Raw genomic sequence first — 56,901 nt, 5'->3', positions numbered from 1 at the left:
CAAGCGGAGAGCAGGTGTCATGTTGGAAAATTGCCGAAATGCCAGGGAGCGCTGGGGTGGTGTCAGCGAACTTATTGACCGCTGGCTCAAGGATCGTCAGGAGTTGCTGGTTCATTACTGCGAGTTGTCCGGAGAAAGCGACTTCTCGCAAACAGAAGCCCTGAAGCAAAAGTTTGTCCGCTTGTGTGAAGTATTGGTGGACTATGTTTCGACCGGTCACTTTGAAATATACGAGCAGCTCGTCAGGGAGGCCCGAGAGTTCAATGATGGAGGTCTGGAGTTGGCCGGCAAGGTATACCCCCGTATTGAGCAAACCACAGAAGTAGCGCTCAATTTTAACGATCAGCTGGGGGAGGGTGATTTATCCGAACAGGACATCGCTGCCCTTTTTGAGCAGCTTTCTCATCTGGGCGAAACGCTGGAAAGCCGGTTTGAAATGGAAGACTTCCTGATACAGCATCTCCACACGGTGCATGCAGACAAAGTAGCATCGGCCTGATTTGATCAGGTAATAGAAAGGGATAAAAAAAGCCTCAGTAGCGTTAGCGCTCTGAGGCTTTTTTGTGGCTTCAGCCCAGCTGAAGACGGCTTGCCATATTACTCGGAAGCAGAGTCTTCTTCGCTTTCATCCGGGTTAATGGCCAGTAGCTCCACATCGAACACCAAGGTCTCGTTGGGGCCGATTGCGCGGCTTCCGCCCGGGCCGTAAGCCAGGTCAGAAGGGATATACAGCTTGTAGCGGGCACCTTCGCTCATTAGCTGCAGGCCTTCGGTCCATCCGGGAATGACCTGGTTCAGACCAAAGGTCACAGGCTCGCCCCGCTCACGGGAACTATCAAAAACCTCACCAGAGAGCAGTTCGCCGGTGTAGTGCACTTGCACCATATCGGTTGCGCCTGGTTTTGTGCCATTGCCTTCTTCCAGAATTTCGTACTGAAGGCCGGATTCGGTTGTTTCGATGCCGTCGCGCTCAGCATTTTCGGCAAGGAAGGTATCGCCGGCTTCGCGGTTTTTCTGGGCCAGCTCTTCAATTTGCTTGCTCTGCTCTTCCTGCAGTGTCTGCTGGTACTCCATCAGCGCTTGCTGGATTTCTTCGCGGCTCATGCGCTTCGCTTCTTCATCGCCAGCGTGTCCATGCTGAATACCCTGGAGGAATTGATCCATTTGCAGGCTGGGCAGGTCATTGCCCATGCGCTCGCCCAGCACCAGGCCCATGCCGTAGCTGACTTTCTGGTCGGTGGATTCCAGCTGTGGGTCCGCCGGAGTTTCAGGAGGCGTTGAGCAGCCGGCAACCAAGCCGGTTATCGCCAATGCAAGCAGCGTCTTTTTCATTACATCATCCTTTTGGGTTGTGACAGTTTTGTGGCGCAGTGGGCAGCGGCCCAGCAGTTGTGCTTAATCAGGTGAGAAAAGGTAGCGGGTTCTGGGCGCAGATTCCACTGAACATATGTTAAGGCGCTACAGATTGTTCTTTGTTGGAGCCTGTAGGCCCTCAACTTTCATTGTTAACAGCGCCAGGAGGGCTCAGAGAGAAGGGCGCGCTGTAAGGAGATTGCCAGTCGGTCTCAGGATTGGAGATTCTCGATGGTGATCTTTGCTTGTCTATTCTTTCAATGGCCAGTGTGTTCCAGGGACCCTGTTCCGGTGGTTGGTCGGCGTAATGCCAATTGCCATCGGTATCCTTCCACTTGAATACAATGTCGGGGCCTTCTGTTGGTATTGGAGAGGGAACCAGGCCTTCAAATGCAGGTATTCCTGACTGCGTTTCTTTGGCGACAGGCTCCGATGCTTGCTCTGCTTCATTCAGGCCAAAGAACATAAGCAGCATCAGCAGCCCAAGGGCAGGGAAAGCCAGCCGGACAAGCCATTTGATCAGCATGGCTGAGTATCTCCCGAGGCAAAGGCAGACATAATGTCGCCTAACGCGTTAATTAACTGCCTGGACTCCGGAATTACACCGGGAGCCGGTGCTGCAGCGGCAAGGTTGGACTGGATGAGCTCGTCACATACGTACATGTTGCGTTGTTCCGGTTTCGGGTCCGCAAAAGACCGCCAGGCTAAAGCCAGTTCGATGCGCTCAGCCTCCAATTCAAGGCTGGCAAGGTTTGTGCGCAGGATCTTGTAGGCTATCTGCGCCTTGGGTACCGACATGCGAATGGCTCGCAAGCTGCCGGTTACACGATCGCGCCACTCTGTTACCGTAGCCTCTTCGATACCGGTATATGCCCTGCCGTTGAGTGCAAGCCATCCCGCGCATAAAATTCGTGTTACGCTCCAGCCCTCATTTTGTAAGGCCAGACACGTTTCTTGCGCCAGCGAGTGCTGCCAGAATGCCAGCGCAAAGCGCCAAAGCGGGTTGTCTGGCTCCAGGTCTGCCGGCAACTCCATGGTTTGTATAGATAAACCCTGGCTGGCTTGAAAACTGGCTGGCATGGGCAATGAACCGACTCTGACAATTTCACGTTGATTATATGACAGCATGTTAACGATAACCGATCTCAGTTTACAACGGGGTGGCGTCTGGTTGCTAGATTCTGTCGCTCTGACAGTGCAATCCGGCCAGCGCGTAGCAATTGTCGGGGCCAATGGTGCCGGTAAATCCAGTCTGTTTCAGTTATTACTGGGTCAGTTGTCACCCGAGCAGGGTAGTGTGTCACTCCCTGGCGGTACCCGTATTGCCCACATGGCGCAGGAAGTTGAAGCGACAGGGCGAAGCGCCAGAGACTTTGTTCTTGATGGCGACATTGATCTGCGCCGGCTTGAACGAGAACTTGAGCAGGCTGAAGCCCGCGGCGACGACAATGCCGTTGCGCACATCCACGGCGAGCTGGATATACATGAAGCCTGGTCAGCAGCAAGACGCGCAGAAGCCCTTTTGCGGGGCCTGGGCTTTCAGAATGAAGACGCAGACCGACCTGTATCCGCGTTTTCTGGCGGTTGGCGCATTCGCCTGAACCTTGCACAGGCGCTGATGCGCCCCTCAGACCTTCTGTTGCTTGATGAGCCCACCAACCACCTGGACCTCGATGCCTGCCTCTGGCTCGAAAACTGGCTGCGCCGCTACGATGGCACCCTGTTGTTCATATCTCACGACCGGGACTTTATGGACCGGGTTGCCACCCACGTGGTGCATTTTGATCAGCGTAAGCTGGAGGTGTATACGGGTAATTACTCCGGGTTTGAGCTTCAGCGCAGCGAAAGGCTGGCGCAACAACAAGCAGGTTTTGAAAAGCAGCAAGCGAGAATTGCGGAGATACAGCGCTTCATTGATCGCTTTAAGGCCAAGGCCACCAAAGCCCGTCAGGCGCAAAGCCGGGTTAAATCGTTGGAGCGGATGGAGAAGATTGCCCCTGCGCATATCGATTCGCCGTTCAGTTTCGAATTTCCAATGGCAGACAAAGTATCTAACCCTCTGCTATCGATCAGGCACGGGCAGGCGGGGCACGGTGACACCACCATTCTCAGCAACATCAATCTGACTCTGTTGCCGGGCAGTCGCATAGGGCTTCTGGGACCAAACGGTGCCGGTAAGTCCACCTTGATGGATGCCTTGCTGGGGCAGGGTGAGCAGGGCGGTTCAAGCACCCTGCTGTCGGGCGAGCGAACCTGCGGTGAGCATCTGGCGATAGGCTATTTTGCTCAGCACCAACTGGAATCCCTGGATCTTGATGCCAGCCCCTTTCTGCACTTGCAGCGCCTGTCCCCGAAAGCCTCTGAACAGAGCATTCGTAATTTTCTGGGTGGCTTCGATTTTCACGGAGATGAGGCGCTAAGCCCTATTCGCTCCTTCTCCGGTGGTGAAAAGGCCCGGGTGGCCCTGGCGGTTATTGCCTGGCAAAAGCCTAACCTGCTCTTGCTGGATGAGCCCACCAACCACCTTGATCTGGAAATGCGCCAGGCATTGACCATGGCCTTGCAGAACTTTGAGGGTGCCATCGTGGTGGTATCCCACGACAGGCACTTGCTGCGTAACACAGTTGATGAATTCTGGTTGGTGAATGATGGCCGCGTTGTGGAGTACCAGGGCGACCTTGAAGATTACGAAGGCTGGCTGGCAGATCGCCGAAAAGACGATACTGAAGCACCAAAGCGGCAGTCGGCCGGCACCATGAACCCTGGAGGTATTGCAGGGGCTGAGCCAGACGCTGCTGTGGGAGAAAGTGCCGACGACAGGAAAGCCCGCAAGCGTGCAGAAGCAGCCTTGCGGCAAAAACTGAGTCCATACCGCAAGCGCCAGACTGCACTGGAAAAGCAGATGGATTCCCTGAATGAGGTGCTGAGCAATCTTGAAGCGGAGCTTGCCGATCCTGCAGTGTACAGTGATGCCTCGAAAGCCCGTTTGAAGGAGTTACTGGCCAAACAGTCAGATGCGAAAGGCAAACTCGAAGACACAGAAGCAGAATGGCTGGAGGTTAGTGAAACGGTCGAGGCTATGGAAGAGGAGCTGGGAGGGTAGCTGTACCTCTCCCAGCAACAGGTTAGCCGCCCGCCAGTTCGAGTACAAAGTTCTGCTTTGCGAGATATTCCTGTTCGTTCATCAGATCGGCATAGGTGAGCGGGCGCTCATCAAACCAGCATTCCGGGAACGTCAGCAGCAGGCCGTTTTCTCTTGGCTCCAGCGTGAAGGCGGGTGGCGGCTCCAGATTTCGTGAATGCTGGATCAGCACGGCCAACCGCACAAGAATGCAGAGATGCCTGAGTCGCTCCAGATCACCGGGGTCGACCCCGTCAAAAATGGATGAGCTGAATTTGCGTCTATGGCCGCGCACCAGAATCGCCAGCTCCATTTGTGCCTGTTGTGTGAAGCCCGCCAGGTCAGAGTAGCGCAGCAGATAGGCACCATGTTTATGGTATTGGCTGTGGGAAATGGCCAGGCCAATTTCGTGCAGCCGGCAGGCCCAGCGCAGTGCCTCTTCATCGGCAGGGGTGTTCAGCCCCCAATGCTCGGCAATCTGCCCCCATGCAGCAACGGCCGTTGCCTCCACAGCAGCCCCGTGGCTCTGGTCAGCTTGATACCGCTCTTGCAGTGCTGAGATGCTGCGCTCCCGCACATCTTCATGCTTGATTCTACCGGCAATTCCGTACAACAGGCCTTCCCGAAGGGCACCGTCGGTATAGGTCATTTCCTGAATGTTAAGGGACTGGAACACACCCATGAGAATGGCAAAGCCGGCAGGGAAAATATTTTGTCGATCAGGCCGTAATCCCAATTCGCCGAGTTTTTCGACGCTGCCCATATCCACCAGTCGCCGACGCAGCTCCTCCATGGCACTCCAGGTGACGGTGCCATCGGTGATTTTCAGGGTTGCCAGTACGTTGCAAATGGCTTTGATTGAGCCGGATGCACCGACAGAGCTTTCCCATCCCACTGAGCGAAAACGCCTGCGAATTCCCAGTAGTTCCTGCTCGGCATGGGTAATAGCATTATCCATTTGCTTGCGGGTAATTCGGCCGTCGGCAAAATACCGGTTCCGGAAGGATACGCAGCCCATGTGCAGGCTTTCCAGCTCCTGGGGCTCAAAGCGTTCGCCAATTATCAGCTCGGTACTGCCGCCACCTATGTCGACCACAAGGCGCCGCCCGGCGTCGTCAGAGAGTGTGTGCGAAACCCCCAGATAGATAAGGCGAGCTTCTTCCCGCCCCGCAATGATCTCCGCCGGATAGCCCAGAACCTCCTCTGCCCGTGCGATAAACTGATTGGCATTGCGTGCCACCCGGAGCGCATTTGTACCTACAATCTGAACTCCCTCAGGGGGCGTACCGTTAAGTCGTTGGGCAAAGCGCCGCAGGCAGTCGAGGCCGCGCTGCTGGGCTTCTTCCGTCAGATAGTTGTCGGCATCAAGGCCGTCGCCCAGCTGAACTTTCTCGCCCATTCTTTCCATGGTTCGGATTTCGCCCTGTACTAGTCGGGCCACAACCATATGGAAACTGTTTGAGCCCATATCAATGGACGCAAGCATGTCTGGTTGCGCGGCCAGGTTTTCGGCGGAAGAAGTGTCCGTCACGGTGATCAGGATCCTTTGGTAAGAACTTGCGCGTACTATAAGCGATAATTCCGGGATATGTCAGTCAATACACTGTTGCGCCACAAGCGGAAAGGTGATCAATTTGATTGAGGTCAGAAGATTAGGGATTCAAGCCTGTGGATCTACTGCTTCACATACGCGGGACCAATCGCGTAAAGTAGTCGATAAAGTGATGGGGATGAAAGGGTGTTTTTCGAACAACGGCACCCCTAAAAACAGTCAACTGCGCGAGCATTCAGGTGCCGGTGTAACCGCCGAAAGCCTGGTGTAGTGCATGAATCAGGAAAATGAAATGAGCGGAAATATTGTAAACGTAACGGATGCATCTTTTGAGCAGGACGTACTTCAGTCTGACGTGCCCGTGCTGGTAGATTACTGGGCGGAGTGGTGCGGACCTTGCAAAATGATAGCGCCTGTACTCGAAGAAATTGCCGACGAATACGCTGGTAAGCTGAAAGTCTGCAAGCTCAACATCGACGAAAACGAGCAGACTCCGCCCAAGTTCAATATCCGTGGTATCCCGACCCTGATGCTGTTCAAAAACGGCAACGTCGACGCCACGAAAGTGGGCGCACTGTCCAAATCCCAGCTGGCGGCATTCCTGGACAGCAATCTCTGATTTGCATCCTGGTTGCCAAAAACCGCCCCGGAGCTATGTTCCTGGGCGGTTTTTTCGTCTAGGCAATCTTTCGCCTGCGCAGCAAGGCAGTCCGAACAGTTTCCGCAGCGACTCCGGCCAGAAGCCCGAAAAACGGGTCGGTCCATACGGTTATCACGGCTGTTATGGCGATAACCGGCCAGCAGGAGGGTTTCGCCGTCCACAGGCGCTTGGACAAGGCTAGTTCAGCGGCTGCCACGAACAACAAAGCCCCAAGACCTGCCATCGGAATCGCCGCAATCATTGCGAGGCCGCCTGGTATCAAGGCAATCAGGAGCAAACTTGTGCCCAGCAGTACCGGCGCCATGCCGGTTCGAGCGCCGAAGCGGTGGTGAGCTGCCACGCCGCCGGCTCCATGACACATGGGTAAAGCGCCGAAGGGGACCAGAAAGAGATTGGCCAGGCCGGTAGAGATGGATAGCCGGGCGGGCGTGACGCGATGGGATTGCTCACCGAAGTAATCCCCAACCACCAAAGCCGTCAGAACGATGGCGTTGGTTAACGTAAGGGCCAATTGCGGCAGGACCAGCGTTGAGAGCCCTTGCTGCCAATCTTTAAAGCCCGGTAGTTCCGGTAATGAAAAAGCAACCGAATCTGCCGCAGGAAAAATGAGTCCTTGGGCGCCCAGCAAAGTACCGAGCGCAACAGAACCAATTAACCCTATCAGCGCTGCAGGCCAATGTGGCAACAGCTTGAGAGTAGCACCCAGTAATGCCAGCGTGACGATGCCCAAGGGCAAGGATGTGGCCATCAGGCCGACGCTCATGTGGGCCAGCATCAGCCCCAGACCCAACTGAAGCCCGCTCAATACTGATCGAGGTATCAGGCGCGCGGCCCCGTTAATCCAGCCGGTCACACCGAGAATCAGCAATATGCCCCCTATGAGAACACCGCTGGCTACCAGGCTCTGGGGGCTCACCTGAGTGGTTAATAACAGCGCAGCAACTGCTTTCATAGGCTGCACAGGTACCGGCAGGCGGTAATACAGTCCCGTCGCGATATAGAAAATGGCAAAACCCAGCAGCACTGGAACCGGTGCCAGCCCCGCCACCCCAACAGCTCCGAGACCCAAGGGAATCAGAGTGCCAAGATCCCCCAAGGCTCCACTGGCGTTTTTCACCAGGTTTTTATGCACGGAAGGCATGATTAATCCGCCTGTATTGTTGTTATGGGCGCTGTTCAAGCGTTATAGACGACTTTCCCCAGTTCACTGATATCGTAACCACCGAGTGTTTCAGCGCGTTGTCTGAAGCGGGCACTGCGGGCAAACGCCAGCAAATGTTGGATCGCCGATTCAAAATAATGGCGTCGACGCATCGCCAGGTCAAAGTGCTCTTGTTGCAGGGGAATAAATGCCAATCCCTGGCGCCGCGCCGCTGCTTCTATCCCTATCCCGATATCTGCCTCGCCCTGACGAATAGCCAAGGCCAGATCGTCCTCACTGAGTGATGGGTGAGGGGCCCATGTAAGTTGGCGGGCATCGATGCGGTGTTGAGTCAGCAGGCTTTGCAGCAAGTGACTGACGCCCGCGTCTGGCTGTCGGTGCGCTACGCGTATGCCTGGGCGTGCTATATCCCCAAGCCGCTCGAGTCCATGTGGGTTATCGGTTGCCAGCAGGAGCCCTTGTTGGCGCTTTGCCCAGCGAATCAGCACCAGATCACGCATACCGCTCAAGCCCAAGGTGTCAGGATCGTTGTAATTCTGACTGTCAGCATGCCAGATGTGCATGCCCGCGAGCATTGCCCGCCCGTCAACCAGTCTTTGCACGCCATCGCCGCTGCCCTGGCATAACAAAGCCAGTTCTGCGTTGCTCTCCTTTAAAGCCCATTCCAGCAATGGATCCTGGCTACCGGCAAGAACGGGAGGGATGGGAGAGCTGACAGCATCGTCGCCCTCCAGATGGTTCATCAGCCATAAATCAATCCGCTGCCGTGGGAACAGAAGCTTCCCCGTTACACGCACACAGGGGATAACGCCCTGACTGACCAGGTCATAGACCTTGCGTTCTTTCAGGCGCAAGTACTCGGCAGCTTCAGCCGTGGTGAGGTAGGCGGGGAGGGGCATCTATCTCTCCTGCAGGATAAATACAGCGTAAGGCTGTTTTGGGCTGCATATTTTTCAATACGCTGTGCAAAGCGTATCCATAAGCGCCACGATGCTCAAGATCAAGGAGTCGCAGCTGTGGAAAATAATGCGTTTTACGTAGCACTATCGCTACTGTTAAATCTCGACGCTTCGCTCTTTCAGATCGTGGCGCTCTCACTTCAGATTTCACTTCTCGCAGTGCTGATTGCGGCAGTGCTGGGTTTCCCTTTGGGGGCTGCGGTGGCGATATGGCGTTTCCCCGGGCGCGGCGGAATGATTGTTGCCCTCAACGCACTGATGGGACTGCCACCGGTTGTGGCCGGGCTTATGGTGTATTTGCTGCTATCGCGCGCTGGCCCGCTTGGAGAGTGGGGGCTGCTGTTTACACCAGGCGCTATGATATTTGCGCAGGTGGTGCTGGTATTACCTATTCTGGCAGCACTTTCCCGGCAGAAAGTGGAGGAGCTTCTGGGTGAATACAGGGAGCAGTTTGTTTCACTGGGCATGTCACACTCACGCATGATGCCCACTCTGTTGTGGGACGCACGTTTTGCGCTGCTAACCGTTCTGCTTGCCGGCTTTGGCCGCGCCAGTGCCGAGGTGGGTGCTGTAATGATGGTGGGCGGCAATATTGATGGCGTTACTCGGGTAATGACCACCTCCATCGTCCTGGAAACCGGCAAGGGTAACCTGCCTCTTGCACTGGGTCTGGGCATTGTCCTGCTCACGCTGGTGATGCTGATCAATGCTGGCGCCTATCTGGTGGGTGAGTTGACCAGGAGGCGGGTAGGGTGACGGCCTTTCAGGTTCCACGTCTCGCGTCGTCCATCCTGTCTCCGTCACCGGAGCTCTGCTTTAAGGATGTCAGCTTCAGCCATGAGGACAAGGTGCTGTTGGGGCCTTGCTCATTTACCCTCAAAGGCGCCGGTCCCACTCTTGTGATGGGTCCTAATGGAGCGGGCAAAAGTCTTCTGTTGCGGCTGTCACATGGCCTGCTTCTGCCGACCCAGGGGCAGATTACATGGTCAGGTGAGATTCGGCCTCGTCAGGCGATGGTCTTTCAGCAACCTGTGCTTTTGCGTCGTTCGGCTGTTGCTAATCTGATTCACGCTTTGGCAGTTAATAACGTGCCCCGCAGAGAGCGCGTAAAGCTGGCGCACGATGCGCTTGAGCGTTTCGGCCTCACCGCCTGCTGTAATACGCCGGCTCGGGTACTTTCTGGCGGTGAGCAACAGCGCCTGACACTGGCGCGGGCCTGGGTACTTTCACCACAGGTGCTGTTTTTGGATGAACCCACCTCCGCGCTCGACCCGGCGGCGATTAAAGCCGTGGAGGCGGCCGTACATGAGTTTCATCAGCGAGGAACCCGCATTGTGATGACCACCCATGATCTGCATCAGGCAAAGCGACTCGCCGGGGACATCCTTTTTCTGTCGGGCGGGAAGGTGCGTGAGCACAGCCCGGCCGAAGCATTTTTTGAAAAACCCGTCTCGCGAGAGGCGCAGGCGTACATGGCAGGAGAACTGGTCGAATAATTCGGCCCTTCAATAAAAAAGGAGAAAACAAGATGAAGAAGACGTTAAATTTGTTGCTCGCGGGTGTAGCCAGCATGGGCCTCGCGTTTGCCGCTTGCGCTGAGGATTACATCACTCTGGCATCAACCACATCAACCGAGAATTCAGGGCTGTTCGCATCCATTTTGCCGAAGTTTGAAGACACCACTGGCATTCAGGTTCGCGTGGTTGCCGTGGGTACTGGTCAGGCTTTTGAAATTGCCCGTCGCGGTGATGCCGATAGCCTTCTGGTCCACGACACCGCAGGCGAAAAACGCTTTGTCGAGAATGGCTTTGCCACCGAGCGGGCCGATGTCATGTACAACGACTTCGTATTGATTGGCCCCGCCAATGATCCTGCCAATATCAGGCAGGCCCAGAGCGCAGAGGAGGCTTTTGCAGCGATCGCCAAGGCCGAGGCACCGTTTGCGTCACGCGGTGATGACAGCGGCACCAACCGTGCCGAGTTGAGGCACTGGAAAAACGCCGGCGTTGATCCTGACGGCGACTGGTACCGCGAACTGGGCAGTGGAATGGGGCCAACGCTCAATACTGCAGCTGCAATGGATGCTTATGTAATGTCGGATCGCGCTACATGGGTGGCTTTTGGTAACCGCCAGAACCTGACCCTGCTTTTCGAAGGTGATAAGGTGTTGTTCAATCAGTATGGCAGCTTGCTGATGTCTGAAGAGAAACATCCCCATCTCAAGCATGACCTTGCACAACAGTGGCATAACTGGCTGATCTCCGAAGACGGCCAGCAGGCGATTGCCGACTTCAAGGTGGACGGGCAGCAGCTGTTTTTCCCGAATGCCAAATAGGCTAATCTCTGGCATTATCCGAACACATTCCACTCGGGGCCGTCCATGAGGCGGCTTTAGCAAACATGACGATTGACCTCATACTTCCAGATCCTGAAGATCCTCGCCTGTCCCGTGCCGTTGAGGGTGTTGATGAAAACGGCCAGGGCAAATCAATCAGGGTAATAGAAGAGCGGCCCCTGACTATCTACCTGAATAGCCAGGAAATCGTCACGGCCATGACCATCGGCGATCACCCGGAGTATCTGGCGCTCGGCTTTTTGTTGAATCAGGGTATGCTGAAAAAGAGCGACCAGATCACCGGGATTGATTTCGACGAAGAACTTGAAGTTGTCGTGGTTCGTACGGCGGGCGTTACCGATGTCGAGGATAAGCTGGAAAAGAAAACCCGTACCTCGGGTTGCGCTGTGGGTACGGTTTTTGGTGACATGATGGCTGGGCTCGAGGGGCTGACACTGCCGGACACGCCAGTACACACCAGCACCTTTTACGATCTGTCCTACCAGATTAACCACACGCCCAGCCTGTACATGGAAACCGGCGCCATTCATGGCACGGCTTTGTGTCAGGGCCGCAAAGTCCTTGCCTACATGGAAGACGTGGGGCGCCACAATGCGGTCGACAAGATCGCAGGCTGGATGTACCTGAGCGGTGTCCCGGCAGCAGACAAAGTTCTCTACACCACCGGGCGCTTAACCTCTGAAATGGTGATCAAAACGGCGCTGATGGGCATCCCGACCCTGATCAGCCGGTCGGGCTTTACGGCCTGGGGTGTCGATATTGCACAGCAGGTCGGGTTGACGCTGATCGGGCGGATGCGAGGCAAGAAATTTACCTGCCTCAGTGGCCAGCATCGCTTGGTGTTTGACCAGGATTTGTCCCTGGTGCCGGACGAAGACAAAAAACAGCGTCGAAAAGGGGCAGTGCATGACTGAGTGCGCGGTTATTCTGGCAGGTGGCCAGGCAAATCGGATGGGCGGTGGCGACAAAGGTCGCCTGATGCTGGGCGACAAGTCATTAATTGACCGTGTCATTGAGCGAATTTCTCCGCAGGTTGAGGCTATTGTGCTGAATGCCAACGGGGATCTGAGCCGGTTCGACGACCTGAATTTACCTGTGGTGCCCGACTCTATCGGCGACTTTCCGGGGCCTTTGGCCGGAGTTCTCGCGGGAATGGATTGGGCAGCGGAGCAGGGCCATGAATGGCTGATCAGCGTTGCAGCTGATACTCCTTCGTTCCCCAGGAATCTGGCAGACCGGCTGGCCGCGTACGATACGCCTGTGGTGCTGGCTGCCACGCCAGACCCGGTGCGCGGTCGACTGCCCCAGCCGACCTTTGGCCGCTGGCGGGTCTCGTTGCGGGATGAATTGCGAGCAGCGCTGAACGACGGAGTGCGCAAAATCCGTCAGTGGACTCAAACCCAGGGCGAAACTCTGGTGGTTTTTAATGAAGGCGACTTTTTCAACATCAATACGCCAGAAGACCTGGCCTGGGCGGAGAAAAATCTCAAGTGAATGTTATCGGCATCGTGGGCTGGAAAAACTCCGGAAAAACCACTCTGGCCAGTGCATTAATTCGTGAGCTTTCCGGCAGAGGGTTAACCGTCAACTCGATCAAGCACGCCCATCACATGGTGGACGTGGATCAGCCTGGTACTGACAGCTACAAACACCGCGAAGCTGGCGCCCAGGAGGTCATCCTGGCCGGTGGTCAGCGTTTCGCCATCATGCACGAACTCCGGGGAGCCAAAGAGCCTACGCTGGATGTATTGCTGGCTCGCCTGGGGTCGTGTGACTGGGTAGTAGTAGAGGGTTTCAAAACACACACACACCCTAAAATCGAGGTTCATCGCCGGGAAAGTTCGGGCTCGCCTCTTTTTAGAGAAGATAAAAGCATTGTGGCTGTTGCTGCAGACTACCCGGCTGACTTTCAGGGACCCGTGCTCGACGTAAACGATGTAACCGCTATTGCAGACTTTGTTCTGAGCCGTGAAAAGCCACCGTCGGTATCCTCGGATACCAAACCATCGGATGCACAAAATCCATGAGTATGCTTCGTAACGACTGTTTTGCACTCCCCCCTGGAGTTAACTGGACGCCGGTCGAAGAGGCGCTGGAGCGGCTGCGGTCACGCTTGCACCCCGTAGTGGATGTGCAACGCTCAGTTCCGCTGGCAGAAATTAATGGACGTATTCTGGCAAGCGACGTTTATGCGCCGCGAGCTCACCCCCCAAGTGATAACTCTGCGGTTGATGGCTATGCCTTTGCCGGCCCGCTAACGGAGGTGCCCAGCATTCTGCCTCTGGTGGAAGGTCGCAGTGCCGCCGGAGAGCCTTATAAGGAGCGAGTGCCCGAGGGGTATGCTATACGGATTCTGACCGGCGCGGTCATTCCGGACGGCACGGATACGGTCGTCCTGGAGGAAGACAGCGAAATCACCGATGGCCGGTTGCACCTGAACGGCACCTTGAAAGCCGGTGCCAATGCCCGCAGAGCGGGTGAGGACATCAAGGTTCAGGACAAGATTCTCACTGCGGGAACCCGACTGAACCCAACCCATATTTCGGTGCTCGCAAGTGTGGGGGTCGAATCAGTTGATGTGTATAACCGGCTACGGGTTGGCGTGCTATCAACGGGTGATGAGGTAAAGCCGGTAGGCGCAGCGGTTACGGACTGGCAGATATACGACGCCAACCGCCCGATGCTGAGCGCTTTGATTACGCAGCTTGGTTATGAGTTGGTTGATCTTGGTCATGTGCTTGACCGCCCGGAAGAAGTGAAGGCCGCGTTGGTGCGGGGAGCGGAGGAGTGCGATCTGGTCCTGACCAGCGGGGGAGTGTCTGCCGGTGACGAAGACCGGGTTTCTGAAGCCCTGAAAGAGCACGGCGAAATCAGCAACTGGCGCATCGCTATCAAGCCCGGAAGACCGCTGGCACTTGCCATGTACCAAGGAACACCTGTGGTAGGCTTGCCGGGTAACCCTGTGGCTGCCTGGGTTTGTGCGCTGAGGTTTGGCGCACCGGCGATGGCTTTGCTGGCAGGGGCGGAGTGGTTTGAACCCCAGGGTTATCTTGTGCCGGCTAATTTTTCGAAGAACAAAAAACGAGGCCGCAGTGAGATGCTGCGGGCCCGGATTCGGGAAGGGCAGGTTGAGGTATTCGGATCTGAAGGCTCTGGTCGGGTAACCGGACTGGCTTGGTCTGAAGGCCTGGTAGAGCTGGATGAGGCCGCCATGCAAATTGAGCCGGGCACCCCTGTACGGTTTATTCCATATGGCAGCTTCGGGCTTTAATCAGTCAACGCTGCCATGGACCGCAAATGCCTCGAGTGAGGCATCTTGCGGTGCCCGCGAACGGTAGGTTTCCTCTACACCTAGCTCGGTCAGCGTGCGGCTGACCATCAGCAGAGTGTTGTCCTCGAAGTCCTCGCACATAGCTCGCATCTGATCGATCTCATCACAGGCCACAGTGTAGGCCGCGTCAAAATCCGGTGCTCCGTAGTGGTCAACAAATGTCTGGGCCAGGGCGGCCCGAATCTGCTCAAGCTCCGCGTCAGTAATATTACACACGCCAACAAAGCTGGCGCGACCGCCAGACTCAATGCTGTACCAGCCATTACTGAAGGCCTGGCGCGCTTTGCCCTTCAGTTCCGCTTCCGACCAGTTAGAGAACTCAAAGCCGCCGGAGATCGCCCATTCGCCGCTGGGTGCAGGTTTCTCAAATACGTTTTCGTCGGATATATCCAGCTGCAGGGTTCTGGCCAGTTTCATACGTGCTCCGCGAATTCAATCAAGCTCAATGTCTCGGTCATCACATCCTGACGCAACAGCATCCGGCCTTTTTCATCCAGGCCAACAAAGAGGCCCAGCCTTGGCCGCTCGACCGACTTGCCCAGCGTGTCGCAACGCGGCCGCCATTCCTTGTGCACGCGCTCAAAGCCACTGTCCATGAAATACGTCAACCATAAAAGCGTGTGCTTGGACCAGCTCTCCAGCAATGCCATGGGCGTCATATCAACGCAGCCTTCCTCGTAAAGACAGGTTTCGTCCGGATTATCTCCAGGCTCGTTAGCCTCCTGAATGAAAGGCACAGTGATGCCGATGACCAGCCAGTTTGGATGAGCCAAAGGGTCTGAAACATCCGCAGCGAATCGAATGCTGCCACAGAGGGCGCCATTGACCTTGATTCGGTCAGGCCATTGAAAATGCACCGGTACTTCTGGTGGCGCCAGAGCGCCAAGGCTCTCGGCAAGGCCTATCTGGGCAACGTAGACTGCTTGAACGGCCTCTTCCAGGGTCGTTTCCGGTGCCAGCACCAGCGCCGCCCGCAAGGTGTCGGCTGCCTCAGAGTAAAATACCATGCCTGAATCAACACCTGCGATGGCCCGGCTGACCGCCTTGTTAAAGGGATCGATATGCCTGGGCACTACTTCTCCGGTGAGCAAAGGAGGGAACTGGGGTGATACAGTCATTGGATAGCCCGGGCGTATAATTCGGAGGCAACAATTTCATCCGCGATGCGCTGGAAACTCATCGCTTGAGGACTATTTGGCTTTGATACCACAATCGGAACGCCGCCGTCCGAACCGATTCGGATATCCAGATCCAATGGAATCTCGCCAAGGAAAGGCGCACCCAGTTTTTCAGCCTCTGCCCGCGCACCACCATGTCCGAATGGATGGTGCTCTTTATTGCACCCGTCACAGATGAAAGAGGCCATGTTTTCGATCAAGCCAAATAGCGGCACGTCCATTCGCTTGAACATATCAATGCCCTTGCGAGCGTCCATCAGTGCAATATCCTGGGGTGTTGATACGACAACCGCGCCGGCAACGAAAAACTTTTGGCTCAGAGTCATCTGAACATCGCCGGTACCCGGCGGCAGATCGACTAACAGCACATCGAGTCGCCCCCACTCTACCTGGTTCATCATCTGTTGCAGCGCACCCATCAACATGGGCCCCCGCCAGACTATGGCTTCATCCTCTGGTGCCATCAGTCCCAGGGACATCAGGGTAACCCCGTGATTTCTCAAAGGCAGAATGGTGCTCCCATCCGGGCTGGAAGGACGACCGGAAACACCCAGCATACGGGGTTGGCTGGGGCCGTATACGTCGGCGTCCAGAAGGCCAACCTTGAGACCTTTTGACGCCAGGGCAACGGCCAGATTGGACGAAACCGTGGATTTGCCAACGCCACCCTTGCCTGAAGCAATGGCGATGATGCGATCAACGCCTCTGGGATTTTTGTCCTGAGGCCGGGGTGCGTCCGTTCCAATCAGATTCGGTTTTTTACCAACTTCGGTGTACTCGACCATGGTGTATCCCGTTGTTATCAACTGTCCAGATAGTCATCGCTGGTTCGGATTCGCGGCCGCTCACCGCCCGCCATGGGAGCGCTGTCTCCATGGAACTGAGCCTTGACCCGGCAGTCGTCACACATCTTGATGAGCTGGACATTGTCAGAGTTCTTGTACATCCAGTGCTGGTTTTCCAGCTTCTCGATGATTCGGTTGATGGTGCTTGCAACGCCAAATGGAGTGCCACATTTAATGCACTCGAAAGGATCTTCTCCGTGCAAAACCCGGGCGCTCAATGCTGCCTTGGACACATCCAGCCGGGGCTGCAGGGTAATAGCCGTTTCCGGGCAGGTGCTGTCGCAGATACCACACTGAACACAGGCGTTTTCCGTAAACTGAACCTCCGGGCGGCCCCCGTGATCGCCAAGTGCGCCGGTCGGGCACAGTGATACGCAGGCCAGACAGAGCGTGCACTTATCCGAATCAATTTCGATCGCTCCATAAGGTGCGCCCGCCGGGAGCGGAATCGGCTCTTCAATTTTGTCTGACATGGCTGCGACCGTCACTCGCGTGATGTCACGGCGACCGCCGACCAGCAATACAGGATCACTCACCCGCCCCGCATTGGCACCGGCATCACAAAGTTCAATTGCGGAGATAACCCGTGCCCGGCTTGGCGAGTTATGAGTGCCCTGAAGCAGCGCCTGGGCCAGTTCAACTTCCGCAGCCACCATCCGCTCATCCAATTCGTTGTCCGCCAGGATGAGCACCTCGGCATAGCCGGCGCCGAATGCCGCCATTATTTCAGCATGGCCAATCCGGTCTATATGCTCCAGCCCAATCGGCAGCAGGTCATCTGCCAGCCCGTCATCGTATCGCGCCAGGTTGGCAATGGCTTCTGTTCCAGCATCCAGGGAATGAAACACCAGTCGCGGAGATTCGCTGGTATGTTCCCGATAGACCTTTGCCATCACCTCCGCGACCTTGGTGATCGCCTCGAATGAGGTTTCGTTCATGGTAATTGCGGAAGTGGGGCAAACGGCAGCGCAGGCTCCGCAGCCGGCGCAAATATCCGAATCGATCTGGATATGGTCGCCTGCAGAAAAAATGGCTTCTGTGCAGCACACATCCAGGCAGCGTGTACAACCGGGTTTGCTGGCCCGGGAGTGGGCGCACAGGGATTCTTCCAATCTGAAATATACGGTCTTTTCGAATTCACCAACCCGTTCCCGGGCTGTCAGGGCAATGCGCTCCAGCTCGCCAGTCTTCTTAGGGTCAGCCCAGAAATAACCGTTGCGTTTCTCATGACTCGGAAATGCCGGGGCACCGCCTCTCAGGTCGATAAATACATCGCATTCGCTGCGGGCGGTAGGCTTTGTTTGGCCATAACCCAACTCACCCCGCCCTGCCGGGTTCAGGGTTTGCAAGCGGGCAAACTCCAGTTTGAAATTGCCAAGTGCGCCGTAGGCGCTCGTCAGTTGACCCTTTGCAACATCGTAAGCCGCGGAGGGCAGTTGAATCGGACCGGCATCATTAACAATGCAGGTAACTCCCAGCTCGTCCTGAACCAGCTCGGCCATTCTGATGGCCTGCTCGGTGGGGCCGACAATGCAGCAGATGCCGTTGGACTCAATGGTTTTCGACGGTGCTATGGGCGACGGCAGTTGGGCAGCGGCAATCAGAGCGGCCTGCTTGGCATGCTGGCGCTCTGGCTTTGCATTGGAAGCGCTCCAGCCGGCTCTGTCCCTGATATCAATAGTATGGAAAGGCGCGGCGTGATTATGTTCGGCGAACAGGTCTTCAGACAGGCGTTCGAACAGGGCTGACTGCTGGCTGCATGCAATGAGCACCTCATTGTCTGCACCGAGATGTTCAGCGGCGACGCCTAATTCTGTGCCACACAGTTGATCCACTGCAATCACCTGCGTCGCAGCGGCGGCCTTCTGAAGTGCCTTTGGATCAAAAGACTGTGTCTTGTCACAACTACATAAAAGTAGGGTCTTGTATGCCGTCATCAGGAGTTTGACTCTCTCGTTGTTTTTTACATGCTCTCACCGAATTTGCTAATCGAGCATGCCACAGCCATTTACTTTTGGACAGTTGGATAATTGCTGGGGCCCTGCTATTTTGGGCTTACAAGAAAACAATGAGAATTGCCATGAGTAGTCGGACAGGTCATTGGAGACGCGAATTACAGGTAGGCGCCGTTGTTCGCAGGTCACCGGGGGTGACGCGCTGGGTGCGAGAGATCTGGAAACCGGTAGCTGTGATCCCGGGTGCGCCGGAAGCCTTCTGGAAGGAGCTGGTGCGCGAAGGGGAAGTGGTCGATTATCACGCTGGCACAGTCACGATGGAGCTGTTTCGCGCCGATGTTGAGGGTTACCTGGTATCCCTGAATATGGCGACTCCTTCTGTGTGGATCGTAATGGACAGGGATGTCACGAGCCAATCGCCATCTGGCTGGGTTGTCAGTACCGTCACCGCCAGTGCCCATGAAGCGCTGGATTCTCTCGATAGTGGCGAAAGTATTGTCGAAGCAGTTCCCATTCCAGAGTCTCTTGCGGCCTGGATTATGGAGTTTGTCGACATGCACTATATAGAGGAGCCTTTCAAGAAACGCCGCCGAGACGAGGTTCGTGTTGATGGGTCTGAAGATGCGAAAGGCGATCCACGTATCCGTCAGCAGAGTGATGTCTATCGCGCACCTGCCAACATCAAAAAACCGAGGCTTCAGTAATGGCCGAGTCACGTTTACAGCGTTGGTCGCGTCAAAAAGCAGAAGCTGCCAGGCAACCGGAGTCTTCGGCTACTCCGGTCGTTGCAACCGAGCCATCACCAGAGGCGCAGGAACTCGCTATCAATGAGGCCCTGCCAGAGCATGAAGTGCTTGCGAAGTACGGATTGCCAGACCCGGACGCCATCAAGCTGGGCACCGACATCACCGGATTCATGCGAAAAGAAATCCCCGATCTCTTGCGTCGCAAAGCCCTCCGGGCGCTATGGAAATCCAACCCTGTGCTTGCGGTGCTGGATGGCCTTAATGATTACGATGAAGACTTCACTGCATCAGGTCCTACGATAAAAGGCGCGAAGACCCTGTACAAGGTTGGACAGGGGTTCATCGATAGAGCCAAAAAAGCCGACGAATCAATTGAGGATCAGGCTGAAGAGCCGGCTGGCATTGTGGATAATGTCAGACCTCCAGAGGTTGTCAAACCCCCTAAGCCAGACGTTCGCCTTGAAACCGGGAACGCTTCTGCTCAATCAGAGGTTGCTGTGGCGCGACAGGTGAAAAACGAACCGAATCAATTGGATGAGAGTCAGGCACCACGCTTTCGGCCCCGAATGCGTTTCGACGATTAACGGCAAAGATTTCAGTTATTGGCGAGCTACAGCAAAATTCACCACTAGCTCATTGTGTGTACTAGACTGATAGTGCAGATTGCAGATAAAAATTAAAGGAACACGATTTGACTAACACTGCAGAAATACAGTGCCCGCGTTCGATAACTGATGAAGATCGTGCCCGCGCTCAGATTTATCAGTTGCTTGGGGTTTTGCTTTCCGGCCCACCCTCGAGTGAGCTACTGAAAGGGTTGGCGTCATTGCAGGGTGATGACACCCCTTTGGGCGGGGCTTCCAAAAACCTGGCAGTGCTTGCGGAGCGGACGAATCCCTATGACGCTGAACGTGAGTACAATAATCTTTTTGTCGGGCTTGGCCGCGGTGAATTACTTCCTTACACCAGTTACTATCTGACTGGCTTTTTGAACGAAAAGCCGCTTGCGGAACTACGTGCTGACCTCATGGCAAGGGGTATCAAAGCCCGCAGCGATGTAAAAGAGCCTGAAGATCATATCGGAACCCTGTGCGAAATCATGGCCGGCATCATTACCGGCGAGTTTCCCTGCGACAGTGACCTGCCATCGCAAAAAGCTTTTTTTGACGCACACCTGGCAAAGTGGGCGGAACTATTTTTTACGGATTTGGAAGAAGCGCAAAGCGCCATCTTCTATGGTCCTGTGGGCTCGCTCGGGCGGGCCTTTATGGCTATAGAAGCAGATGCTTTTGCAATTCAGTAACCGGAATCTGAGCGATTCCTTAACCCGTGGGGAGGTGTCCTATGGACAACCCGAAGCGTGAAAACAGCCGTCGCCATTTCCTGAAAATGGCAGCAGTTGCAGCTCCGGCTGCCGTTGCAATGGCGGTTGCACCGAATGCCGCAGCCGAGGTCGTTAACCAAAACGTACCGAAAAGCCGCGGCCTGCGTAGCACTGAACACACACGTAAGTATTTCGAATCGGCTCGCTTTTAAGGATGCGTGAATCATTCAAGGTTGCGTGATGCTCTTGAATGACCACACCTCCAGAGAAAACGAGAATAATAAAGAGAGAGGTAAGAGACATGTTAAGGAAGAAGACCAACGGGGTAGCGAAACGCTCCCGTGCAGGCTCTTTGCTTTCATCTCTCGCTGCGAAGACGTTGGATCGCCGTCAATTCTTGACGGCTTCCGGTGTTGCGGTGGGTGGCATGGCGGCTTTATCGCTGACGTCGGGGAGAGTTGAAGCTGCAGCTCCAACGACCAGTGGCAGCGAAGTCGTTCGTAAAAAATCGGTATGTACGCACTGCTCGGTAGGCTGCACCGTCGAAGCTGAAGTTCAAAGTGGCGTATGGATCGGTCAGGAACCTGGCTGGGACAGCCCCTTCAATTTGGGTGCACACTGTGCGAAAGGTGCTTCAGTGCGTGAGCATGCCCATGGCGAACGCCGCCTCAAGTCCCCCATGAAAATGGTCAATGGCCAGTGGCAGAAGATTCCCTGGGACCAGGCAATCAACGAAATTGGCGACAAGATGCTTCAGATCCGCGAGGAAAGCGGACCCGACTCTGTCTACTGGCTTGGCAGCGCCAAGTTCAATAATGAGCAGGCCTATCTTTTCCGCAAATTCGCGGCGTACTGGGGCACCAATAACGTTGATCACCAGGCCCGGATTTGCCACTCGACAACGGTCGCCGGCGTAGCCAATACCTGGGGTTACGGCGCGATGACCAACTCCTACAATGATATTCACAAATCGAAAGCGATTTTCATCATTGGGGGTAATCCCGCCGAAGCGCACCCTGTGTCGTTGCTGCATATCCTGAAAGCTAAGGAAGAAAACAACGCACCGCTGATCGTTTGCGACCCGCGCTTCACACGTACCGCAGCTCATGCTGATGAGTTTGTGCGTTTTCGCCCTGGTTCAGACGTGGCGTTGGTCTGGGGTCTCCTCTGGCACATCTTCGAGAATAAGTGGGAAGACAGAGAGTTTATCCGCACCCGCGTCTGGGGTATGGACGAAATCCGCAAAGAAGTGAAACGCTGGGATCCGGAAGAGGTTGAACGCGTTACTGGCGTCCGGGGCGCGCAGCTTGAGCGTGTAGCCCGCACCCTGGCTAATAACCGCCCTGGCACAGTGATCTGGTGTATGGGTGGTACCCAGCACAGTAACGGTAATAACAACACGCGTGCTTACTGCATTCTGCAGTTGGCATTGGGCAACATGGGCACTTCTGGCGGCGGCACTAACATTTTTCGCGGTCACGATAACGTTCAGGGCGCCACCGATGTTGGTGTACTGGCCGACACCTTACCTGGCTATTACGGCCTGAGCGCTGGTGCCTGGGCCCACTGGGCGCGAGTCTGGGAAGAAGATAAGGATTGGCTGAAAGGCCGATTTGCTGTGTGGGACAAAAACGGCAAATCCAGAGCCATGATGAACGAGAAGGGTATTCCGGTGTCTCGCTGGATCGACGGTGTTCTGGAGGCAAAGGAAAACCTCGAGCAGCCGGACAACACCCGGGCCATGGTGCTCTGGGGCCATGCGCCAAACTCACAGACTCGTATGCTGGAAATGAAGGAGGCTATGGAGAAGCTCGACCTGCTGGTTGTAGTGGACCCTTTCCCGACCGTTTCAGCGGTGTTGCACGATCGCAAAGACGGCGCCTACCTGCTTCCAACAACTACTCAGTTCGAGACCCGTGGTTCTGTAACCGCATCCAACCGCTCGCTCCAGTGGCGCGAAAAAGTGGTTGAACCACTGTTCGACTCGAAGGTTGATCACGAAATCATAAAGCTGTTTGCAGACAAGTTCGGGTTCACCGATCGCCTGTTTCGTAACATTGCGATTGAAGGTGATGAGCCAGTTATTGAAGACATCACTCGTGAATTCAACCGTGGCATGTGGACCATCGGCTACACAGGCCAATCGCCTGAGCGTCTCAAGAAGCACATGAAGTACCAGCATCACTTCGACAGGACCACCCTCCGTGCAAATGGTGGGCCTTGTGATGGGGATATCTATGGTTTGCCCTGGCCATGCTGGGGTACAGCAGAGATGAATCATCCGGGAACACCGAACCTTTACGATATGTCCCTGCCGGTGTCCGAGGGTGGCCTCACTTTCCGCGCCCGGTTTGGTGTAGAGCGCAACGGTGAGAGCCTGCTGGCTGAAGGCGTTTACTCGAAAAATTCGGGCATCAAGGACGGCTATCCCGAGTTCACCATGCAGATGTTGATGGATCTGGGTTGGGACGGTGATCTGACCGCTGAAGAGCGGGCCAGCATTGATGCTGTGGCCGGTCCTGAAACCAACTGGAAGACCGACTTGTCTGGCGGTATCCAGCGCGTGGCCATCAAGCACGAATGTGCGCCTTTCGGTAATGCCAAAGCGCGCACCGTGGTCTGGAACTTCCCGGATCCGGTGCCGGTGCATCGCGAGCCACTGTACACAACACGTCGCGACCTGGTGGCTGACTATCCAACCTATGAGGACAAGACGTTCTGGCGCGTGCCGACCTTGTATGAGTCCATTCAGAAGAAGGACTTCAGTAAGGACTTCCCCATCATTCTGACTTCCGGCCGACTGGTCGAGTACGAAGGTGGTGGCGATGAGACGCGCTCCAACCCATGGCTGGCCGAATTGCAACAGGACATGTTCATTGAGGTGAATCCGCGTGATGCGAATAACCTGAACATTCGTGATGGTAACGACGTTTGGGTATCTGGGCCGGAGGGCGGTCGTATCAAGGTCAAGGCCTTGGTAACTGAGCGTGTCGGCGAAGGCGTAGCGTTCATGCCGTTCCACTTCGGCGGACACCTGGAGGGTAAATCCCTGAGGGATAAGTATCCCAAAGGCGCTGACCCCTACGTTCTGGGTGAATCTACAAACGTTGTTCAAACATACGGGTATGACTCGGTCACGCAGATGCAAGAGACCAAAGCCACCCTGTGTTCGATCATGCCGGCATAACAAGAGGTGTAGACCATGGCACTTGAAGGACAAGCACGCGCAAAATTCCTTTGCGACGCCGAACGCTGCATCGAATGTAATGCCTGCGTAACGGCCTGTAAGAATGAGAATGAAGTCCCTTGGGGTATTAACCGTCGACGCGTGGTAACCATCGAAGATGGTAAGCCGGGCGAGCGTTCGATCTCGGTTGCCTGCATGCACTGCTCAGACGCGCCTTGTATGGCTGTCTGCCCGGTTGACTGCTTCTACCAGACCGAAGACGGAATCGTTTTGCACTCCAAGGATCTTTGTATCGGTTGTGGGTATTGCTTCTACGCATGCCCCTTTGGTGCGCCTCAATTCCCGCAAGCGGGTAATTTCGGCAGCCGGGGCAAGATGGATAAATGCACCTTCTGTGCAGGCGGTCCTGAAGAAGACAATTCGGCAGCCGAGTTCGCCAAGTACGGAAGCAACCGTATTGCCGAGGGCAAACTTCCCCTCTGCGCGGAAATGTGTTCGACCAAAGCCCTGCTGGCCGGTGACGGTAACGAGGTGGCGGACATCTATCGCCAGCGTGTCGTGAGCCGTGGTTTTGGCTCCGGCGCCTGGGGATGGGGCACAGCCTATGAGAAGAAGGGTGCATAAACTGGCCTGAGTGTTCAGGGCCCGAAAGGGCCCTGGAACTTCTTGAGGCACGAACTTCTTCTTGTGGCTTTCGCTGGAGTGCTCTGATGAATATAAAATTATTGGGCGCCGCCTTTCTGGTATTGGTGACGCTTTCGTTCGGTCATGCCTGGGCACAAGAGAGCCCGGGGATTGACCGCTCTGCAACCGGGGGTGCTCAAACCCTGGAAGATATTATGGCTCGTCAGCAGAAGCTGAACGTTGACGGGGCTTTCCGGTCTGAAAATCTGGGTAACCCGGCCAATGCGGCGCCGATCAGCGATCATTTAGGTACGCGCGGCGGGGTTTCCAGGTCAGACACATATCGTGCCATTCGCTATAACAATTTTGACGCCCGCACACAGGCTCGAGGGCCTGCAGCTGACGTTATGATCCAGGATGGTGGCATGACCTGGCTGAAGCTTCGCGAAGGGCCTGTCATCAATTATGGTGGCGGCGCGCTTTTGTGTTTTCTTGCCTTGCTTGTGGTGTTTTACTTTATTCGCGGCAAAATCATGATCGATGGCGGCCCTGCAGGTACCACGATTCAGCGATTCAAAGCTGTCGAACGGTTTGGCCACTGGTTATTGGCGGGCTCATTTATTGCGCTGGCTATAACCGGGCTCATCACTTTGATGGGGCGGAGTTTCCTGATCCCTGTACTGGGCCCCGAGGTATTTGCAACTTTGGCCGCTGGCTCCAAGTGGGTTCACAACAATATTTCCTGGGCCTTTATGATTGGTCTGGTGATGACGTTTGTTATGTGGGTAGCTCACAATATTCCTGACAAGCTTGATTGGCAGTGGATCAAGGCGGGCGGCGGTATTTTCACCAAAACCCACCCTTCTGCAAAGAAATTCAACGCTGGGCAGAAAATTGTTTTCTGGACCGTTATGGTGCTGGGTTTCTCGGTTTCACTGACGGGCCTGTCGTTGTTGTTCCCATTTCAGTTACCCATGTTTGCCGATACCTTTGGTGTGATAAACAGTGTCCTGGGGACAGAGTTCGCTACGGTTCTGACACCGCATGAAGAGATGCAGTTTGCCAACATCTGGCACTCGGTCGTGGCATTCGCAATGATGCTAGCCATTATTGCTCACATCTACATTGGTACCGTAGGCATGGAAGGTGCATTCGACGCGATGGGTAGCGGCCAGGTTGATGTGGAATGGGCGCGCCAGCATCACGATTTGTGGGTGGCTGAGGTGGAGGCCAAGCAAAGTAAAGGAGAAGCGTCGTGAAGGTTATGATTTCTGCATTTGTCGCCTCGCTGTTGATTGCCACCGCTGCCCCGATGGTACTCGGTCAGTTTGGGTGGTCATCGGCTGAGCAGGGCAGCAGCGCAACGAGCGTGCGCCTTGACTGAGCGATCAGAAGTACACCAAATCGATGCTATCGGTTTGGTGTGCCCCCTTCCTGTTTTACGCTTTAAAAAGCGGGTTCAGGGTTTGTCTTGCGGGACACTGGTCGAATTCCTTGCGGATGATCCCACGGCGCGCAAGGATTTGCAGGCGCTGTGCGATATCGCAGGCCACAGGATCGAATGGGTTCGGGAAGAGGATGCGGGGGTTATCCGTTATTGTATCTGTCTGGCTTGAGCGAGGTTCGGGACTACTTGTCCCAAGCCTCACCACGAGCAACATCTGAAGCTTTTTGCTCTACCCAATGTTCGCCAGCCTCAGCAAGCTCTTTTTTCCAGAAAGGCGCCGAAGTTTTCAGGGCATCCATAATAAACTCGCAAGCTGCAAATGCATCTGCCCTGTGAGCGCTACACACACCGACGAACACAATTTGCTCCTGCAGTAACAGCCTGCCTACCCGATGAATTACCCGCGCTTTACGCACATCCCAGCGCAGGGAGGCTTCTTCAATAAGGCCGGCAATCACCTGTTCTGTCATGCCCGGGTAGTGCTCCAGAAACAACCCCGATACATCCAGTGTGTCGCCGTGGTCCCGCACTAGCCCGGTAAACGTAGCAATAGCTCCAGTGCCCGCGCCACTGTCGCGCAGTGCGGCATATTCAGATCCAGCATCAAAATCGTCAGTCTGGATGCTTATCATATTAACCCCCGGTTACCGGTGGAAAAAAAGCAACCTCATCGCCGGCCTTCACGGCTGCGGCGGGCTTAGCCATAGCCTGATTGATTGCAATCATCACCGGCTGGTTGCCTTGCAGTTGTGCCCAGGGACCGCCGCGGCTTGCCAGCACTGCAAGCAGGTCGCCAGCTGTCTGATTCTTTTCTGCCGGCAGCGTGAGTTGTTCAGTGCCCAACTCTTCCCGGAGGCGGGCAAAAAAACGAACGGTCAGGGTCTGGTCAGTCATGTCAGCTCAACAATTCAGTGAATGGGTAATAAGTCAGCAAGTCGCCCTCTGCAACCAAGGCGTGTTCCGGAACCACCGCAAGCCCAGCGGACCAGCAGGCAGAGCTCAACATGCCAGAACTCTGATTTGCATACGCGGCGATCTGAACTTTGCCGTCAACGGATTCTGTACGCGCACGCAAGAACTCTCTGCGCGCCGAGGGTGAAGTAATATTAAATGCAGCAGGTACCTGCTGACCCACCGGGTGAATTTGCAGACGCCCCTGGCAGGTACGGATGTAAGGCATCCCCACCATCATAAAGGTCACCAGCACTGAAGCCGGGTTTCCTGGCAGGCCGAATACAGGCGTACCTTTGATCGAGCCAAATGCCAGCGGCTTGCCAGGTTTGATCGCCATACGCCACAGAGACAGTTGGCCGGATTCTTCCAGCACAGCTCGCACGTGGTCTTCCTCACCGACAGAGACACCGCCACTCGTAATAACGAGATCCGACGCTGCAGCTGCGCGTTCTAGGGTTTCCCGGGTAGCAGAGCGAGTATCCCGGAGGGTTTCGCACAGCACCACCTCACAGCCGGCTTCTGCCAAAAGACCGAGTAGGGTGAAGCGGTTGGAGTTGTAAATCTGGCCTGGGCCCAGGGGAAGCCCCGGCTCTACAAGTTCATCACCTGTTGACAGAATCGCCACCCGCAGTTTTTTCACCACAGTTACTTCGGCGACACCGATGGAGGCCAGGAGACCCATTTCCTGGGGTCGGATCTTAATGCCTTGTTCCAGGCCCAGGCTGCCTTGGGCCAGATCCTGGCCACGCCTGCGTATATTCTGGTCTGCCTTTACTTCACCGTCGATGAGAATGCCACTATCTGTAACCTCGACCCGCTCCTGCATGACAACTGTGTCCGCACCAGCTGGAATTTCGGAGCCGGTGAAGATGCGAACAGCAGTCCCGGGTTGCAGAGGGCTGGGAGCTGAGCCAGCGGGGATGCGGTCAGATACTGAAATAGCCTGCCCTTGCACATAATCCTCAGCCCGCAGAGCGTAGCCGTCCACCGCACTGTTATCCGCTGGCGGCACATCCGCCGGCACTCGATAATCCTGTGCCAGTATTCTGCCCAGGCTCTCTGTGAGGGGCAAAAGCTCGGTTTCCGTAATCACCGGCGCTTTGCTCAGTAGGTGAGCGATAGCCTCATCAACCGGTGTCAGATTGCCTGCCATGGTTTTCTCTCCGTGTTCAGATTAGCGTTCGGCGCGATTACCAATGACTTCCTGGAGGCGCTCAATAGCGCGCTCTGGTTTACGGCCGACCAGTGATGAAAAGTTGCAGGGGCCGTGGCGACTGTCGAGTTGGGAGCTCAGAATGCCATTCCAGCCCGTGCGACAGGCTCCAGTGGAACCGGGCAAGCAGAAAATAGCCGTGTGATTCGCAAGGCCGCCAAAAGCTCTGGATTGGATCGTCGAGGAGCCGATTTCAGATGCCGAGAGGCGCCGGAACTCTTCGCCAAATCCTTCAATACGCTTGTCCAGCAGTGGAGCAACCGCTTCCGGGGTGCTGTCACGCTCGTAAAATCCGGTGCCACCGGTGATGATCACCACGTGAACATCCGCATCTGCAATCCAGGACGACATAGCCGCCCGAACCAGGTAGATGTCATCTGGCAGTATGCGCCTTGATATCAGCTTGTGCCCGGCCTCAACAACACTGTCTTCAAGAAACTGACCGGAGGAATCTTCATCAAACCCGCGGGTATCGGAGACTGTAAGAATCGCGATATTGAGAGGTTTGAGTTTGCTGGTGAGTTCACTACTCATGAGAATCTGCTCCGAAAATCACAGGAAAAATATTGACTGCCAGTATCCCTTTCAGAAGCGGTGAATGGAAGGGAGTAACCCATCAGGGGGAGGCTCAGGGCGGTGCGTGAAGGCATTTCGTCCGAAAAATTGGCTTTAATTTGGACAGTGGCCTTGACATTGGCCAGCAAGGTAGATGATTATCGGTCTCGCCCTACGAACGTTTGTACCCACTCTATACTGGCTTCTGTTTTTTTCCGGCTTTCATTCGCACCGGTTGTTTCATCTGGCCAGCATCTGTTTCGACAATGAATTACACAATCAGTTCAGGGGCGCCCCTGTCATACCAACTTCCGTTTAATTCCATTCCTGAAAATCTAATAACCTATGAATCTTACTGAACTCAAGCAGAACTCCATGCCCGAATTGCTCGAAATCGCGCAAGAGATGGGCCTCGATAACCTGGCACGTTCGCGGAAACAGGATGTTATCTTCACTATATTGAAGAAGCATGCGAAAAGCGGCGAAGACATATCTGGCGACGGCGTACTGGAAATTCTGCAGGACGGTTTCGGCTTTCTTCGCTCTGCCGATGCCTCCTACCTGGCGGGACCAGACGACATTTACGTCTCCCCAAGCCAGATCCGCCGCTTCAACCTGCGCACCGGTGATACTGTTGCCGGCAAAATCCGCCCACCGAAGGATGGTGAGCGTTACTTTGCCCTGTTGAAGGTTAGCGAGATCAACTTCGACAAGCCGGACAACGCCCGTAACAAGATCCTGTTTGAAAACCTGACACCGCTGTTTCCTGACGAGCGCATGCAACTGGAAACCGGTAACGGCAGCACCGAGGATCTGTCCTCCCGCGTGTTGGATCTGGTTGCGCCTATCGGTAAAGGCCAGCGTGGTTTGATTGTATCGCCACCCAAGGCTGGTAAAACCCTGCTGATGCAGAGTATTGCCCAGTCTATTGCGCGTAATCATCCTGAGTGTCACATCATTGTTCTGTTGATTGATGAGCGCCCGGAAGAAGTTACCGAAATGCAGCGCACGGTGCGCGGCGAAGTGATTGCTTCCACCTTTGATGAGCCACCTGCGCGTCACGTTCAGGTTGCTGAAATGGTCATCGAGAAGGCCAAGCGTCTGGTCGAGCACAAAAAGGACGTGGTAATTCTTCTGGATTCCATCACTCGTCTTGCTCGCGCCTACAACACAGTTATTCCATCCTCAGGCAAGGTGTTGACCGGTGGTGTAGATGCCCATGCTCTGGAAAAGCCCAAGCGCTTCTTCGGTGCGGCCCGTAACGTAGAAGAGGGCGGTAGCCTGACAATTCTTGCAACGGCTCTGGTGAACACGGGTTCCAAAATGGACGAAGTGATCTACGAGGAGTTCAAGGGTACAGGCAACATGGAGATTCACCTGGATCGCAAAATTGCTGAAAAGCGTGTGTATCCTGCTATCAACATCCGCAGTTCCGGCACGCGCCGTGAAGACCTGCTGATGACCGAGGCGGACATTCAGCGTGTGTGGATTCTGCGTAAGCTTCTGCACTCCATGGACGACGACACTGCGGCCATCGAGTTCTTGCTGGACAAGCTCAAAGATACCAAGACCAACGACGAGTTCTTCCAGTCGATGAAGCGCCGGTAATAGTTGGAAACTCTGCGCCTCTGGATTTTGGGGTTGGCAGTACCGGGGACACCCTCCCCGGACACGCCGTAAACCCATCCCTGGGGGCTCGGCATTGCCATCCCTGGCAATGCACGGTCCGGGGAGGGTGTCCCCGGTACTGCCGATCAAGCTTTGTGCGCGCACATCCTGTTCTTGCACTCAGTCAGAACCAATCTCTTTGAACCCACGTATATTGCCGGAACTAACCGGAGCCAACGATGAAATACAACGATCTGCGGGACTTCATTGACCAGTTGGAGAAGCTGGGCGAGCTGAAACGCATCTCAGTTGAAGTAGACCCCCACTTGGAAATGACCGAAATCTGCGACCGCACGCTGCGGGCAGGTGGTCCTGCGTTGTTGTTCGAAAACCCCAAAGGCTACGACATGCCTGTGCTTGCCAACCTCTTCGGCACTACCCGAAGAGTGGCGCTGGGTATGGGGCAAGAAGACGTAACTGCGCTCCGGGAAGTCGGCAAACTGCTGGCCTACCTGAAAGAGCCTGATCCCCCCAAGGGATTCAAAGACGCCATCGAAAAACTGCCACTGCTACGGCAAGTAATGCGCATGAGCCCCAAAGTGCTCAGGTCAGCGCCCTGTCAGGAAGTGGTCATAGAAAAAGATAAAGTCGACCTTTACCAAATCCCGGTACAGCATTGCTGGCCTGGGGATGCCGGGCCGCTGGTGACATGGCCGCTGGTGATTACCCGTGGGCCCCACAAAGAACGGCAGAATCTGGGGATTTACCGGCAGCAGGTGATTGGCCGTAACCGACTCATTATGCGCTGGTTGAGCCATCGTGGTGGCGCATTGGATTTTCAGGAGTTCCAGAAACAGAACCCTGGCAAACCTTATCCCGTTGCCGTCGCCCTTGGCGCCGACCCGGCAACCATTCTGGGTGCTGTGACGCCTGTTCCTGATTCTCTTTCCGAGTATGCGTTTGCAGGCTTGTTGCGGGGTAGTCGGACCGAGCTGGTGCAGTGCGGCCTCAGTGATTTGCAGGTGCCAGCCAGTGCCGAAATAGTTCTGGAAGGCTTTATTTACCCGGATGACAACGCCCCGGAAGGCCCGTTTGGGGACCATACCGGTTATTACAACGAAGTAGACGAGTTCCCGGTGTTCACCGTTGAGCGGATTACCCACCGCAAAGACCCGATATACCACAGTACCTATACGGGCAGGCCGCCCGATGAGCCGGCGATTCTGGGTGTGGCGCTGAACGAAGTATTTATCCCCATATTGCAAAAGCAGTTTCCGGAGATCGTGGATTTCTATTTGCCGCCGGAAGGCTGTTCCTACCGTCTTGCAGTAGTGACCATGAAGAAGCAGTACCCAGGCCATGCGAAGCGCGTGATGATGGGGGTATGGTCGTTCCTGCGCCAGTTTATGTACACCAAGTTCGTCATCGTGACCGATGACGATGTGGATGCCCGTAATTGGGAAGATGTGATTTGGGCCATGACTACCCGTATGGATCCTATTCGCGACACCACACTGGTCGAAAATACGCCCATTGATTACCTGGACTTTGCCTCGCCTGTATCTGGCCTTGGCTCAAAAATGGGCATGGACGCCACCAACAAATGGCCCGGAGAAACCACCCGCGAGTGGGGGGAGCCTATTGCCATGACTGATGCTGTGAAACAGCGTGTGGACGAGCTATGGGGAAGCCTGGGCATTGAAACTCCGGCTAACTGCCCCGACTGATATGGGTAGCAGGCAGTGGAATGTGAGTCTTGAGCCATCGAGCATTCGCTACGCGGCAAGTGCCGATGAAGATTTGCTGAGTGCTGCGGCCAAAGCCGGTATTGCTGTTCCCCATGCCTGTAGAAATGGTGTTTGCGAACTTTGTGAAGCCCATTTGCTCGGTGGCTCCGCTCTGAATACCCGAAGCCAACAGATTATGCCGGTCGGTGCGCGACTGATGATGTGCAGAACTGCCGCGCTCGACCATCTTGAATTGGAGATTAATGCCGTTATGGCAGCAGGACAGAACCAGCCCCGAAAGTTTCAGGCAAACGTCGTGAACCTGAGCTCTATAAGCCACGACGTGTATCGGGTTGAGCTTCAGTTGCCCAGGCGGCGAGAGTTGTCTTTTCACGCCGGCCAGTACTTGTCGATCAATTTGCCGGATGCTGAACCCTGCTATTTCTCCATTGCCAGCAGTCCGGCAGAGCAGAACATTGAGCTGCACATCCAGGCTTCCCCTGAGTGGCTGTCCGCACAGAAGGTCATCGATGCGCTAGCCTCTGGTGAAACGATCACTGTGGAATTACCCCATGGTAAAGCCTGCCTGGCCTGCGCCCCTGAAAAACCATTGCTGCTGGTTGCGGCCGGTACAGGGTTCGCACAGATGAAAAGCCTGGTGGATTATTTGCGCGGCACATCTTCTACCCAGCCGGTAAAGCTGTTCTGGGGCGTGCGTCGCCATGAGGATATGTACCTCAGGTCCATGGCTCGTCAGTGGGAGAAAGAGTGGTCCGCTTTCAGCTTTCAGCCTGTGGTGGGTGATGATGAAGACAGCGAATGGGGCGGACACCACGACCAGCTTGTGCGTGCTGTGCTGGCGTCTGGCACGGATCTGGGTAATGCGGAAGTGCACGCCAGTGGTTCACCCACGATGGTTTACACCTTGATGGACGCGCTGGTGGAAGCGGGGCTCCCACCAACGGCATTCTTTTCTGATGTGCTGGAGTATGCGCCTCGCAATTGAAGTGCTCCGGGCAGGCAGAAGAAGGGTGCGGTCGTTCAGGCTCGGGGCATGGGCAGTTCTGGTAGCCCGTTGTCGGTCGCCAGCCCTTGCATCATAAGCTTGATGCTCATTTCTTCGTCGCCCATATGAGCGCTCAGCCGGCTAAGTTCTGCCAGAGTGTCGCGGCTGCGGCGTAGCTTCAAACTGGTCTCAAAATATTCCCGGGCTTTGCCCCACAGCTCATTTCTCAAGCTCAGCCGGCCCAGTGCCAGTAACAACTCCGCATTGCTTGGGCGGTCCTTTAGCCACTGCTCGGCGGTCAGAAGCTGCTCGTCGGGCTTGCGCCCTTCTATCCGGCCATAAAGATTGACCAGGTCATCGCTCCAGTGGTTGTGCAGAACTTTGCGCAGCAGGGTTTCGGTTTGGGCTTCGTCGCCAAGATCAGCCAGTAAGCGAGCGTAATCAGCAATGGTTTTTTCGTCTCTGCGCAAAAAGCCCGGCAGTTCATCCCAAAGACGGGTGAGCGGCTCAAGTGATGTGTTGGGATCTTGTTGTTGTTGCCGACGGCAGTCTTCAGCGGCCTTTTCCAGCAGGTTGTGCCATACCTGTCGTTCAAGTTCTCCGAGTTCGGACTCCGGAAGTACACTACGTTTGCGCAACTCGGGTAGCAGTTTCGAGAGTTCGCGCCAATCTTCGAGGCGAAGATAGGTGGTTTTCAGTAGCTTCAGAACGAAAGGGTGGTGTGGCGACTGTTTGCGCAGACGCACCAGTGTTGCCAGCGCCTGCTCCAGTCGGTTCCCTGCAAGCTGCAGCTGAGCCTGGGTGATGCCCACGGCCATGTCCGATCCTGGAGTGCTTTCAAATGCTTTTCGCAGCAGTTCATCTACGGCTTCATGGTCGCCGCTCTCAAACGCTGCCTGGGCTGCCGCCAGATAGTTGATAAGGGGTGTGTCTGCGTGGCTGGCGGCTGAGGTCAGCATCTTGCGGGCCCGTGGCCAGTTCCCTTCAGCAAGAGCCAGCAGGCCCTGAGTCGTGCGCCTGCGGGCCCGACGCTCTTTACCGCGGGAAACCCAGTTGGCGACCAGGCCTGTGCCTTGCCGCATGCGGCGAATCAGGTTTGTGGTGAGTACGATCAGGGCAACCACAACCACGATGAGTACAAGCCCAACCCAGAAATTGGTTTCTACCAGATAGTTCCCAAGGCTGATGCGAATGTAACCCAGGTCGTATTGCAGCCCGAGTGAAAGTGCGGTGCCGATGAGCAGGGCAAACAGAACAATCAGAAGCAGGCGAATCATGAATCACTGCCTTTGTTTAGCCGACCTGCCAGCCGCTCTTTGAGCAGTCCCAGAGATTTGCTTATGTCTGGCAAGTCCGGAGCAACGTTACGCGCTTTCAGTTCACCAAGAGTGTTGGTCAAGGCGCTTACTCGTGGGTTGCTTCCGTCGTACCAATCCTCAACAGCAGCTTGTGCCTTGGTTAGAGAGCGCTCATAGAGTGTCTGGTTGCCTCTGAGGACGGCCATCTCGGCTTCTTCAAGCATAAGTTGCAGGTTCAGCCGTGCGTAAGCACTTTGGTCTGGCGACAGCAGTGGCTTGACGGATTCGTCCAGGCGACGAACCACAACCACTTGCATCAGGGTGGATTTGATCTTTTTCCAGGTTCTGAGTAGAAGGCCGGGCTCGCCGCCCTCTCCGGGACCTTCCTCCGACTGGGCATTGCCAACAAATCCCGGGGCTTGCTCGCTGATAAGGGCTTGATCGGTTAGCTGGTGTACGCTGTCGATTGCGGCTTCAAGAGTGAGATAGAGGCCGGTTCTGTCGACACTGGAAATGCCTTTAAGTGCCAGGATTTCCCGGGCCAGTTGCTGACGAACAGGGTACACGCCAACATCGTCGGATTCGGTCAGCACTTCATCTGCAGCTTCAAGTGCAGACAGAGCGCCGCGAATGTCCTTTTCAATCAACAGGCGCTGGTTGGCTATACGCAGTAAATACTCGGCCTCTGCCAGCAACCAGTCAGTGCGGGTGCGGTTTCCGGCTTCCAGTAACTCGCGGGCAGTGTGGTCAATCTGCCGCTGTTGGGTGGCGATCAGCTCACGTTGGGAGGCAAGTTTGTCTTCCAGGGCCTGCAAACGTTGGCTCTGTTGGGTTCCCCTGTCGCCATAAAGGCTCTCAAGCTGTGCAGTGTCCTGCTGTAAGCCTTTCAGCAATTGTATGGTTGCCTGGTTATCGTTCCACTGTTGCCAGTTCCACAGCGCCAGCGCGGCAACACAGGCCAGTGCAACTAAGGCGATAACCCAGACCGGCCAGACTTTCTGTCGGGCGAGCGGTTCTTTGGCAATCGGGGCAGGTAATTGTTTTGTTGTTTCGGTCACGGGCGTCCTTACTTGGCTTTTCCGGAGCCACCGTCCCGGCCTGCCAGTTGTTCTGCGACGGCGGCCACGATGTCGTTATCGGCAAGGCTTCCTGGTATACACGGAGCGTTGAATCCCGCCGCAAGAGCCTGGTCGGCGATACGCCGAGCGGGCACGATGACGGGTCTATCGTATAGATTATGGCTGCATTTGGCACATAGTGCGATGAGATTGTTCAAGGTTTCTCCGGAGAGCGCAACAATGGCATCCGGGGCAAACGCAATCAGGGCGGTGTTGATTTGCGCAGGGGTGTAATCCGGACAGAATCTGCGATACAGCGGCATTATGGTAACCCGGGCACCACGCTCTTCCAGCGTTCGGCGGGTTAATTCCCGTCCTTCCTCGCCCCGGGCAACAAGTACACGCTCGCCCTCGATATTTGTCAGGGAGGGAAGTTTCAGCAGTGCTTCGCTGGTCCAACCCTCGTCGGGTTTGCGCGGGGTTACGCCATATTCGGCCAGTGCTTTGGCCGTCCCGGCTCCTACGCCATACCAATTTAATCCGGTAGGTAGTTGCGGCCACCAGGTATCCAGCTCATCGAGCAAAAGCCTTGCTGCATAGGGGCTGACGGCAATGACATGGGAGAATTCGTCAAGGTTGAGAAGGGTGGTGCGTCGTTCCGGGGTTTCTGGTAGCGGCTCTCGGTCTACCAGTGGGAACACGTGCGTCTCAGCGCCGGCAGCCTGAAACTGCCGGGCCAGCCGGGACGCTTCCGGTTCTGGCCGGCATATAAGAACACGCCGGCCGGTTAGCCTGGTTGAATCAGTCTGGAGTGTGGCCATAAACTTCAGCCAGAATCTTGTCTGCACCCAGCGCTAAAAGCTCTTCTGCCAACTCGCGGCCCAGGCGCTCGCCTTCGGCGCGCGGCGCGCGGCCCTCAACACGGAGAATTTTTGTGCCATCCACGGCGCCAACCAGCCCGCGCAACCATAATGTATCGTCGTCTTCCAACAGGGCGTAGGCTGCGATTGGCACCTGGCAGCCACCCTCAAGACGACGGTTCATCGCCCTTTCGGCTTTCACCCGATCGGAGGTATCAGCATGGTTCAGGGGGGCCAGCATCGCCCGCAGTTCGTCGTCGTTTAGCCGGCATTCAATGCCGAGGGCACCCTGGCCAACCGCTGGCAGGGATACTGTGTCTGGCATTGAGTAGCGGATCCGGTCATGAAAACCCAAACGCTTAAGGCCAGAACTGGCCAGAACTATGGCGTTATAGTCACCCGCATCCAGTTTTGCCAACCGGGTGTTTACGTTGCCCCGCAGAACACGAATTTCCAGGTCTGGGCGGTAGGCGCGCAGCTGGGATTCCCGGCGCAGGCTGGCAGTGCCCACCACAGCGCCTTGTGGCAGAGCGTCTACGTTCGCGTAGTTGTTGCTGACAAACGCATCGGTAGGATCGTCCCGCTCGCAAATAGCGACCAGGCCCAAGCCTTCGGGAAAGGCCATGGGTACATCTTTCATGGAGTGCACTGCGAGGTCGGCGCGGCCGTCAAGCATGGCTTCTTCCAGCTCTTTTACAAACAGGCCTTTACCGCCAATTTTAGCCAGAGGTACATCGAGGATTTTGTCGCCCTGGGTTTTGATCTTGATCAGTTCCACAACCACGTTGTCGTGGAGCCGTTCCAGTTCGGCCTTGATGAATTCTGCCTGCCATAGTGCCAAGGCACTACTGCGGGTTGCGACGCGAAGGGTTCGTTTGGACATGATGCTCACTGTCAGTTATGAAAATGTTCGCCAAGGTTACCCTGTGGCGCCGTAAAAGTCCCGCGGATGGCCGCGCTGCACCGCCTGCAATGCGTCAGCCCGGTTGTTGTCTTTGTAGCCACTGGCGCACATTGCTTGTGTGCCGGCGACTTACCTGAAGCTCCCCCAGATCGTCTCTGAGCAACAGCAGGTTGTGGCCGTCGGGTGTGCGCCTGAGTGCCTGAATATAGTGTACGCCCACCAGGGTGTTGCGATGAATCCGAAGCAGTTGGCTCGGGTAGGCGTTTTCCAGTTCTTTAAGCGTGTAGTCAGAAACAGTCTCACCACGGGTATGATGAATGGTCACGTATTTCTGATCCGCCTGGCAATAGCGGATCCCGGCTATATCAATCAGCTCGGTACCCCGATGGGTGCGAACCGATAGTTGCTCATCTTCCGCTGTTTCCCGTTCGCTGGTGCCGCCTGCGATGCTGTCGGCAAGGGTGCGTAGCTGTACGCGATTAATCCGCCCGGCACGGGCAAGGGCCTCTGCCAGCGCATCTTTGCGCACGGGTTTGAGCAGGTAGGCCACAGCCTGAACCCCGAAAGCCTGAATTGCATAGTTGTCGTAGGCGGTGCAGAAAATGATTGCCGGCGGGTTGCTGAGCTGGCTCAGGCGCGCTGCTGTTTCCATGCCATCAAGACCGGGCATGCGTATGTCCAGCAGCAGGATATCCGGCTGCAGTTCGGCAACTTGAGCAAGTGTGGTTTCGCCATCACCGGCTTCGCCGCAGATCACATAACCCGGCAGGCCTTCGACCAGTCGCATCAGGCGCTGCCGTGCCAGAGGTTCATCGTCTGCGATTAGAATCGTCTGTTTGGTCATGAGTATTGAGTAGTTTCAGGGAGCCGTAAGGTAACGGTATAAACGTCCCCTTGATGGCTGTGCTTGAGTACCGCAGCATCCCCGAATAGCGCCTGCAGCCTTGCCTGAATATTGCCGAGGGCCATTTGGTTGCCGCTGTGCTGACTGCTGTTATTGTCCGGCTTGGGGTTTTGAACGAGCAGATACACGTATTTGCCCCGCGCTTCGGCCTCTATGCGCACCTTGCCACCTTCCGGGCGGGGCTGTATGCCGTGATATACCGCGTTTTCTACCAATGGTTGCAGGGTCAGAGGCGGTATTGCCTGGTGCTCCAGCCCGTCGGCAATGTGCCACTCCAGTTTCAGGCGGGGGCCAAGGCGCAGGGATTCGATGGCCAGATAGCGCTGGCATAGATCCAGCTCTTTCGACATCGGAATGAGTTGGTCGCCGGTGCGCAAGCTGGCGCGAAAGAGCTCTGAAAGATCCAGAACGGCTTCTTCGGCCTGCTCCGGATCTGAAGCAATAAGGCTGGCGATGGTGTTCATGCTGTTGAACAGAAAGTGAGGTTGTATACGCGCCTGCAGGGCTGTCAGGTGTGCCTGCATTTCCGCTTCCCGTTGCTTTTGCCACTGATGCTGCAAGTAGAAGTAGCGAAGGATCATGAGAATTATCAGTAGGGCCATCAGCAGCTTTTTAGCAATTGCCTGCCAGTCGAAGATGCCCGGTTTTGGGTGCAGTACGCTGTCTGCAAACAGGCTGAACGCGAGTACATCTATTAGCACTATGGCCGCAATGAAAAAGGTAGCTCGGGGCACAGGCATTTGAGCCAGTCGGGCGCGCAGCAGGCAAATCAGCGCGGCACTGGTGAGGGTGGTCCACTGCACAAACAGCGAGAGAAGTGCGAAATAATTCCAGTCAATCCAGCTGTCGCTGGCCTGAACAATCGCCAGCACCAGAACCAGTAGTTCACTGGTGATCAGAAGCATGAACACAGACCGCACCCGGCAAAGATCGGGCACGAAAAAATTTTGCATGGCGACAGCCTTGTCCCGGCTCAGGGTGGTCTCTTTTCTGCGGGTCAGAATGTTATACTCCCGTCACGATCAATGTGCTCATTCCGCGCGAGGATAGTGCGGGTCTGTCAGCACAAAAGATAGACTATATTCAGTACTCACTAAAGCGTTGTCTGTTGTGGCCAATGAATTTGAACCTTCTGCTTCAAGCCCGGGAGAGTTCCGGCTGGGGCGTTTGTTCGATCCATATCAAGATAGTCAGGCGGAACTCATAATGAAACAGGCCACCAATGCCCTTGAATCTGCGGCATCATTGATTCCGCAGGGTGCTGCGTGCGCAGTACTTTGCAAAGCGGTTGTATTGGTTGTTTCATTGCTCGGGTTTGCGGCCCAAAGTGTTGCTGAGTGCCGCATAACGATGCGCTGGGATGATGACGCGCCTTACTTTTTCCCGCAGCTGGGCCATGTTGCAGGTATCGATGCTGATATCAGTCGTGAAATTATGCAGCGAATGGGGTGTAACCTTTCATTGGTCAAGCTTCCCTGGGCGCGAGCGCTGGTAGAGTTGCGTGAGGGACGTATCGATATGGTCTCTGGTGCTCATCGGACACCTGAGCGGGAAAAATACGCTTATTACGCAAGTACAGTTCCGACCGTCTCGCCCAACCTGCTGTTTATCCGGCGTTCTGATAGGGCTGAGTTCAGGTTTTCGGGATTGCGAGAGGTTCTGGACTCGGGTTTCAGATTAGGGGCGCAAATCAACGTATCTTATAGTGAGGAATACAGCGCCCTCGTCCAGGATTCAAGGTACAGAGGGAATATCGAGTACACATCCCGCCGGGATTCGCTTTGGAGAATGCTGGCTTTGAATCGTATTGATGGGGTAATTGCGGATAAACTGACGGCTATGCACGAAATTCAAGCGCTGGGGCTTTCTGACCGGATAACGTACAGCTCCATGGTCGTCTCGAACAAAAAAGCCCATTATATTTTCTCAAAAGAATCAGTCAGCCCGGAGTTTGTTGCAGATTTTGATCGTGCGCTGAAGGCCATGCAGAATGACGGCACCTACTCAGCCATTGTTCATCGTTATGTTTGCCCTTCCTGTCGAGATATGCCCGATTGATCACACGCTGATGTATACATCTATTTGACTCATTACATGTAACGAGAGTACCTACACCATGACGGACAAGAAACAACCTGATCAGGCCGCAACCTCCGAAAAGCCATGGGGTGGACGCTTCAGCGAGCCCACCGACGCATTTGTGGAGCGCTTTACTGCATCTGTCGGGTTCGATCAGCGCCTGTATCACCACGACATTACCGGTTCTATCGCCCATGCGACCATGCTGGCAGAGGTTGGCGTTCTGACGCTGGATGAGCGTGATCTCATTATTGAAGGCCTGAATGGCGTAAAAGAAGATATTGAAGCTGGGCGCTTTGAGTGGTCCGTCAGTCTCGAAGATGTTCACATGAACATAGAAGCCCGCTTAACGGATCGTATTGGCATTACGGGTAAAAAACTGCACACCGGCCGCAGCCGAAACGATCAGGTGGCCACGGACATTCGCCTGTATCTGCGCGATGAAATCGATGTGATCGCAGAAGAGCTCAAACGTTTGCAAGCTGGCCTGCTGGACTTGGCCGAACGCGAAGCCGATACCATCATGCCTGGTTTTACTCATCTTCAAACGGCACAGCCGGTCACGTTCGGGCACCATCTTCTGGCCTGGTATGAAATGCTGGTGCGGGATGGTGAGCGTTTGCAGGACTGTCGCAAGCGCGTGAATATTATGCCCTTGGGCGCAGCCGCACTGGCAGGCACCACTTACCCGATCGATCGTGCCATGACCGCCCGGTTGCTGGGCTTTGAGCGCCCTTCTGAAAACTCGCTGGATTCGGTGAGTGACCGGGATTTTGCCATTGAGTTTTGCAGCTTCGCGGCTTTGTTGATGACACACTTGTCTCGCTTCAGCGAAGAGCTGGTGCTGTGGACCTCGGCGCAGTTTGATTTTATTGATTTGCCGGATCGTTTTTGCACCGGCTCGTCCATCATGCCTCAGAAAAAGAACCCCGATGTGCCGGAGCTTGTACGCGGAAAATCCGGGCGGGTAACGGGCCATCTGATGTCCTTGCTCATGCTGATGAAAAGCCAGCCGCTGGCGTACAACAAGGATAATCAGGAGGACAAAGAGCCCCTGTTCGACACGGTCGACACCATCAAAGGCTGCCTGAAAGCATACGCCGACATGGTCCCGGCCATTCGTGCAAAAGCCGATAATATGCGTGTTGCTGCCAAACGCGGGTTTTCGACGGCAACAGATCTGGCGGATTATCTGGTCAAGAAAGGCATGCCGTTCCGCGATGCTCACGAAGTTGTAGGCAAGGCTGTGGCCTTTGGTGTCGCTGAAGAGCGGGATCTTTCTGATATGACTCTGGAAGAGCTGAAGCGTTTCTCTGACACCATCGGTGAAGATGTGTTTGATGTCCTCACACTTGAAGGATCGGTTCAGGCCCGTGATCATTTGGGTGGAACAGCACCGGCTCAGGTGCGGGCTGCTGTGGCCCGAGCGCGTAAGCTGCTGAGCTGAAACCTGAGCCCCCGAGCTGTTTGTTTTGAGCCCGGGGCTTAGCCGCCGATTCGCCCGGTGGGAAGATCTACCGCCACCGGCTTCAGTTCTGCCAGAGGTTTGGGTGGTCCAAGCCTGAATCCCTGGCCGAAATGAATGCCCAGCGTTCGGACCTTCCGGAGAATGTCATCGTTCTCGATAAAAGTTGCCACCGTTATTTTTCCTGCGTCCTGCGCAATCCGGTGCAGCGCCTCTACCATGACCTGCTGAACCGGGTCGGCTCCCAGTCTGAGCATCAGGCTGCGGTCGAGTTTGATTACGTCTATGGGCAGTTTTGCCGCCAGCCTGTAGCTCTCTACAGATGCGCCAGCACCATCCAGTGCTACGCGACAACCAATCCGGTGCAGGGCATCGCACAATACGGCAACTTCATCCGGGTACTGTGTTGCATGGGCTTCACAGATCTCAAGGCAGAAGGACTCTGCCGGGTAGTTTGAAGCCCCGAGAACAGATTCCATGAAGTCCGCAAAGGTGTCATCCAGCACGCTGGCTAGCGACAGGTTGAAACCGCAATATTTCAGCCTGGGCTCCAGTAACCTGTGCTCTCCCAGCCAGGTAAACGTTTGCAGTATGACTTGCCGGTCCAGTCGTTTGGCCAAATCAAAACGTTCTGCTACCGGCAGAAACTGATCTGGTTGCAACCATTGTTCATGGGCACTGTTACCTGGAATTCGTGCGAGAATTTCGATGTGATCACCCCAGGTAACGCTGGCTACCGGCTTGAGCGGCTGGAACTCCAGTATCAGCGCCTGTCTGTCCAGGGCTTTTCGGATCCGGTCGACGAGTTCGTTGCTGTCGTTATGATCGGATTCCGGACGTGAGGCGTGGCCAGTATGAATCCGGTTCCGTCCCGATGTCTTGGCGTCATGGCATAAATCCGCTGCCTGCCCCAGCAGTTGCTCGGGGTTAGGGTATGTGTCTTTTCCCATGATCAACAGACCACCACTGGCGGTGGTTTGCAGTTGGTGTCCTTGCCACTCAAAAACAAAATCACGGATGAGGTTCAGAAGGTTGTCTGCAAGCTTACGGGCTGCAGACTCTGTGCAGTCTTCGATGAGTAGGGCGAAGGTATCACCGGCAAGTCGCGAAACTGTGTCCTGTGGCCTGCTCCGCACATCGAGAATGCTGGCCAGTTCCCTGAGATAGCGATCGCAGGCACCGTTTCCTGCAATGTTGTTGAAGTGCCCGAATGAGTCGAGGTTCAGATATAAAAGGCAACTGTCGACCGCATCGTCGCCAGCCTGTTCCACCTGCCGCTGAAGGCGAGCGACAAACTCCCTGCGGTTGGTGAGACCGGTAACCGGGTCGTGTCGGTATCTGTATTCGCTATCACCGGTTTTGCTGGCGCGGTTGCTGATATCGCTGGCTACAACCACAGCACCTGCGGTTTCGCTTTTTTCTGCACCGGAGTCCCCGATTTTGCTGTTTGTCAGGCGCTGGTAGTGAAATTCGTACACAGGCCACTCGCCGCTTTGTTGCGTGACAGGCATGTCGACAATAAAGCTGTCCTGCTCAAAGGCCCGGTGCCAGAGCTGTTCCGCCAAGTGCCGCTCGTTCGGGTGTTTTTCAAGCAGCTGGCGCAGGTTGTCTCCCACCTTGGGCGTGGCGCCAAATATGCTGCCAAACAATCGGGCATAGGGCGCGTTGAAGTGCAGCAGGTTAAGATTTTTGTCAACGGCAGCTATCAGCCCAGGGCTGGCGGCTGAGGTGGCATTCAGTATGTTTTCAGCTCTTGCGCAGGCCAGGTCGCGCTGCATTTCCCCCGTGCGATCGACCAGGGTTCCGCCAAGCTTTCGCACCCTGCCGCCGGTTTTAAGGGCTCGACCATTTAGTGTTGCGCGAATGTTTTTTTCTTTGGCTGTGAGCAAATGAAGCTCAATTGTGAAGGGTGCACCGGTGCGTGCGCACCTGCGGAACAGGGCCCGAACTCGTTCCTGGCCACTCTTGCAATAGAACAGCGCCTGCTCCGGTGTAATTTCTGTCCCCGGTTTCAGCTCCAGCAGCCGATATAACCCTTCTGTCCAGGTCATTTGGTTACTGGTGACGTCCAGTTCCCATATTCCGAAGCCCGCAGCGCTTTCAGAAAAGCGTAGCAGGCGGGTGTCTATGGCGGAGTTTTCCTGTTGAGCAATGCGGGCGCTGGCGGCGCCATCTGAATCGCGCATGCTGATACGTAATGAAAGACTCGCCGTGTAGAAAAACCCTTCCTTGTGGCGAAAAGTGACCAGTACCGTTTGGCCGCTCTCGATACGGTGTCGATTGGCAGGTGCAAAGGGGTCGTCTTCTCTGGAAGCCAAGAACCGGTGTACCATAACGCCTTCCAGTTCGCTGGCATCGTATCCCAGTACAGCCTCGGCATTATTGTCTGCAAATAAAACCTTACCTTCGTCGTCAATACGCAACAGGGTCTGGCGACCGGTGCCACTGGATGTATCAGCACGATAACGCTGTATGACAAACTCTTTCACTGGGCCGGGCCTCGGGGTTTCTCAAGCGTATTCCGCTTTTAATTATTGATGGTTGTGCCACGATGAGTTCATCATACTGATAATTAAACCGGAAAGAACCTCTCCCCCGGAGCTGCCTTGACTGCTCACGCTACACCGATTGTCCTGGATTTTGATGAGGGCATTGATCGCAAAACCCTGCGCCGACTGCGGGACAGATTTCTCGTGCTTAACCGGCAGCGCTGGGAGCGAGCCCACTCGTCGCTTTCCTATCGACAGCAGGTGGTGCTGGAAATTTTGCCACTGGTGTTTCACACCAACCATCCCGCGCTGCCGGGCTATCTGGATGTTGATTGTCCTTACGGTCTGAGCCACTACCAGCCGGATTCAGCCATCATAAGTGCAGCACGGCGCCTGGCCCGTACCTTCAGCATGCGGGATGAAGGCAAACGCAGGGCCGACCTGGAGGCGCTGTTTCTGATGGGTAGCCCAGGCACCTTGGGCCATTCTGTTACCAGTGATCTTGATGTGTGGCTTTGCCATAGGGACGATCTTCACGGGCATGGGATCAGATTGCTGGAGCGTAAGGCTGAACGGTTAACTGAGTGGGCCCTGTCGTTTGGTATTGAGTTGCACGTGTTTGTATTTTCTGCTGCCGAATGGCGGGAAGGCCGGCAGCGGATAGAAGTGACGGGTGAGAACTGCGGTAGCGCCCAGCACTATTTACTGCTGGATGAATTCTACCGCACGGCCATCCATCTGGGTGGCTGTTATCCCATGTGGTGGCTGATTCCCCCGGAGCAGGAAGGGCATTATCAGAAGTGCGTCGCTATGCTGGTGGACTATCGCTTTATTCGCGGCGATGCATATATTGATTTTGGTGCTGTGCCATCCATACCGACCGGTGAATTTCTGGGAGCGGGAGTGTGGCAGCTCTACAAGGGAATCGATGCGCCCTGGAAGGCCATTCTGAAACTGCTGCTGATTGAATGCTATGCCCACACGCAGGATCTACCGGTCCTGTCGCTTATTTTCAAACAGGCAGTGTTCGATGGTGATACAGACGCGGATGATTTGGACCCCTATGTGATGCTCTATCAGCGCCTTGAACAGTGGCTTCTTAGTGACGGTGCCAGTTCGCGGTTGGATTTGGTGCGTCGCAGTCTGTATATCAAGGCGGGTCTGCCACTGACTCGCACCGGGATGGCGGGGCAGCAGGGGGTGGAGCCCTGGAGGGCTCGGCTGCTGAGGAGTCTGGTTGATGACTGGGGGTGGCAGCAAAACCAGCTTGAGTTGCTGGATAATCGTCACCGTTGGCGGGCAGAGGAGGCGTCTTCCCTGCGCCGAGTGGTGGTGTCGGAGCTGACCCACAGCTATAGGCTGCTGTCGAAAATGGCCCGTGATCACGGCGAGCAATCCGCTATCAGTGCAAACGATATCAACTTGCTTGGCCGCAAGCTCTACGCAGCATTCCAGCGCAAAGCCGGCAAGGTAGAGCAGATTAACCCGGGGTTGGTGCCATCACTGGCCGAGGAAAACCTGGCCTTTCATCATCAGTCAGAGCAAGGCGGCACAGGAACGGGCTGGCTGTTGTACAGGGATCTTGAGGACCCTTCGGACGCTTTCTGGCAACCGGTTATCCGGCGTTCGGGTAATCTCGCGGAACTGGTGGTCTGGTGCTACTGCAACGGCTTGCTCACCCGGGCAACTCGCCTCAACGTTCGTTCCGGGCAGGGCATTGCCTCCGTTAGCGAATTGCGGGAAATGCTGGATGCGCTTGCAGGATTTTTGCCATTTCCTGTCGAGCCTGCCGAGCGAGAGGCTCTTGCCCGTGGTGTTCGCCCTCTGCGCAACCTCCTGCTGATTAACGTAGGTGTTGATCCGCAATCCCACCTTACTGAGCGCGGCCTGCACAAGCTCAGTGCCAGGCATGACTCTCTGGGGTTCAGCGGCGGTCGCGAAAATCTGGTTGTTACCATTGACCAGATAACGCTCAACAGCTGGCAAGAGGTTAGCCTTCAGCACTATGCATCCGGGGACACCTTGATTCAGTGCCTGAAGAATGTTCTCGCTTCTGTGGCTATGGCGCCCCATAGCATTCCCGACCTTGAGGTACACAGCCATAACCGGGGACATGGCAATGCTATCGCCAGGAGGGTGCGGGAGCTTTTTGCCGACGTGTTTCGCCAGTTCTTTGCAGGAGGAGCTGGTCCTCATCCCCTGCGTTACGTAATCGAAATGGGTCGCCGGTATTTTTTGCTGGAATTCAGCGGCACCGAGCCCGGGTTTATGGCTCTGGAAAGCCGGGCTGCCTTGATGGAGTGCCTTGCTCAGCCTCGCGACACCTATTTGCCTGTTGTGTTTGACCGCCATGCATTGCTGGACGACCCGGGTTTGCGGGCCGCCTGCCAGGCGAGTGAGCCGGACAGCATTCAGGTGTTCTACAGGTTAAGGGGCGAAAAGGTTCTGATTCGGGTGATTGATGAGCGTGGATCTGTTTTTGGTTGGGATCAGCAGGTCGCTGGCCGACGCAATTTGCTGGCCCCATTGTTGCGCTTTCTGGAAAATCTGGTGGAAAGACGCACTTTGCGTAATACCGAAATGCCCGTAGGCCTTGCTGGAGTACGTTGTTATGAGTTGGTTTCAAACAACGGAGTCTGGCGCCCGGAATATCGGCCGCAAACAGATGCCGGTTCGCCCCTGCCTGGATTTGAGGTGCAGGCTGTGGGCGTGCAGGAGGGTGATAGTCGCGTTCGCTTTGACCTTTACTGCGGTGAACAGGAGTTTACGGTGCTGCAATACGGTGACCAGCTGATTCCAGCTGTTGCTCACTATATTCACTCACTTCGGCAGAGCCGTGATCGTTATCCGGTTTACCTGACGGATGTGCACTTGCCCCACGATCTGGATCCGAGGGTGTATCAGCAGGATATACAGACCAGTCAGTACCTGTATTACCGGGCTTTTCTTGAGGATGCCCTGAACCGTGAACTGGAGTCATTTCTGTAGCTCGCCGGCCTCGCCGTGCAGGGCGTGGGTCAGGTATACTTTGGGCATTATGAACTCAGAGGTGTCAAGTATGCGCGCGAGGAAGATGCCGGTCATGATACTGGTGATGACTGCAGCACTTGGTGGCTGCGGCCAGAAAGGGCCGTTATACCGGGAAAACCCGGAGGCATCGGCCAAGCCAGTTGAGCAGGCAAATAGCGCCGCAACCAGGAACGAGCGCCCGGGCGACCATAGTGCACAGGCTGATGCATTGGCTGAGTAGTCCCGCACATACCAGACACCGCTTTACGAATCAGGAATAAAATGGATCATTTCAACTACCGTGACGGCGAACTTTACGCTGAAGATGTACCTGTCTCCTCCATTGCTGAACGTTTTGGTACGCCAGCTTATGTGTATTCCCGTGCCACACTGGAGCGCCATTACAGGGCCTATGATGAAGCCCTGAGTGAGCGCGAACTTCTTATCTGCTATGCCGTGAAAGCCAATAGCAATATTGCCGTGCTGAATGTGCTGGCACGCCTGGGTGCCGGTTTTGACATAGTGTCTGCGGGCGAACTGGAGCGGGTTTTGCGGGCCGGTGGCGACCCCGGCAAGGTAGTGTTTTCCGGAGTGGGCAAGCAGGAATGGGAAATGCGCCGGGCCCTGGAAGCAGGCGTTCGCTGCTTTAACGTGGAATCTGATACCGAGCTGGACCGGCTTAACGCAGTAGCAGGCGAGATGGGGGTTAAAGCGCCGATCTCGTTGCGAGTGAATCCGGATGTTGATGCCGGCACACACCCGTACATCTCTACGGGCCTGAAAGAGAACAAGTTCGGCATTGATATCGCGGAAGCGCTGGCCGTTTATGCCCGCGCTGCGACCTTGCCAAATCTGGAGATTTTAGGTGTGGATTGCCACATTGGATCCCAGCTTACATCTGTAACACCGTTCCTGGATGCGCTGGATCGTGTGCTGGAGCTGATTGACGCTTTGGCAGACAACGGTATTCATATCCGGCATCTGGATATAGGCGGTGGTTTGGGTGTTACCTACAACGATGAAACGCCGCCTCAGCCAGCTGAATACGTGAAAGCGCTGGATCAGCGTATTGGTGAACGTAACCTGACTCTCGTTCTTGAACCCGGCCGTTCCATTGCCGCCAATGCCGGCATCCTGATTACCCGGGTTGAATTTCTGAAGTGCACTGAACATCGTAATTTCGCGATTATTGATGCAGCCATGAACGATCTGATCCGCCCTGCGCTGTATAGCGCCTGGCAGGCGATTGTCCCGGTGCAGCCTCATCAGGATGCAGAAGAAAAAATCTGGGATCTGGTTGGCCCTGTATGCGAAACCGGAGACTTTCTTGGCAAAGACCGGCCGCTCCAGCTCAAGGCGGGGGATCTCTTGGCGGTGCGCTCTGCTGGAGCCTATGGTTTCGTAATGAGCTCAAACTACAACACCCGTAACCGTCCGCCGGAATTGATGGTTGATGGTGACCAGGTGCACATTGTTCGTCACAGGGAAACCATTGAGGAACAGCTCGCGCCCGAAAATTGCCTGCCCGAATGAGTGATGGGCAGGATATGAACCCGCAGCGTCGCCATCAAGGGCAGGGGCCATTGCTCCGGTTCAGCAAAATGCATGGGCTGGGCAATGATTTCATGGTTGTTGATGCCATTAGCCAACCATTCAGGCTGCGCCCGGAAATGATTCGGGAACTGGCCGACCGGAATTTTGGTGTCGGTTTTGACCAACTTCTGGTTGTGGAGCCACCGGGTTTGCCCGATGTGGATTTCCGTTATCGGATATTCAATGCCGATGGCTCTGAGGTTGAGCAGTGTGGCAATGGCGCCCGGTGCTTTGCAAAGTTTGTCCGCGATCAGCGCCTGACAAACAAGAAGACCATCCGTGTGCAAACGGCCGGCGGCGTAATTGAGCTGCGAATAGCTAAAGACGGCATGGTCATGGTCAATATGGGCGTGCCTGAGCTGAACCCTCAGGCCATTCCTTTTGCCGCTGAGCACCGCAAGAACGTGTACACGGTGCAAGTGGGCGCAGAAACCGTTGAGCTCAGCGCGGTTTCCATGGGCAACCCCCACGGCGTTATTGTCGTTGAGGATGTGGATATTGCGCCAGTGGAGCACCTTGGGCCGCAACTGGAAAGCCATCCACAATTCCCCGAGCGGGGCAATATAGGGTTCTTGCAGGTTATCAGTCGGAACCATGTGCGCCTGCGGGTGTATGAACGCGGTTCTGGCGAAACCCTTGCATGTGGCAGCGGTGCCTGTGCGGCCGTTGTTGCAGGGCGCTTGCGCGGCCTGCTTGATGACCGCGTGGAGGTGGATCTCCGCGGCGGTCGGCTGGTCATCGAATGGAAGGGCGAAGGGTCGCCTGTTATGATGGAAGGCCCCGCAACAAGTGTATTTGAAGGGCAGCTGAGACTGCCCGGCGAATCAGGTGGTGCCCGGCGTAGAAGGCCCAGCCGCCCACACAAACAACGGATCTGATAGCCAGGAGAGCGCAATGACAGATCAAACGGCCCACCAGAAGGCCGGTAAGCTCACCCGGGAAGCGGTGGCTGAGTACCTGAGAGACAATCCCGATTTCTTTGTCGATCAGGACGAACTCCTGCGCAGTCTGACCTTGCCCCACGACAGTGGAAGGGCAATTTCCCTGGTGGAACGCCAGGTACACCTTTTCCGTGAACAGCGGGACACGCTTCGTCATGAGCTGGTTGAGCTGGTATCCATCGCCCGCCATAACGATCGCCTGTTTGAAAAGAGCAAGCGGTTGCTGATGCAGGTAATCGAAGCCCGCAATCTTATGGATATGGCTTCCACCATTGATGACAGCATTCGTGGTGATTTCGGTCTGGATGCAGCCTCTGTGATTCTGTTTGCTGATGCAGCGGTGGCTGGCAGTTCCCAGGGCGCACTGCACGTAGTGACTCCGGCAGAAGCCCAGGAGCATCTCGGCAACCTTCTGGAAGGCAGTCGAGCGGTCTGCGGCCAGTTCCGTGAGAACCAGCGGGAGTTTCTGTTTCCGGATCGCGACGACCCTATTGCGTCCGTGGCGCTGGTGCCTTTGCGTCATGAAGAGCTGGTGGGTGTTTTTGCGGTCGGCAGTTGTCAGCCCGGTTACTTCGATGAGCATATGGGCTCACTGTTCCTGAGCTACATCAGCGATACATTGAGCCGGCTCCTGCCCCCGATGGTTCGTCGCCACACCACTGCTGCCCCGGTCGCTGACCTTGCGACGGAGTCCCGCTAGAGTGGTTGCGGTGTCCATGCCAGCTCAAATACCTGATGAGCTGGGCGGGCACATGGCAGATTTCATGCAACACATGGCCTCCGAGAAGCGCCATTCCCCCCGAACCTGTGACAGTTACCAACAAGATCTGCAGCGCTTGGCGATTTGGCTCATGGAGCAGGGTAGCACTCAGTGGTGTGCTGTCAGCGGTCATGATCTTCGCCGTTACGTGGCTAACCTCAGTCGTCAGGGGCTCAGTGGTCGAAGCATTGCCCGCCACCTGTCAGCTGTAAGACGTTTCTATCAATACCTGTTACGGGAAGGTTTTGCCAAGGACAACCCGGCACTCGATATACGGGCACCCAAGAGCAGCCGTCGTCTGCCCCGCGTGGCCGACGTAGACCAGGTCAACTCTCTTCTTGATGCTGCACCGGACGAACCCCTGGAAGTGCGCGACAGATGCATGTTTGAACTGATGTATTCCTCCGGCCTGCGTCTTGCGGAATTGGCCAGCCTGGATGTTAATTCGGTTGACTGCAAAGCTGGCGAGGCACGGGTTGTGGGGAAGGGTGGGAAAACGCGACTGCTCCCGGTGGGGCGAAAAGCGCTTGACGCCATAAGCCAGTGGCTGCCTGTCCGTGCTGGGTTGGCTCCCGAAACAGAACCGGCGCTGTTTGTAAGCCGTCGGGGCGACCGAATCAGCCATCGCAGTGTTCAGGCCCGGCTCAGCCGCTGGGGCATTGTGAAAGGGGCAGATCAGAAGCTCCATCCACACATGCTAAGGCACTCGTTTGCAAGTCATATGCTTGAATCCAGTGGTGATTTGCGAGCGGTGCAAGAATTACTGGGTCATGCGGACATAGCCACAACTCAGGTCTATACTCATTTAGATTTCCAGCATTTGGCTCGGGTTTATGACCAGAGTCATCCCAGAGCGCGCCGACGCAGTTCCCGGGGCCGCGACGACCAGAACGCCGGACAGGAAGGAAACACTTGATGTCATCCGATCAAACCTGGAAAACCAAGTACTTCCAGGAACTTGAGTCTGCAGAGCAGCGGGAGGCGCATTGGAAAGCCGAGCGCAATACACTGGAGCGTATGTTGGTGCGTACCAGTCTCGCATCTGCGGGCCAAACAGCGGAACTCGATCTCCTGCTTGACCAAATCCGGTCGGATCTTCGCAAAAGCAAAGTGGATGTAGACAGCTGGCGTAAACTGCAGGAGCAGATCGATCGCCAGGTTGCTCTGCTCGATGATGCACCAGCTCCGGTAACCAGGAATTCCCAGCCGTCTGCTGTCCCGGAACCGTCTTTGTCAGCAACAGAAGAGCCCCCGGTAGACGTTGCGGATGAAACCGATCAGCCAGCGCCGATCACGGATGTTGAAGAACAAAGCCAGCGCCTGCGGATTGCCCGGCGTGTCGGGCACCTCCTTGGCCAGTTACTCAGCCAGGTTTCCCTGGAACCGGACGCCGAAGCCCGTGCGCGAAATCTTCAGAGAGCGTTGCTCTCCAGCGATGACTGGGATGAGTTAAGAGAAGGTTTGAATCAGGTTGCAGATTTGATTGTTGCGGCTGTAACCCGCAGCCAAAGGGAGTTTGAAGCCTTCCTCAAACGTCTGGATGAGCGCCTGGCGATGCTGCAGGAGCATTTCTCCGTTCAGTCATCAGCGCAGACTGAACGCGAGGCAGCAGCGGAAGCGCTTGACCGTAATATTCGTAATGAGATTGAACAGGTTGGCCAACATATCGAAGCCAGCGGTGATTTACAGGAACTGAAACTGTCTGTTACCAGCCATCTCGAATCGATTGGCGAGGCGGTTGGCCGCTTCCGGGTTGAAGAAACAGAACGGGAAAAAATGTTATCTGAACAACTGATGGCCATGCAGGAAAAGATGGTCATCATGGAAACGCATGCTGAGCAGATGCGCGGGCAGATGCGCAAGGAACGTGAGCGGGCGGTGACAGACTTGCTTACGCAATTGCCTAATCGAGAGGCCTGGCAAGAGCGACTGTCATTCGAGTACAACCGCTGGAAGCGTTATCAGTACCCGCTAACAGTGGGTGTTCTGGATATCGATTTATTCAAACGGATAAACGATTCCTATGGGCACAAGGCCGGGGACAGGGTGCTTCAACTGGTGGCCCGGGAAATCAGAAACAGGTTGCGCAAAACGGATTTCGTCGCCCGTTTTGGCGGTGAAGAATTCGCGCTGCTGTTTCCGGAAACGCCTCCTGAAAATGCTCAAGCTGTTCTGGACAAACTTCGTGCCCACGTCAGCGCCTTGCCGTTTCATTTTGGCGGTGAACCGGTAACGGTTACCTTCTCTGGAGGGGTGGCAGGCTTTGGCCCCGATGACACTGAAGAAACGGTCTTTGACAGAGCCGACAAGGCGCTCTACCTTGCCAAAGACAGCGGCCGGAATTGCATCAGGATCGGCTAGTGCAGTACAACTTTTCAGGACATCCCGTGAAGGTCTCCCTTCTGTTTTTAACATACTTGTTGCTGCTGGTTTTTCAGTCCGCTGCATGGGCAGACCCTCCCCAGGCTTCGCCGGCACCCGTATTGGGCAGTAAAGACCTGAGCTGGATCAGCGAGCAGAAGGAGCTCAGGGTCGGTGTTCGTGCGGACCAGGTGCCCCTGGTGTTTGATACCGGAAATGGCACCCTTGCCGGCACCTACATCGACTACCTTGCCCGGCTATCCGACAAACTCGACCTGCCCATTGAACCTGTTGTGATAGGCGCTGACAGCAGCGCCGAGCCGCAGTTTGAGTCACCTGAAATCGATGCGCTTCTGACCACCAGAGTTCCAGGCTCGCCAGTGCCCGGTGGAAAACGTTTTACCACCCCCCTGATGACCCTCACCTATGGCCTGTTTGTGAGCGCAGGTGATGCCGCTATCCGCTCATTGGCGGATCTTGAAAGCGGTCGTATAGCGGTTTTGGAGGGCGACCCCAACCAGTACAGCATGCTGGATACTGTTGAAAAGTTTACGCCGGTACCTGTTCAGAGCCTGGGGGAAGCTGTCAGTCAGGTACTGTCGGGCCAGGCCGATGCCTTTCTGGGGCCGGTGCCGGTGGTTTCCGACTACCTTCAGTCTGCCATGATTAATGGTATCGGGCTTTCGATGTTGCTTGATCAGAAATCAGTTGATGTGGTGTTTCAGGTAGATGAGCGCAATGAGCCTTTGTTCCGGGTATTGGATAAAACCGTAGAGGCCATAAGCCATAATGAGCACCGCGTGATCCGGCAGTCCTGGCTGCAAGTGGATCTTACTGCGCTGGAGCAAAGTGGTGTGGAGCTCTCCGGTTCCGACCTTGAATGGCTCAAACGTCACCCTGATCTTAAGGTTGCTTTCCGTTCTGACTGGCCGCCATTTGAATACGCCCAGGATGGTCGCGCCACAGGCTTGGTACCAGACCTGGTCGCGCGGCTGGAGAATCAGCTGGGCGTGCGGTTTGAACGAAAAATACTGGAAGACCGCGTGGTTGCAGAGCAGGCACTGATGTCCGGGGAAGTGGATATTCTGCCCGGCTTGTCACGCACCCCAAGAACGGAAGAGTCGTTTCTGTTTACCCGGGCTTATGTGAATGTGCCAATTGCCTTGGCGATACGGGATGACGGGCGCTTTATCGGGGACCTGAGGGAGCTGCGCAGAGAGCGTGTGGGCGTGGTTAATCGCCATGCCGCCCACGATTACCTGCTTATCAATCATCCAAACCTCGACCTTTACCCGATGGCGACGATAGAAGCCGGGTTGCTTGCGCTGTCCAACGGCGATCTTGATGTCATGGTGACCCATATCCCGGCCGTCAGTTATACCGTTGCCAGATTGGGGCTTTCGAATCTTCGGATCACCAGTATCACTCCCTATCAGTACGATCTCCGTCTTGCAGTGCGAAACGATAGCCCGGAGCTTCATCGAATCCTGAATAAGGCCCTGGGTAGTCTCAAACCAGCAGAAACCGAGGCTATCTACAACCGCTGGATCCATCTCGATATCGAGCAGGAAACCGACTACACAGTGGTTCGCCGGGTTGTTCTGATCGCTATAGTGGTTGTGCTGATATTTCTTTATTGGAACCGCAAGCTCTCACGGGAGGTAGACGAGCGGATTCGTTCAGAAAACGCCTTGCGCCGGAGTGAAGATGAACTGAGAGCAGCAAAGCTGGAGGCGGAGCGTCTGGCTCGAAAGGCTGAAGCTGCCAGCCGCACCAAGAGCGAGTTTTTGGCCAATATGTCCCATGAAATCCGAACACCCATGAATGCGGTGATCGGTTATAGCGATCTGCTAAGTAACACCGTTACGGACCCTCAGCAGCGCAACTATCTGGACGCCATCCGGGCGGGCAGCCGAAGCTTGCTGATGCTGATTAACGATATTCTTGATCTGTCCCGAATTGAGGCCGGCAAAATGCGGTTGGATTATTCCCCCGTTTCCGTCCGCCGGTTGCTTGATGATGTGCGGCATATTTTTGATCTGCGTGCCCGTGAGCAAGGCATCACACTGGAAGTCAGTGTTGGCTCGGATATGCCAGTCGCCATGATGCTGGATGAAACGCGGTTTCGGCAGGTGCTGTTTAACCTGGTGGGTAACGCCATCAAGTTTACCCATGAGGGTGGGGTGACTGTGCGGGCAACAGTCAAACCGGTTCAGGGCAAAGCCGGAGAAACACCCGAGCAGCAAAGCTATCGGCTCACCATCAAGGTGAAAGATTCGGGAATCGGCATCCCCCCCGACCAGCTTGAGCGTATTTTTGACGCCTTTGAGCAGCAGGAAGGACAAAACACCCGCCGCTATGGAGGCACCGGACTCGGGCTTGCCATTAGCCGCAAGCTGGCCCAGATGATGGGCGGAGAGTTAAGTGTGGATAGTGAGCCGGGGAATGGTTCTGTTTTTACACTCACCCTTCCTGACGTTCAGGCAACAGGAGCTCAGGCTGAGGACGAAGGTGAAACCAAAGAATCTGAAAGGCTTTTAGCCCAAACGCTGAGTATTCAGGAACGGGGCTGGCTGAAAGAACAGCTCACGACTGACTTCGGTGACGAATGGGAAGCTGTTCGGGAAAGCGGTGATCCTGAAGAAATGAATGACTTTGCTCGCCGGGTATTGGAGTGGGGCGAACGTTATCGCTCACGGTCTGTAACGCGATACGGTGAGAAGTTGAAGGCTGATGTGGAAGCCTTCAATCTGGACGCTGTTAACAGTGCGCTTGATGCCTTCCCGAAACTGCTGGGCCGGGAAGATTAAGCAAGTTTACAGGCAGTCGAACTGGGAGCGGCGGTCAAAAGCTACAGAAACCATGTCATAGCCGGAGTCTGAAAGGCTGCGAACCAGTTCGCGGTCTTTCAGTAATGCCATACAGACTTTGTGAACACTGGCCTGGAGATGCTCTGCTGCTGGCTGGCTTGCGGCAAGGCGAAAGTCGACCACGAGATACTTGCGATCAATGGCAGAAGTGAGCGGGATGTCTTCGCGTTCAATACTTTCAAAACCGATATAAGTTGCCTGGTCCAGAGGAAATACCTGACTCATAACAATGTCCAGGTTTTCCGCGTGTGCCAGGGGCGCGCAGAGTATGATTGCAGCGGCTGCCGAACGGATCAGGTTTTGAATAGTCATGGCGGCAGCTCCCCCGGTGTACTTTTTTGTTGGTGTGTAACGAAGCGTAATGTTTGGTTAAGTTTGATTATTGCAAATACTGTCGCCTATTGCGCGAGATTAGGTCTACCTTTTTCAATTGTTTGCAGTTTGCATACATTTAAGCGATATGTTCCGCGGACGGGGGCTCCCCTGACACTGCGCTATCTACTATCATGAAATGAAAACCGACGGCAGGAGAGTTGCCCATGTTTCAGCTTGTGTTCAAGGGCGAGTGTGCCTCTGGCACCGATATGACAACAGCGCGGAACAACGCCCGCACGCTGTTTAAAGCCAGCGTTGAGCAAATAGAGCGCATGTTCAGCGGTAGCCCTGTAGTGATCCGCAACAAGCTGGATGAAGATCAGGCTGAAAAGTACCGCCAGGTGCTACACAAGCACGGCATGGTGGCCTATGTTCAACCCATGCCTGGAAGCCAGCCGCAGGCAAGACCTGCACCAGCGCCTGTACCCGCCCCCGAGCCCCAGCCAGCTAGCGCTGCTCCAGCTCCCGCAAAAGCAGCTTCCGGTTCGGCTACACCTGCGGTTGAGCCTGGTGATCGTTTGCCGGTGGCAGGCGACAAGGTTGATGACATCCTTGCGGGGTCAGCTCTTGGGCTCGACCCTGTCGGGGTAACTCTGGTTGAGCCAGAGGAAGTCGAGCCTCCCATGTTCCAGCATCTTGACGACTGGACGCTGGCACCCCCGGGGAGCGACATAGGTGTTGAAAGGGATCTTCCGCCACCTATGGTGCCAGATGTGTCTCATCTTTCGCTGGTAGACGATGAGTCGAAGAAAAAGTGAATATGGGATGCATGGAGTTTCTCGGGTTTTGACGCCCTATTCATTGCTGGCCCTCACCTGGCTAATTTTGGTATCCCCTCTATCTTTCGCTGCAACGGCCAGCGATGCAGCAGCAGAACGCCCTCGCGTAGGTTTGGTGCTTAGTGGTGGTGGAGCCAAAGGCATGGCCCACGTAGGCGTGCTCCGGGTGTTGGAAGAAATGAAAATCCCGGTGGACTTTGTGGTGGGAACCAGCGCCGGCTCAGCAGTGGGCGCACTTTACGCCTCTGGCATGCCGGTAGGAGAAATCGAGCAGCGATTTATCCAGTTGGAC

The 56,901-nt window shown here is 55.5% G+C and carries 55 protein-coding genes and 1 pseudogene (1 of these 56 cut by a window edge); 34 read left to right on the top strand and 22 right to left on the bottom strand.

Features of this window, described 5'->3' with window-relative positions:
• The first annotated feature begins 19 nt into the window (after positions 1–19).
• The gene (gene rsd, locus RKA07_RS00790; protein WP_200203224.1) at positions 20–499 is read left to right on the top strand and encodes a sigma D regulator; all 480 of its coding nucleotides are present in this window, start codon (positions 20–22) and stop codon (positions 497–499) included.
• A gap of 98 nt (positions 500–597) precedes the next feature.
• Here rsd and bamJ read toward each other — a convergent pair whose 3' ends face one another.
• The 3 genes from bamJ to RKA07_RS00775 form a co-directional block, all read right to left on the bottom strand.
• The gene (gene bamJ / locus RKA07_RS00785) at positions 598–1,332 is read right to left on the bottom strand and encodes a BamJ family beta-barrel-assembly machinery protein (protein ID WP_200203226.1); all 735 of its coding nucleotides are present in this window, start codon (positions 1,330–1,332) and stop codon (positions 598–600) included.
• Between the two features lie 160 nt (positions 1,333–1,492).
• Positions 1,493–1,879, bottom strand: coding sequence for a DUF4124 domain-containing protein (locus RKA07_RS00780; RefSeq protein ID WP_200203228.1), 387 nt, complete (start codon positions 1,877–1,879; stop codon positions 1,493–1,495).
• Positions 1,873–2,433, bottom strand: coding sequence for a DUF2390 domain-containing protein (locus RKA07_RS00775; protein WP_227715320.1), 561 nt, complete (start codon positions 2,431–2,433; stop codon positions 1,873–1,875). The genes RKA07_RS00780 and RKA07_RS00775 overlap by 7 nt, the downstream gene beginning before the upstream one ends.
• A gap of 46 nt (positions 2,434–2,479) precedes the next feature.
• On the opposite strand from RKA07_RS00775, the gene RKA07_RS00770 reads away from it, so the two are divergent.
• Positions 2,480–4,456 (top strand): ATP-binding cassette domain-containing protein, encoded by a 1,977-nt coding sequence (locus RKA07_RS00770; protein ID WP_200371645.1) that lies wholly within the window; start codon positions 2,480–2,482, stop codon positions 4,454–4,456.
• A gap of 22 nt (positions 4,457–4,478) precedes the next feature.
• Here the strand turns inward: RKA07_RS00770 and ppx are convergent, their stop codons facing one another.
• Entirely contained in the window at positions 4,479–5,960 is a 1,482-nt protein-coding gene (gene ppx, locus RKA07_RS00765; RefSeq protein WP_227714996.1) for an exopolyphosphatase, read from the bottom strand.
• Positions 5,961–6,318: 358 nt separating this feature from the next.
• On the opposite strand from ppx, the gene trxA reads away from it, so the two are divergent.
• Positions 6,319–6,645, top strand: a complete 327-nt coding sequence (gene trxA, locus RKA07_RS00760) for a thioredoxin TrxA (RefSeq protein WP_100639177.1) — start codon at positions 6,319–6,321, stop codon at positions 6,643–6,645.
• Between the two features lie 58 nt (positions 6,646–6,703).
• Here the strand turns inward: trxA and RKA07_RS00755 are convergent, their stop codons facing one another.
• Together RKA07_RS00755 and RKA07_RS00750 are read right to left on the bottom strand one after the other, a co-directional pair.
• Positions 6,704–7,828: a putative sulfate/molybdate transporter gene (locus tag RKA07_RS00755; protein WP_200203242.1), complete on the bottom strand. Its 1,125-nt coding sequence runs from the start codon at positions 7,826–7,828 to the stop codon at positions 6,704–6,706.
• Positions 7,829–7,863: 35 nt separating this feature from the next.
• Positions 7,864–8,748 carry a substrate-binding domain-containing protein gene (locus RKA07_RS00750; protein WP_200371646.1) on the bottom strand — a complete coding sequence of 295 codons (885 nt, stop codon included), beginning with the start codon at positions 8,746–8,748 and terminating at the stop codon, positions 7,864–7,866.
• 117 nt (positions 8,749–8,865) lie between these two features.
• On the opposite strand from RKA07_RS00750, the gene RKA07_RS00745 reads away from it, so the two are divergent.
• From RKA07_RS00745 to RKA07_RS00715, 7 genes are all read left to right on the top strand, one after another.
• Positions 8,866–9,564, top strand: coding sequence for an ABC transporter permease (locus RKA07_RS00745; RefSeq protein ID WP_200203246.1), 699 nt, complete (start codon positions 8,866–8,868; stop codon positions 9,562–9,564).
• Positions 9,561–10,304 carry an ATP-binding cassette domain-containing protein gene (locus RKA07_RS00740; protein ID WP_200203248.1) on the top strand — a complete coding sequence of 248 codons (744 nt, stop codon included), beginning with the start codon at positions 9,561–9,563 and terminating at the stop codon, positions 10,302–10,304. The genes RKA07_RS00745 and RKA07_RS00740 overlap by 4 nt, the downstream gene beginning before the upstream one ends.
• Before the next feature lie 32 nt (positions 10,305–10,336).
• Complete coding sequence (locus RKA07_RS00735) at positions 10,337–11,143, top strand: ABC transporter substrate-binding protein (RefSeq protein WP_200371647.1); 807 nt, start codon at positions 10,337–10,339, stop codon at positions 11,141–11,143.
• Positions 11,144–11,208: 65 nt separating this feature from the next.
• Positions 11,209–12,078, top strand: a complete 870-nt coding sequence (gene fdhD / locus RKA07_RS00730; protein ID WP_200203252.1) for a formate dehydrogenase accessory sulfurtransferase FdhD — start codon at positions 11,209–11,211, stop codon at positions 12,076–12,078.
• Entirely contained in the window at positions 12,071–12,658 is a 588-nt protein-coding gene (gene mobA, locus RKA07_RS00725) for a molybdenum cofactor guanylyltransferase MobA (protein WP_200203256.1), read from the top strand. Before fdhD ends, mobA begins: the two co-directional genes overlap by 8 nt.
• A complete protein-coding gene (gene mobB / locus RKA07_RS00720) occupies positions 12,655–13,191 on the top strand; it encodes a molybdopterin-guanine dinucleotide biosynthesis protein B (RefSeq protein ID WP_310965306.1) in 537 nt (178 codons plus the stop codon). Before mobA ends, mobB begins: the two co-directional genes overlap by 4 nt.
• Positions 13,188–14,435, top strand: a complete 1,248-nt coding sequence (locus RKA07_RS00715; RefSeq protein ID WP_200203262.1) for a molybdopterin-binding protein — start codon at positions 13,188–13,190, stop codon at positions 14,433–14,435. The genes mobB and RKA07_RS00715 overlap by 4 nt, the downstream gene beginning before the upstream one ends.
• On the opposite strand, the gene RKA07_RS00710 is transcribed toward RKA07_RS00715, so the two are convergent.
• Genes RKA07_RS00710 through RKA07_RS00695 form a run of 4 tightly spaced genes read right to left on the bottom strand, consistent with a single transcriptional unit; the run spans position 14,436 to position 18,353 of the window.
• Positions 14,436–14,912 carry a DUF6505 family protein gene (locus RKA07_RS00710; protein ID WP_200203264.1) on the bottom strand — a complete coding sequence of 159 codons (477 nt, stop codon included), beginning with the start codon at positions 14,910–14,912 and terminating at the stop codon, positions 14,436–14,438. It abuts the gene before it with no gap.
• Positions 14,909–15,613, bottom strand: a complete 705-nt coding sequence (locus RKA07_RS00705; RefSeq protein ID WP_310965305.1) for a biotin/lipoate--protein ligase family protein — start codon at positions 15,611–15,613, stop codon at positions 14,909–14,911. The genes RKA07_RS00710 and RKA07_RS00705 overlap by 4 nt, the downstream gene beginning before the upstream one ends.
• The gene (locus tag RKA07_RS00700; RefSeq protein ID WP_200203268.1) at positions 15,610–16,458 is read right to left on the bottom strand and encodes an Mrp/NBP35 family ATP-binding protein; all 849 of its coding nucleotides are present in this window, start codon (positions 16,456–16,458) and stop codon (positions 15,610–15,612) included. Before RKA07_RS00700 ends, RKA07_RS00705 begins: the two co-directional genes overlap by 4 nt.
• A 17-nt stretch (positions 16,459–16,475) precedes the next feature.
• Complete coding sequence (locus RKA07_RS00695) at positions 16,476–18,353, bottom strand: 4Fe-4S binding protein (protein WP_310965304.1); 1,878 nt, start codon at positions 18,351–18,353, stop codon at positions 16,476–16,478.
• A gap of 245 nt (positions 18,354–18,598) precedes the next feature.
• On the opposite strand from RKA07_RS00695, the gene RKA07_RS00690 reads away from it, so the two are divergent.
• The 9 genes from RKA07_RS00690 (at position 18,599) to RKA07_RS00650 (ending at position 25,970) form a co-directional block, all read left to right on the top strand.
• Positions 18,599–19,177, top strand: coding sequence for a DUF3305 domain-containing protein (locus RKA07_RS00690; protein ID WP_200203272.1), 579 nt, complete (start codon positions 18,599–18,601; stop codon positions 19,175–19,177).
• Positions 19,177–19,803, top strand: coding sequence for a DUF3306 domain-containing protein (locus RKA07_RS00685; RefSeq protein ID WP_200371653.1), 627 nt, complete (start codon positions 19,177–19,179; stop codon positions 19,801–19,803). The genes RKA07_RS00690 and RKA07_RS00685 overlap by 1 nt, the downstream gene beginning before the upstream one ends.
• 107 nt (positions 19,804–19,910) lie before the next feature.
• Positions 19,911–20,522: a TorD/DmsD family molecular chaperone gene (locus tag RKA07_RS00680; protein ID WP_200203276.1), complete on the top strand. Its 612-nt coding sequence runs from the start codon at positions 19,911–19,913 to the stop codon at positions 20,520–20,522.
• Between the two features lie 41 nt (positions 20,523–20,563).
• The gene (locus tag RKA07_RS00675) at positions 20,564–20,755 is read left to right on the top strand and encodes a twin-arginine translocation signal domain-containing protein (RefSeq protein ID WP_200203278.1); all 192 of its coding nucleotides are present in this window, start codon (positions 20,564–20,566) and stop codon (positions 20,753–20,755) included.
• A gap of 89 nt (positions 20,756–20,844) precedes the next feature.
• Positions 20,845–23,730, top strand: coding sequence for a molybdopterin-dependent oxidoreductase (locus RKA07_RS00670; RefSeq protein WP_310965303.1), 2,886 nt, complete (start codon positions 20,845–20,847; stop codon positions 23,728–23,730).
• A gap of 15 nt (positions 23,731–23,745) precedes the next feature.
• A complete protein-coding gene (gene fdh3B / locus RKA07_RS00665; RefSeq protein WP_200203280.1) occupies positions 23,746–24,354 on the top strand; it encodes a formate dehydrogenase FDH3 subunit beta in 609 nt (202 codons plus the stop codon).
• A gap of 86 nt (positions 24,355–24,440) precedes the next feature.
• Complete coding sequence (locus RKA07_RS00660; protein WP_310965302.1) at positions 24,441–25,613, top strand: formate dehydrogenase subunit gamma; 1,173 nt, start codon at positions 24,441–24,443, stop codon at positions 25,611–25,613.
• Positions 25,610–25,738 (top strand): hypothetical protein, encoded by a 129-nt coding sequence (locus RKA07_RS00655; RefSeq protein WP_265091936.1) that lies wholly within the window; start codon positions 25,610–25,612, stop codon positions 25,736–25,738. Before RKA07_RS00660 ends, RKA07_RS00655 begins: the two co-directional genes overlap by 4 nt.
• Positions 25,731–25,970 (top strand): sulfurtransferase TusA family protein, encoded by a 240-nt coding sequence (locus RKA07_RS00650; protein ID WP_200203285.1) that lies wholly within the window; start codon positions 25,731–25,733, stop codon positions 25,968–25,970. Before RKA07_RS00655 ends, RKA07_RS00650 begins: the two co-directional genes overlap by 8 nt.
• A gap of 13 nt (positions 25,971–25,983) precedes the next feature.
• On the opposite strand, the gene RKA07_RS00645 is transcribed toward RKA07_RS00650, so the two are convergent.
• Genes RKA07_RS00645 through moaB form a run of 4 tightly spaced genes read right to left on the bottom strand, consistent with a single transcriptional unit; the run spans position 25,984 to position 28,502 of the window.
• Positions 25,984–26,433, bottom strand: a complete 450-nt coding sequence (locus tag RKA07_RS00645) for a molybdenum cofactor biosynthesis protein MoaE (RefSeq protein WP_200371657.1) — start codon at positions 26,431–26,433, stop codon at positions 25,984–25,986.
• Between the two features lies 1 nt (position 26,434).
• A complete protein-coding gene (gene moaD / locus RKA07_RS00640) occupies positions 26,435–26,695 on the bottom strand; it encodes a molybdopterin converting factor subunit 1 (protein WP_200203289.1) in 261 nt (86 codons plus the stop codon).
• Between the two features lies 1 nt (position 26,696).
• Entirely contained in the window at positions 26,697–27,908 is a 1,212-nt protein-coding gene (locus RKA07_RS00635; RefSeq protein WP_200203291.1) for a molybdopterin molybdotransferase MoeA, read from the bottom strand.
• Between the two features lie 21 nt (positions 27,909–27,929).
• On the bottom strand, positions 27,930–28,502 hold the full coding sequence (moaB, locus tag RKA07_RS00630) for a molybdenum cofactor biosynthesis protein B (protein WP_200203293.1): 573 nt from the start codon (positions 28,500–28,502) through the stop codon (positions 27,930–27,932).
• A gap of 366 nt (positions 28,503–28,868) precedes the next feature.
• On the opposite strand from moaB, the gene rho reads away from it, so the two are divergent.
• From rho to RKA07_RS00615, 3 genes are all read left to right on the top strand, one after another.
• The gene (gene rho / locus RKA07_RS00625; RefSeq protein ID WP_200371659.1) at positions 28,869–30,131 is read left to right on the top strand and encodes a transcription termination factor Rho; all 1,263 of its coding nucleotides are present in this window, start codon (positions 28,869–28,871) and stop codon (positions 30,129–30,131) included.
• Positions 30,132–30,370: 239 nt separating this feature from the next.
• Positions 30,371–31,858, top strand: a complete 1,488-nt coding sequence (gene ubiD / locus RKA07_RS00620) for a 4-hydroxy-3-polyprenylbenzoate decarboxylase (protein WP_200371660.1) — start codon at positions 30,371–30,373, stop codon at positions 31,856–31,858.
• Position 31,859: 1 nt separating this feature from the next.
• Positions 31,860–32,864 (top strand): 2Fe-2S iron-sulfur cluster-binding protein, encoded by a 1,005-nt coding sequence (locus RKA07_RS00615; protein ID WP_200203645.1) that lies wholly within the window; start codon positions 31,860–31,862, stop codon positions 32,862–32,864.
• 35 nt (positions 32,865–32,899) lie between these two features.
• Here RKA07_RS00615 and RKA07_RS00610 read toward each other — a convergent pair whose 3' ends face one another.
• The 6 genes from RKA07_RS00610 to RKA07_RS00585 form a co-directional block, all read right to left on the bottom strand.
• The gene (locus tag RKA07_RS00610; protein WP_310965301.1) at positions 32,900–34,141 is read right to left on the bottom strand and encodes a heme biosynthesis HemY N-terminal domain-containing protein; all 1,242 of its coding nucleotides are present in this window, start codon (positions 34,139–34,141) and stop codon (positions 32,900–32,902) included.
• The gene (locus tag RKA07_RS00605) at positions 34,138–35,220 is read right to left on the bottom strand and encodes a uroporphyrinogen-III C-methyltransferase (RefSeq protein WP_310965300.1); all 1,083 of its coding nucleotides are present in this window, start codon (positions 35,218–35,220) and stop codon (positions 34,138–34,140) included. The genes RKA07_RS00610 and RKA07_RS00605 overlap by 4 nt, the downstream gene beginning before the upstream one ends.
• An 8-nt stretch (positions 35,221–35,228) precedes the next feature.
• Complete coding sequence (locus RKA07_RS00600) at positions 35,229–36,041, bottom strand: uroporphyrinogen-III synthase (RefSeq protein ID WP_200203303.1); 813 nt, start codon at positions 36,039–36,041, stop codon at positions 35,229–35,231.
• On the bottom strand, positions 36,022–36,963 hold the full coding sequence (hemC, locus tag RKA07_RS00595) for a hydroxymethylbilane synthase (RefSeq protein WP_310965299.1): 942 nt from the start codon (positions 36,961–36,963) through the stop codon (positions 36,022–36,024). Before hemC ends, RKA07_RS00600 begins: the two co-directional genes overlap by 20 nt.
• Before the next feature lie 94 nt (positions 36,964–37,057).
• Positions 37,058–37,828, bottom strand: coding sequence for a LytR/AlgR family response regulator transcription factor (locus RKA07_RS00590; RefSeq protein ID WP_310965298.1), 771 nt, complete (start codon positions 37,826–37,828; stop codon positions 37,058–37,060).
• Complete coding sequence (locus tag RKA07_RS00585; RefSeq protein WP_200371663.1) at positions 37,825–38,841, bottom strand: sensor histidine kinase; 1,017 nt, start codon at positions 38,839–38,841, stop codon at positions 37,825–37,827. Before RKA07_RS00585 ends, RKA07_RS00590 begins: the two co-directional genes overlap by 4 nt.
• A gap of 253 nt (positions 38,842–39,094) precedes the next feature.
• On the opposite strand from RKA07_RS00585, the gene RKA07_RS00580 reads away from it, so the two are divergent.
• Positions 39,095–39,946 (top strand): substrate-binding periplasmic protein, encoded by an 852-nt coding sequence (locus RKA07_RS00580; protein WP_310965297.1) that lies wholly within the window; start codon positions 39,095–39,097, stop codon positions 39,944–39,946.
• Positions 39,947–40,004: 58 nt separating this feature from the next.
• Positions 40,005–41,414 carry an argininosuccinate lyase gene (gene argH, locus RKA07_RS00575; RefSeq protein WP_310965296.1) on the top strand — a complete coding sequence of 470 codons (1,410 nt, stop codon included), beginning with the start codon at positions 40,005–40,007 and terminating at the stop codon, positions 41,412–41,414.
• A 38-nt stretch (positions 41,415–41,452) separates the two neighbouring features.
• Here the strand turns inward: argH and RKA07_RS00570 are convergent, their stop codons facing one another.
• Complete coding sequence (locus tag RKA07_RS00570) at positions 41,453–43,921, bottom strand: EAL domain-containing protein (RefSeq protein WP_200203315.1); 2,469 nt, start codon at positions 43,919–43,921, stop codon at positions 41,453–41,455.
• 117 nt (positions 43,922–44,038) lie between these two features.
• On the opposite strand from RKA07_RS00570, the gene RKA07_RS00565 reads away from it, so the two are divergent.
• From RKA07_RS00565 to RKA07_RS00530, 8 genes and pseudogenes are all read left to right on the top strand, one after another.
• Complete coding sequence (locus tag RKA07_RS00565; RefSeq protein WP_310965295.1) at positions 44,039–46,909, top strand: class I adenylate cyclase; 2,871 nt, start codon at positions 44,039–44,041, stop codon at positions 46,907–46,909.
• Positions 46,910–46,979: 70 nt separating this feature from the next.
• Positions 46,980–47,087, top strand: a pseudogene (gene lptM, locus RKA07_RS17985) (LPS translocon maturation chaperone LptM); the annotation flags it as partial.
• 125 nt (positions 47,088–47,212) lie between these two features.
• Positions 47,213–48,463, top strand: a complete 1,251-nt coding sequence (gene lysA / locus RKA07_RS00555) for a diaminopimelate decarboxylase (RefSeq protein ID WP_310965294.1) — start codon at positions 47,213–47,215, stop codon at positions 48,461–48,463.
• A 14-nt stretch (positions 48,464–48,477) separates the two neighbouring features.
• Complete coding sequence (gene dapF / locus RKA07_RS00550; RefSeq protein WP_200371726.1) at positions 48,478–49,401, top strand: diaminopimelate epimerase; 924 nt, start codon at positions 48,478–48,480, stop codon at positions 49,399–49,401.
• A gap of 16 nt (positions 49,402–49,417) precedes the next feature.
• Positions 49,418–50,164: a DUF484 family protein gene (locus tag RKA07_RS00545; protein ID WP_200203325.1), complete on the top strand. Its 747-nt coding sequence runs from the start codon at positions 49,418–49,420 to the stop codon at positions 50,162–50,164.
• A 16-nt stretch (positions 50,165–50,180) separates the two neighbouring features.
• Positions 50,181–51,140, top strand: coding sequence for a tyrosine recombinase XerC (xerC, locus tag RKA07_RS00540; protein WP_310965293.1), 960 nt, complete (start codon positions 50,181–50,183; stop codon positions 51,138–51,140).
• A complete protein-coding gene (locus RKA07_RS00535; RefSeq protein WP_310965292.1) occupies positions 51,140–52,585 on the top strand; it encodes a diguanylate cyclase in 1,446 nt (481 codons plus the stop codon). The genes xerC and RKA07_RS00535 overlap by 1 nt, the downstream gene beginning before the upstream one ends.
• 26 nt (positions 52,586–52,611) lie before the next feature.
• Positions 52,612–55,395: an ATP-binding protein gene (locus tag RKA07_RS00530; protein ID WP_310965291.1), complete on the top strand. Its 2,784-nt coding sequence runs from the start codon at positions 52,612–52,614 to the stop codon at positions 55,393–55,395.
• Positions 55,396–55,401: 6 nt separating this feature from the next.
• On the opposite strand, the gene RKA07_RS00525 is transcribed toward RKA07_RS00530, so the two are convergent.
• Positions 55,402–55,767, bottom strand: coding sequence for a hypothetical protein (locus RKA07_RS00525; protein WP_310965290.1), 366 nt, complete (start codon positions 55,765–55,767; stop codon positions 55,402–55,404).
• Positions 55,768–55,994: 227 nt separating this feature from the next.
• Here RKA07_RS00525 and RKA07_RS00520 point away from each other — a divergent pair, with 227 nt between their 5' ends.
• Both RKA07_RS00520 and RKA07_RS00515 read left to right on the top strand, forming a co-directional pair.
• Positions 55,995–56,588: a hypothetical protein gene (locus tag RKA07_RS00520; RefSeq protein WP_200203340.1), complete on the top strand. Its 594-nt coding sequence runs from the start codon at positions 55,995–55,997 to the stop codon at positions 56,586–56,588.
• Positions 56,589–56,595: 7 nt separating this feature from the next.
• On the top strand, positions 56,596–56,901 hold the beginning of the coding sequence (locus tag RKA07_RS00515; RefSeq protein WP_310965289.1) for a patatin-like phospholipase family protein. 1,938 nt of this gene lie beyond the right edge of the window; 306 of the gene's 2,244 nt are visible here — the first part of the coding sequence; it begins with the start codon at positions 56,596–56,598; its stop codon lies off the right edge, out of view.

The sequence above is a fragment of the Marinobacter xiaoshiensis genome (assembly GCF_031631795.1).
Lineage (GTDB): Bacteria > Pseudomonadota > Gammaproteobacteria > Pseudomonadales > Oleiphilaceae > Marinobacter > Marinobacter xiaoshiensis.
The sequence above is the reverse complement of the archived record's forward strand: the minus strand, read 5'-3'. Positions and strand labels throughout refer to the sequence as shown.

Coding starts and splice junctions, on each gene's coding strand:
- rsd (WP_200203224.1), top strand. CDS start 20: ATGTTGGAAAATTGCCGAAATGCCAGGGAGCGCTGGGGTGGTGTCAGC.
- bamJ (WP_200203226.1), bottom strand. CDS start 1,332: ATGAAAAAGACGCTGCTTGCATTGGCGATAACCGGCTTGGTTGCCGGC.
- RKA07_RS00780 (WP_200203228.1), bottom strand. CDS start 1,879: ATGCTGATCAAATGGCTTGTCCGGCTGGCTTTCCCTGCCCTTGGGCTG.
- RKA07_RS00775 (WP_227715320.1), bottom strand. CDS start 2,433: ATGCCAGCCAGTTTTCAAGCCAGCCAGGGTTTATCTATACAAACCATG.
- RKA07_RS00770 (WP_200371645.1), top strand. CDS start 2,480: ATGTTAACGATAACCGATCTCAGTTTACAACGGGGTGGCGTCTGGTTG.
- ppx (WP_227714996.1), bottom strand. CDS start 5,960: ATGCTTGCGTCCATTGATATGGGCTCAAACAGTTTCCATATGGTTGTG.
- trxA (WP_100639177.1), top strand. CDS start 6,319: ATGAGCGGAAATATTGTAAACGTAACGGATGCATCTTTTGAGCAGGAC.
- RKA07_RS00755 (WP_200203242.1), bottom strand. CDS start 7,828: ATGCCTTCCGTGCATAAAAACCTGGTGAAAAACGCCAGTGGAGCCTTG.
- RKA07_RS00750 (WP_200371646.1), bottom strand. CDS start 8,748: ATGCCCCTCCCCGCCTACCTCACCACGGCTGAAGCTGCCGAGTACTTG.
- RKA07_RS00735 (WP_200371647.1), top strand. CDS start 10,337: ATGAAGAAGACGTTAAATTTGTTGCTCGCGGGTGTAGCCAGCATGGGC.
- fdhD (WP_200203252.1), top strand. CDS start 11,209: ATGACGATTGACCTCATACTTCCAGATCCTGAAGATCCTCGCCTGTCC.
- mobA (WP_200203256.1), top strand. CDS start 12,071: ATGACTGAGTGCGCGGTTATTCTGGCAGGTGGCCAGGCAAATCGGATG.
- RKA07_RS00715 (WP_200203262.1), top strand. CDS start 13,188: ATGAGTATGCTTCGTAACGACTGTTTTGCACTCCCCCCTGGAGTTAAC.
- RKA07_RS00710 (WP_200203264.1), bottom strand. CDS start 14,912: ATGAAACTGGCCAGAACCCTGCAGCTGGATATATCCGACGAAAACGTA.
- RKA07_RS00705 (WP_310965305.1), bottom strand. CDS start 15,613: ATGACTGTATCACCCCAGTTCCCTCCTTTGCTCACCGGAGAAGTAGTG.
- RKA07_RS00700 (WP_200203268.1), bottom strand. CDS start 16,458: ATGGTCGAGTACACCGAAGTTGGTAAAAAACCGAATCTGATTGGAACG.
- RKA07_RS00690 (WP_200203272.1), top strand. CDS start 18,599: ATGAGTAGTCGGACAGGTCATTGGAGACGCGAATTACAGGTAGGCGCC.
- RKA07_RS00685 (WP_200371653.1), top strand. CDS start 19,177: ATGGCCGAGTCACGTTTACAGCGTTGGTCGCGTCAAAAAGCAGAAGCT.
- RKA07_RS00675 (WP_200203278.1), top strand. CDS start 20,564: ATGGACAACCCGAAGCGTGAAAACAGCCGTCGCCATTTCCTGAAAATG.
- RKA07_RS00670 (WP_310965303.1), top strand. CDS start 20,845: ATGTTAAGGAAGAAGACCAACGGGGTAGCGAAACGCTCCCGTGCAGGC.
- fdh3B (WP_200203280.1), top strand. CDS start 23,746: ATGGCACTTGAAGGACAAGCACGCGCAAAATTCCTTTGCGACGCCGAA.
- RKA07_RS00660 (WP_310965302.1), top strand. CDS start 24,441: ATGAATATAAAATTATTGGGCGCCGCCTTTCTGGTATTGGTGACGCTT.
- RKA07_RS00645 (WP_200371657.1), bottom strand. CDS start 26,433: ATGATAAGCATCCAGACTGACGATTTTGATGCTGGATCTGAATATGCC.
- moaD (WP_200203289.1), bottom strand. CDS start 26,695: ATGACTGACCAGACCCTGACCGTTCGTTTTTTTGCCCGCCTCCGGGAA.
- RKA07_RS00635 (WP_200203291.1), bottom strand. CDS start 27,908: ATGGCAGGCAATCTGACACCGGTTGATGAGGCTATCGCTCACCTACTG.
- moaB (WP_200203293.1), bottom strand. CDS start 28,502: ATGAGTAGTGAACTCACCAGCAAACTCAAACCTCTCAATATCGCGATT.
- rho (WP_200371659.1), top strand. CDS start 28,869: ATGAATCTTACTGAACTCAAGCAGAACTCCATGCCCGAATTGCTCGAA.
- ubiD (WP_200371660.1), top strand. CDS start 30,371: ATGAAATACAACGATCTGCGGGACTTCATTGACCAGTTGGAGAAGCTG.
- RKA07_RS00615 (WP_200203645.1), top strand. CDS start 31,860: ATGGGTAGCAGGCAGTGGAATGTGAGTCTTGAGCCATCGAGCATTCGC.
- RKA07_RS00610 (WP_310965301.1), bottom strand. CDS start 34,141: ATGATTCGCCTGCTTCTGATTGTTCTGTTTGCCCTGCTCATCGGCACC.
- RKA07_RS00600 (WP_200203303.1), bottom strand. CDS start 36,041: ATGGCCACACTCCAGACTGATTCAACCAGGCTAACCGGCCGGCGTGTT.
- hemC (WP_310965299.1), bottom strand. CDS start 36,963: ATGTCCAAACGAACCCTTCGCGTCGCAACCCGCAGTAGTGCCTTGGCA.
- RKA07_RS00590 (WP_310965298.1), bottom strand. CDS start 37,828: ATGACCAAACAGACGATTCTAATCGCAGACGATGAACCTCTGGCACGG.
- RKA07_RS00585 (WP_200371663.1), bottom strand. CDS start 38,841: ATGCAAAATTTTTTCGTGCCCGATCTTTGCCGGGTGCGGTCTGTGTTC.
- RKA07_RS00580 (WP_310965297.1), top strand. CDS start 39,095: ATGAAACAGGCCACCAATGCCCTTGAATCTGCGGCATCATTGATTCCG.
- argH (WP_310965296.1), top strand. CDS start 40,005: ATGACGGACAAGAAACAACCTGATCAGGCCGCAACCTCCGAAAAGCCA.
- lysA (WP_310965294.1), top strand. CDS start 47,213: ATGGATCATTTCAACTACCGTGACGGCGAACTTTACGCTGAAGATGTA.
- dapF (WP_200371726.1), top strand. CDS start 48,478: ATGAACCCGCAGCGTCGCCATCAAGGGCAGGGGCCATTGCTCCGGTTC.
- RKA07_RS00545 (WP_200203325.1), top strand. CDS start 49,418: ATGACAGATCAAACGGCCCACCAGAAGGCCGGTAAGCTCACCCGGGAA.
- xerC (WP_310965293.1), top strand. CDS start 50,181: ATGCCAGCTCAAATACCTGATGAGCTGGGCGGGCACATGGCAGATTTC.
- RKA07_RS00535 (WP_310965292.1), top strand. CDS start 51,140: ATGTCATCCGATCAAACCTGGAAAACCAAGTACTTCCAGGAACTTGAG.
- RKA07_RS00525 (WP_310965290.1), bottom strand. CDS start 55,767: ATGACTATTCAAAACCTGATCCGTTCGGCAGCCGCTGCAATCATACTC.
- RKA07_RS00520 (WP_200203340.1), top strand. CDS start 55,995: ATGTTTCAGCTTGTGTTCAAGGGCGAGTGTGCCTCTGGCACCGATATG.